The organism is Ralstonia sp. ASV6 (genome assembly GCF_016429285.1).
Lineage (GTDB): Bacteria > Pseudomonadota > Gammaproteobacteria > Burkholderiales > Burkholderiaceae > Ralstonia > Ralstonia flaminis.
Genome location: NZ_JAELUI010000027.1, coordinates 1 through 47,829, shown reverse-complemented (window position 1 = coordinate 47,829; position 47,829 = coordinate 1). Strand labels below are relative to the sequence as shown.

General features: G+C 63.8%; 47 protein-coding genes and 1 other RNA gene. 28 read left to right on the top strand and 20 right to left on the bottom strand.

The features are described 5' to 3' along the window. The 3 genes from JHD73_RS07505 to JHD73_RS07495 form a co-directional block, all read left to right on the top strand. A partial coding sequence (locus JHD73_RS07505; RefSeq protein ID WP_199029325.1) for an acetyl-CoA C-acyltransferase occupies nt 1–1,018 on the top strand: 1,018 nt, incomplete at its 5' end. A 225-nt stretch (nt 1,019–1,243) separates the two neighbouring features. Continuing rightward, nucleotides 1,244–2,206, top strand: a complete 963-nt coding sequence (locus JHD73_RS07500; protein ID WP_199029323.1) for a DegV family protein — start codon at nt 1,244–1,246, stop codon at nt 2,204–2,206. A 27-nt stretch (nt 2,207–2,233) separates the two neighbouring features. Then, nucleotides 2,234–2,998, top strand: a complete 765-nt coding sequence (locus JHD73_RS07495; protein WP_199029321.1) for an enoyl-CoA hydratase — start codon at nt 2,234–2,236, stop codon at nt 2,996–2,998. Nucleotides 2,999–3,062: 64 nt separating this feature from the next. Here JHD73_RS07495 and JHD73_RS07490 read toward each other — a convergent pair whose 3' ends face one another. Beyond that, nucleotides 3,063–3,500 (bottom strand): acyl-CoA thioesterase, encoded by a 438-nt coding sequence (locus JHD73_RS07490; RefSeq protein ID WP_199029319.1) that lies wholly within the window; start codon nt 3,498–3,500, stop codon nt 3,063–3,065. Between the two features lie 91 nt (nt 3,501–3,591). Between JHD73_RS07490 and JHD73_RS07485 the strand changes: the two genes are divergently transcribed. Continuing rightward, complete coding sequence (locus JHD73_RS07485; RefSeq protein ID WP_199029317.1) at nt 3,592–5,415, top strand: ABC transporter ATP-binding protein/permease; 1,824 nt, start codon at nt 3,592–3,594, stop codon at nt 5,413–5,415. 3 nt (nt 5,416–5,418) lie between these two features. Here JHD73_RS07485 and JHD73_RS07480 read toward each other — a convergent pair whose 3' ends face one another. After that, nucleotides 5,419–6,426 carry an isopenicillin N synthase family oxygenase gene (locus JHD73_RS07480; protein ID WP_199029315.1) on the bottom strand — a complete coding sequence of 336 codons (1,008 nt, stop codon included), beginning with the start codon at nt 6,424–6,426 and terminating at the stop codon, nt 5,419–5,421. Between the two features lie 609 nt (nt 6,427–7,035). Here JHD73_RS07480 and JHD73_RS07475 point away from each other — a divergent pair. From JHD73_RS07475 to JHD73_RS07430, 10 genes are all read left to right on the top strand, one after another. Continuing rightward, a complete protein-coding gene (locus JHD73_RS07475) occupies nt 7,036–8,019 on the top strand; it encodes an ABC transporter substrate-binding protein (RefSeq protein WP_199029313.1) in 984 nt (327 codons plus the stop codon). A 129-nt stretch (nt 8,020–8,148) separates the two neighbouring features. Then, nucleotides 8,149–8,949, top strand: coding sequence for an ABC transporter ATP-binding protein (locus tag JHD73_RS07470; protein ID WP_199029335.1), 801 nt, complete (start codon nt 8,149–8,151; stop codon nt 8,947–8,949). A gap of 14 nt (nt 8,950–8,963) precedes the next feature. Next, nucleotides 8,964–9,758 (top strand): ABC transporter permease, encoded by a 795-nt coding sequence (locus JHD73_RS07465; protein ID WP_199029311.1) that lies wholly within the window; start codon nt 8,964–8,966, stop codon nt 9,756–9,758. Continuing rightward, the gene (locus tag JHD73_RS07460) at nt 9,755–11,209 is read left to right on the top strand and encodes an amidohydrolase family protein (protein ID WP_199029309.1); all 1,455 of its coding nucleotides are present in this window, start codon (nt 9,755–9,757) and stop codon (nt 11,207–11,209) included. Before JHD73_RS07465 ends, JHD73_RS07460 begins: the two co-directional genes overlap by 4 nt. 120 nt (nt 11,210–11,329) lie before the next feature. Continuing rightward, nucleotides 11,330–12,274 (top strand): LysR substrate-binding domain-containing protein, encoded by a 945-nt coding sequence (locus JHD73_RS07455; RefSeq protein ID WP_199029307.1) that lies wholly within the window; start codon nt 11,330–11,332, stop codon nt 12,272–12,274. Nucleotides 12,275–12,437: 163 nt separating this feature from the next. Next, entirely contained in the window at nt 12,438–13,739 is a 1,302-nt protein-coding gene (locus JHD73_RS07450; protein WP_021196506.1) for a Glu/Leu/Phe/Val dehydrogenase, read from the top strand. Between the two features lie 524 nt (nt 13,740–14,263). Further along, nucleotides 14,264–15,160: a glutamate/aspartate ABC transporter substrate-binding protein gene (locus tag JHD73_RS07445; protein ID WP_199029305.1), complete on the top strand. Its 897-nt coding sequence runs from the start codon at nt 14,264–14,266 to the stop codon at nt 15,158–15,160. A gap of 99 nt (nt 15,161–15,259) precedes the next feature. Further along, nucleotides 15,260–15,988 carry an amino acid ABC transporter permease gene (locus JHD73_RS07440; RefSeq protein WP_199029303.1) on the top strand — a complete coding sequence of 243 codons (729 nt, stop codon included), beginning with the start codon at nt 15,260–15,262 and terminating at the stop codon, nt 15,986–15,988. A gap of 18 nt (nt 15,989–16,006) precedes the next feature. Then, entirely contained in the window at nt 16,007–16,690 is a 684-nt protein-coding gene (gene gltK, locus JHD73_RS07435; RefSeq protein ID WP_199029301.1) for a glutamate/aspartate ABC transporter permease GltK, read from the top strand. Then, nucleotides 16,687–17,421, top strand: coding sequence for an amino acid ABC transporter ATP-binding protein (locus JHD73_RS07430; protein WP_199029299.1), 735 nt, complete (start codon nt 16,687–16,689; stop codon nt 17,419–17,421). Before gltK ends, JHD73_RS07430 begins: the two co-directional genes overlap by 4 nt. A gap of 190 nt (nt 17,422–17,611) precedes the next feature. Here the strand turns inward: JHD73_RS07430 and JHD73_RS07425 are convergent, their stop codons facing one another. Continuing rightward, nucleotides 17,612–18,442 (bottom strand): class II glutamine amidotransferase, encoded by an 831-nt coding sequence (locus JHD73_RS07425; protein ID WP_199029297.1) that lies wholly within the window; start codon nt 18,440–18,442, stop codon nt 17,612–17,614. 183 nt (nt 18,443–18,625) lie between these two features. Here JHD73_RS07425 and JHD73_RS07420 point away from each other — a divergent pair, with 183 nt between their 5' ends. The 4 genes from JHD73_RS07420 to rnpB all read left to right on the top strand — a co-directional run bounded on the left by JHD73_RS07420 (nt 18,626) and on the right by rnpB (nt 22,001). Further along, the gene (locus JHD73_RS07420; protein ID WP_199029295.1) at nt 18,626–19,717 is read left to right on the top strand and encodes a tartrate dehydrogenase; all 1,092 of its coding nucleotides are present in this window, start codon (nt 18,626–18,628) and stop codon (nt 19,715–19,717) included. Between the two features lie 68 nt (nt 19,718–19,785). Beyond that, a complete protein-coding gene (gene pyrC / locus JHD73_RS07415; RefSeq protein ID WP_199029293.1) occupies nt 19,786–20,820 on the top strand; it encodes a dihydroorotase in 1,035 nt (344 codons plus the stop codon). A gap of 13 nt (nt 20,821–20,833) precedes the next feature. Then, nucleotides 20,834–21,640 (top strand): DUF3025 domain-containing protein, encoded by an 807-nt coding sequence (locus JHD73_RS07410; RefSeq protein WP_199029333.1) that lies wholly within the window; start codon nt 20,834–20,836, stop codon nt 21,638–21,640. A gap of 19 nt (nt 21,641–21,659) precedes the next feature. Then, nucleotides 21,660–22,001, top strand: an RNA gene (gene rnpB, locus JHD73_RS07405) — RNase P RNA component class A. A gap of 26 nt (nt 22,002–22,027) precedes the next feature. Here rnpB and JHD73_RS07400 read toward each other — a convergent pair. Beyond that, nucleotides 22,028–22,453, bottom strand: a complete 426-nt coding sequence (locus tag JHD73_RS07400) for an OsmC family protein (protein WP_199029291.1) — start codon at nt 22,451–22,453, stop codon at nt 22,028–22,030. Between the two features lie 686 nt (nt 22,454–23,139). On the opposite strand from JHD73_RS07400, the gene rplM reads away from it, so the two are divergent. The 5 genes from rplM (at nt 23,140) to erpA (ending at nt 25,933) form a co-directional block, all read left to right on the top strand. Continuing rightward, nucleotides 23,140–23,568: a 50S ribosomal protein L13 gene (rplM, locus tag JHD73_RS07395; RefSeq protein WP_199029289.1), complete on the top strand. Its 429-nt coding sequence runs from the start codon at nt 23,140–23,142 to the stop codon at nt 23,566–23,568. Between the two features lie 12 nt (nt 23,569–23,580). Next, a complete protein-coding gene (rpsI, locus tag JHD73_RS07390; RefSeq protein WP_021196516.1) occupies nt 23,581–23,973 on the top strand; it encodes a 30S ribosomal protein S9 in 393 nt (130 codons plus the stop codon). Nucleotides 23,974–24,203: 230 nt separating this feature from the next. Next, nucleotides 24,204–24,974, top strand: a complete 771-nt coding sequence (locus JHD73_RS07385; protein WP_199029287.1) for a DUF6776 family protein — start codon at nt 24,204–24,206, stop codon at nt 24,972–24,974. A gap of 41 nt (nt 24,975–25,015) precedes the next feature. Further along, a complete protein-coding gene (locus tag JHD73_RS07380; protein WP_021196518.1) occupies nt 25,016–25,420 on the top strand; it encodes a polymer-forming cytoskeletal protein in 405 nt (134 codons plus the stop codon). 138 nt (nt 25,421–25,558) lie between these two features. Beyond that, entirely contained in the window at nt 25,559–25,933 is a 375-nt protein-coding gene (gene erpA, locus JHD73_RS07375; protein ID WP_021196519.1) for an iron-sulfur cluster insertion protein ErpA, read from the top strand. Nucleotides 25,934–26,001: 68 nt separating this feature from the next. On the opposite strand, the gene JHD73_RS07370 is transcribed toward erpA, so the two are convergent. Next, nucleotides 26,002–27,162: an anhydro-N-acetylmuramic acid kinase gene (locus JHD73_RS07370; protein WP_199029285.1), complete on the bottom strand. Its 1,161-nt coding sequence runs from the start codon at nt 27,160–27,162 to the stop codon at nt 26,002–26,004. Nucleotides 27,163–27,369: 207 nt separating this feature from the next. Between JHD73_RS07370 and tyrS the strand changes: the two genes are divergently transcribed. The 3 genes from tyrS to JHD73_RS07355 are packed head-to-tail and all read left to right on the top strand — an operon-like array spanning nt 27,370 to nt 29,879. Continuing rightward, nucleotides 27,370–28,641 (top strand): tyrosine--tRNA ligase, encoded by a 1,272-nt coding sequence (gene tyrS, locus JHD73_RS07365; protein WP_199029283.1) that lies wholly within the window; start codon nt 27,370–27,372, stop codon nt 28,639–28,641. Then, nucleotides 28,638–29,171: a D-aminoacyl-tRNA deacylase gene (gene dtd / locus JHD73_RS07360; protein WP_199029281.1), complete on the top strand. Its 534-nt coding sequence runs from the start codon at nt 28,638–28,640 to the stop codon at nt 29,169–29,171. Before tyrS ends, dtd begins: the two co-directional genes overlap by 4 nt. 27 nt (nt 29,172–29,198) lie before the next feature. Continuing rightward, entirely contained in the window at nt 29,199–29,879 is a 681-nt protein-coding gene (locus JHD73_RS07355; RefSeq protein WP_199029279.1) for a histidine phosphatase family protein, read from the top strand. A 347-nt stretch (nt 29,880–30,226) separates the two neighbouring features. On the opposite strand, the gene JHD73_RS07350 is transcribed toward JHD73_RS07355, so the two are convergent. The 11 genes from JHD73_RS07350 to JHD73_RS07300 all read right to left on the bottom strand — a co-directional run bounded on the left by JHD73_RS07350 (nt 30,227) and on the right by JHD73_RS07300 (nt 41,712). Then, nucleotides 30,227–30,937, bottom strand: a complete 711-nt coding sequence (locus JHD73_RS07350) for a queuosine precursor transporter (protein ID WP_199029277.1) — start codon at nt 30,935–30,937, stop codon at nt 30,227–30,229. A 20-nt stretch (nt 30,938–30,957) separates the two neighbouring features. Further along, nucleotides 30,958–32,019: a Holliday junction branch migration DNA helicase RuvB gene (ruvB, locus tag JHD73_RS07345; protein WP_199029331.1), complete on the bottom strand. Its 1,062-nt coding sequence runs from the start codon at nt 32,017–32,019 to the stop codon at nt 30,958–30,960. Between the two features lie 53 nt (nt 32,020–32,072). Continuing rightward, the gene (gene ruvA / locus JHD73_RS07340; protein WP_199029275.1) at nt 32,073–32,654 is read right to left on the bottom strand and encodes a Holliday junction branch migration protein RuvA; all 582 of its coding nucleotides are present in this window, start codon (nt 32,652–32,654) and stop codon (nt 32,073–32,075) included. 61 nt (nt 32,655–32,715) lie between these two features. After that, entirely contained in the window at nt 32,716–33,864 is a 1,149-nt protein-coding gene (locus JHD73_RS07335; protein WP_199029273.1) for a glycerophosphodiester phosphodiesterase, read from the bottom strand. Between the two features lie 79 nt (nt 33,865–33,943). Beyond that, a complete protein-coding gene (gene ruvC / locus JHD73_RS07330; RefSeq protein WP_199029271.1) occupies nt 33,944–34,489 on the bottom strand; it encodes a crossover junction endodeoxyribonuclease RuvC in 546 nt (181 codons plus the stop codon). A gap of 195 nt (nt 34,490–34,684) precedes the next feature. Next, nucleotides 34,685–36,259, bottom strand: coding sequence for a bifunctional phosphoribosylaminoimidazolecarboxamide formyltransferase/IMP cyclohydrolase (gene purH, locus JHD73_RS07325; protein WP_199029269.1), 1,575 nt, complete (start codon nt 36,257–36,259; stop codon nt 34,685–34,687). A gap of 87 nt (nt 36,260–36,346) precedes the next feature. Continuing rightward, nucleotides 36,347–36,580: a Fis family transcriptional regulator gene (locus JHD73_RS07320; protein ID WP_021196530.1), complete on the bottom strand. Its 234-nt coding sequence runs from the start codon at nt 36,578–36,580 to the stop codon at nt 36,347–36,349. Continuing rightward, nucleotides 36,577–37,647: a tRNA dihydrouridine synthase DusB gene (gene dusB, locus JHD73_RS07315; RefSeq protein ID WP_199029267.1), complete on the bottom strand. Its 1,071-nt coding sequence runs from the start codon at nt 37,645–37,647 to the stop codon at nt 36,577–36,579. Before dusB ends, JHD73_RS07320 begins: the two co-directional genes overlap by 4 nt. A 196-nt stretch (nt 37,648–37,843) precedes the next feature. Then, entirely contained in the window at nt 37,844–39,109 is a 1,266-nt protein-coding gene (locus tag JHD73_RS07310; protein WP_368735505.1) for an NAD(P)/FAD-dependent oxidoreductase, read from the bottom strand. 3 nt (nt 39,110–39,112) lie between these two features. After that, nucleotides 39,113–40,339, bottom strand: coding sequence for a UbiH/UbiF/VisC/COQ6 family ubiquinone biosynthesis hydroxylase (locus JHD73_RS07305; protein ID WP_199029265.1), 1,227 nt, complete (start codon nt 40,337–40,339; stop codon nt 39,113–39,115). Then, the gene (locus JHD73_RS07300; protein ID WP_199029263.1) at nt 40,336–41,712 is read right to left on the bottom strand and encodes an aminopeptidase P N-terminal domain-containing protein; all 1,377 of its coding nucleotides are present in this window, start codon (nt 41,710–41,712) and stop codon (nt 40,336–40,338) included. Before JHD73_RS07300 ends, JHD73_RS07305 begins: the two co-directional genes overlap by 4 nt. Nucleotides 41,713–41,931: 219 nt before the next feature. Between JHD73_RS07300 and JHD73_RS07295 the strand changes: the two genes are divergently transcribed. Continuing rightward, complete coding sequence (locus tag JHD73_RS07295) at nt 41,932–43,992, top strand: bifunctional diguanylate cyclase/phosphodiesterase (RefSeq protein WP_199029261.1); 2,061 nt, start codon at nt 41,932–41,934, stop codon at nt 43,990–43,992. Here JHD73_RS07295 and murU read toward each other — a convergent pair whose 3' ends face one another. From murU to JHD73_RS07275, 4 genes are read right to left on the bottom strand one after another with little or no spacing between them, the layout of a single operon-like run. Continuing rightward, nucleotides 43,993–44,700: an N-acetylmuramate alpha-1-phosphate uridylyltransferase MurU gene (gene murU / locus JHD73_RS07290; RefSeq protein ID WP_199029327.1), complete on the bottom strand. Its 708-nt coding sequence runs from the start codon at nt 44,698–44,700 to the stop codon at nt 43,993–43,995. An 8-nt stretch (nt 44,701–44,708) separates the two neighbouring features. Then, nucleotides 44,709–45,035: an AzlD domain-containing protein gene (locus JHD73_RS07285; protein ID WP_199029259.1), complete on the bottom strand. Its 327-nt coding sequence runs from the start codon at nt 45,033–45,035 to the stop codon at nt 44,709–44,711. Next, nucleotides 45,032–45,769, bottom strand: coding sequence for an AzlC family ABC transporter permease (locus JHD73_RS07280; protein ID WP_199029257.1), 738 nt, complete (start codon nt 45,767–45,769; stop codon nt 45,032–45,034). Before JHD73_RS07280 ends, JHD73_RS07285 begins: the two co-directional genes overlap by 4 nt. A gap of 6 nt (nt 45,770–45,775) precedes the next feature. Continuing rightward, nucleotides 45,776–46,849 carry an aminoglycoside phosphotransferase family protein gene (locus JHD73_RS07275; protein ID WP_199029255.1) on the bottom strand — a complete coding sequence of 358 codons (1,074 nt, stop codon included), beginning with the start codon at nt 46,847–46,849 and terminating at the stop codon, nt 45,776–45,778. A 175-nt stretch (nt 46,850–47,024) separates the two neighbouring features. On the opposite strand from JHD73_RS07275, the gene JHD73_RS07270 reads away from it, so the two are divergent. After that, the coding region (locus tag JHD73_RS07270) for an LPS-assembly protein LptD (RefSeq protein WP_199029253.1) at nt 47,025–47,829 on the top strand (805 nt) is incomplete at its 3' end.

Sequence of the window (47,829 nt, the reverse complement as noted above, 5' to 3'; positions counted from 1 at the left end):
TGCGATTCCCGAAGCGCAGCAGGGCCTGAACGTGGCGCGTATCGGTGCGCTGCTGGCGGGCCTGCCGAACACGGTGGGCGGCGTGACCGTCAACCGCTTCTGCGCCTCGGGCCTGACGGCCGTGGCCATGGCGGCTGACCGCATCCGCGTGGGTGAATCCGATGTGATGATCGCCGCCGGTGTCGAATCGATGAGCATGGTGCCGATGATGGGCAACTCGCCGTCGATGTCGCCGGAGATCTTCACGCGTGACGAGAACGTCGGCATTGCCTATGGCATGGGCCTGACGGCGGAGAAGGTCGCCCAGCAATGGAAGATCTCGCGCGAGGCGCAAGACGCCTTCTCGCTGCTGTCGCACCAGAAGGCGCTGGCGGCGCAGCAGGCCGGTGAGTTCAAGGACGAGATCACCCCGATCGAGATCATCGAGAAGTTCCCGAACCTGGGCACGGGCGCTGTGGACATCAAGACGCGCACCATGTCGCTGGACGAAGGCCCGCGTGCCGATACTTCGGTTGAGGGCCTGGGCAAGCTGCGTGCCGTGTTCGCGAACAAGGGCAGCGTGACGGCGGGCAACAGCTCGCAGACGTCGGATGGCTCGGGCGCGCTGATCCTGGTGTCGGAGAAGATCCTCAAGCAATTCAACCTGACGCCGCTGGCGCGCTTCGTGTCGTTTGCGGTGCGCGGTGTGCCGCCGGAGATCATGGGGATCGGCCCGAAGGAGGCCATTCCTGCCGCACTGAAGGCTGGCGGCCTGACGCAAGATCAGATCGACTGGATCGAGTTGAATGAAGCGTTTGCCGCGCAGTCGTTGGCTGTGATTCAGGACCTGGGCCTGGACACCAGCAAGATCAACCCGCTGGGCGGCGCGATTGCGCTGGGTCACCCGCTGGGCGCGACCGGTGCCATCCGCGCCGCGACCGTTGTGCACGGCCTGCGCCGTCGCAACCTGAAGTACGGCATGGTGACGATGTGCGTCGGCACCGGCATGGGTGCTGCGGGCATTTTCGAACGCATGTGACCCCACGTGAGGGGGAAGGCTCAGGCCGCTCTTTAGGGCCTTCCCCTGCTTGATATCGCCCGTCTCACCACGCATAGTTGCGCAGGCGCGCACAGCAATACAGAACAAGCGCGCCGAAGAATGCGGCCCACGCCAGTGGGCACGCGACAGAAGCGGAGCCACGATTCCGCGACAGAGGAGACACACCACCGGGTCACCGGCGGTGCACCAAGAGGAGGGCGCGCGATGGGCAACATCAGCGACACAATCGTGTTGACCGACGCGGCATGCGACATGCCGCGCTCGATGATCGATCAACTGGGTCTGGGCGTGGTGCCGTTCCGCATCCGTGCGGGCGATATCTTCGTGGAAGACCGACGCGACGAGGTGGCACTGCCGCAGCTCTACCGCAAGTACCTCGTTGATAAGCAAGACCACTATGCCGAGTCGATCCCGCTGCTTGAGCGCGAGATTGAAGACTACCTGCTCAAGCACGTGGTCACCCAACACGATCGCGCTTTGCTGCTGACGATTGCCAGCTCACGCAGCCATTTCTATAGCCACGCCACTGGCGCAGTGGTAGGCACCACGGCCAAGAGCTTCAAGCCGCGCAAGGATGCCGGCCGCTCGGGTCTGTTCGAGCTGACGGTGGTGGACACCGGCGCCATTGGCCCTGGCCAGGCGCTGATGGTGCACGAGGCCGCACGCATGCTGCGCGAAGGCGCCGAAGTGCGCGATGTGGTGCATGTGATCGAGAACCGCCTGCGCGATGCCTCGCACGTCTATCTCGTGCCGGACGAGTTGCTGTACATGTACACACGTGCCAAGCAAAAGGGCGAGAAGAGCATCACCTGGGGGCGCTACATGATGGGCACGGCGTTCAATGTGCGCCCGCTCATCCATATGCATCGCGGCGAGACCGAAGCCATTGCCAAGGTGCGCGGCTCTGATGAAGGGATTCGCCGCCTGCTCGCGCACACCGAAACCATGATCGCCGAGGAGCGTCTGGCCACGCCCGTGGTGGCGATCACGTATTCCGGTTCGCTCGACAACGTGCGCCGCATGGAGCCGGTGCAAGCGTTGATGCGAACCGCACAGGATCACGGCGTGGAAGTGCTGCTCGCGCCGATGAGCCTGACCGTGGCGTTGAACGTTGGGGCCAACGCGTTCTCCGTCGGTTATTTATCGGATTCCCCTGTGCCAATCTAGCGGCACGGGTTTTACCTTGGAGTTTTCATGTCGATTCGTACCGAAACCGCAGACGGCGTCCTGACGCTCACTTTCGACCGTCTGGACCGCAAGAACGCCATCACCGCTGCGATGTACCAGACGCTGGCGGATGCACTGGTGGCCGCCGAGACCGATCCCGCCATCCGCGTGATCGTGCTGGCGGGCCACGAAAGCGTCTTCACGGCTGGCAACGATCTTGAAGACTTCATGAAGCATCCGCCCAAGGATGAAAGCGCCCCGGTGCACCAGTTCCTGAAGGCAATCAGCACGGCGACCAAGCCGTTGATTGCTTCGGTGAGCGGTGCGGCGGTTGGTGTGGGCACGACGATGCTGCTGCATTGTGACCTCGTCTATGCCTCGGAGACGGCCAAGCTGTCGATGCCGTTCGCGCAACTGGGGCTGTGCCCGGAGGCAGCGTCGAGCCTACTGCTGCCGCAACTGGCCGGCTATCACCGCGCGGCCGACAAGCTGCTGTTTGGTGAGCCATTCGATGCACAGGAAGCGCGCGAACTGGGCTTGGTGAATCGCGTGTTGCCGGCGGGTGAACTCGATGCCTTCGTGCGTACGCAGGCGCGCAAGCTGACGTTGCTGCCACCGGCTTCGCTGCGCGCCACCAAGCGGCTGATGAAAGAAGGTGCCATGCCGCAGATTGCCGCGCGCATGTCGCTGGAAGGCAAGCAGTTCGGCGAGATGCTGCGTGCGCCGGAAGCGCGTGAGGCGTTCACGGCATTTTTCGAGAAGCGCCGTCCGGACTTCTCCAAGTTCAACTGAGCACGCTGCTTCAACGCAAAAGAAAACCCGGCCTAGGCCGGGTTCTTTTATTCAAGGCTGCGATTTACTGCTGCGGCAGCACGCGCGGTTTGCGGGTCTCGTCGGTGGCGACGTAGGTGAGGGTGGCTTCCGTGACCTTGACGGTGGCGTGGCGGCCGTTGGTGCCCATGCGCTGCGCATAGACCTCGACATCCACGGTGATGGAAGTGCGGCCAGTCTTGACCACCTCGGCATAGAAGCTCACCAGGTCGCCTACGTACACGGGCTGCTTGAAGACGAACGAGTTGACCGCAATCGTCGCCACGCGCCCGTTGGCACGCACCACCGCCGGAATCGACCCGGCAATGTCGACCTGCGACATGATCCAGCCGCCGAACACGTCGCCGTGCACGTTGGCGTCGGACGGCATCGGCATGACACGCACAGCGGGTTGCTTGCCGGCGGGCAGCTTGACGGTTTCAGTGGAGGCTTGGGTATCGGACATGATGATGCAGGGCAGCATTGAAGCGGAGAGAAGTACCCACCAGCGGGTGCGGGGCGTACGCAGGTGATCGGTGGGAGAATACACAATCCGCCATTTTATTGCACCGCACATGCGCCGCTTCCCCGCCTCTTCCGAACCGCCTCCGCCCGGGGGTAACCGCGGTGACTGGCGCACCATCAAGAGCCTGCTGCCGTACCTGTTGGCCTACAAGTGGCGTGTCGGGTTTGCGCTGACGTTTCTGATCGCGGCCAAGGTCGCCAACCTTGGCGTGCCGATGGTCATGAAGCGGCTGATCGATGCGATGAACGTATCGCTTTCGGACCCGCGCGCGCTGCTGGTCGTGCCGGTAGGCATCATCATCGGGTATGGGCTGCTGCGGCTGTCGACGTCGCTGTTCTCTGAGCTGCGTGAAATTCTCTTTGCGAAGGTGACGGAGAGCTCGGTGCGCACGCTCGCGCTCCAGGTGTTCCGGCATCTGCATGCGCTGTCGCTGCGCTTTCACCTGGAGCGCCAGACCGGCGGCATGAGCCGCGACATCGAGCGTGGTACGCGCGGTATCCAGTCGCTGATCTCGTATTCGCTCTACAGCATCTTGCCGACGCTGGTGGAAGTGGGCCTTGTCATCACGTACTTCTTTGTGAAGTACGACGTGTGGTTCGCGCTCATCACGTTCTGCGCGCTGGTCAGCTACATCGTCTTTACGGTGACGGTAACGAACTGGCGCACGCACTTCCGCCGCAAGATGAACGAGCTGGACTCGCGCGCCAATCAGAAGGCGATCGATTCGCTGCTGAACTTCGAGACGGTCAAGTACTTCGGCAACGAAGAGTACGAAGCGCGCCGCTACGACGAAAACTTGCAGAAGTACCGCGCTGCCGCCATTCGCTCGCAGAGCTCGCTGTCGCTGCTGAACTTTGGTCAGCAGGTCATCGTGGCCACTGCGCTGATCCTGATCCTGTATCGCGCCACGCAGGGTGTAGCGGCTGGGCACATGACGCTGGGCGACCTCGTGCTGGTCAACACGCTGATGCTGCAGATCTACATTCCGCTCAATTTCCTGGGTGTGATCTACCGTGAGCTGAAGCAGGCGGTGACCGACATGGACCGCATGTTCCACCTGCTGCAAACCAATCGCGAGGTGGCCGACAAGCCGGATGCCCAACCGCTGGCTGTCCACGCTGGTGAGGTGCGGTTCGCGCATGTGGACTTCAGCTACGAGGCCAAGCGCCAGATCCTGTTTGATGTCGACTTCACCATTCCTGCAGGCACGACCACGGCGGTCGTCGGACAAAGTGGCTCGGGCAAGTCGACACTCGCGCGCTTGCTGTTCCGCTTCTACGACGTCAAATCCGGCGCCATTGAAATCGACGGCCAGGACTTGCGCGACGTTACGCAAGCGAGCGTGCGTGCAGCCATCGGCATCGTTCCGCAAGACACGGTGCTCTTCAACGACAGCATCTACTACAACATCGCCTACGGCCGCCCCGAGGCGACACGCGAAGAGGTGATCGAAGCCGCCCGCGCCGCGCAGATCCACCACTTTGTCGAATCGCTGCCTGATGGCTACGACACACAGGTCGGTGAGCGTGGGCTGAAGCTCTCCGGTGGCGAGAAGCAGCGCGTGGCGATCGCGCGGACGCTGCTCAAGCGTCCGCCGATTCTGGTGTTCGACGAGGCCACTTCGGCGCTCGACTCGCGCACCGAGCACGCCATCCAGGAAGAGCTGATGCGCCTGGCGCAGAATCACACCACGCTGGTCATCGCGCACCGCCTGTCCACCATCGTGGGCGCGCACCAGATCCTGGTGATGGAGCACGGCCGCATCATCGAGCGTGGCACGCATGAACAACTGCTGCGCGCCGAAGGGCGTTACGCGCAGATGTGGCGCATGCAGGCGCGCGAGCCCGAGCGCGAACAGGAAGCGGCCATCTGACGGCTACATGGCCTGCGCTACCGCGTGGAAGTTGGCGGCGACACGCTGGCGCAGGTAGTCCTCCGCGCTGATCGGCACGTACTTGCCGGACGGGCTTTCGATCATTACGTCACGGTTGGCCTGACAGAAGAAAGCAAGGCTGTAGCGCGAACCCTGGTACTCGTGCGGCAATGGGTTGCGCACCCGATGGAAGTTCGACGGCAGTCGGTCGTCGCTCCACCGCATCAGCATGTCGCCGATATTGCAGGTGATGACATCGTCCGCCGGTTCGATGCTGGTCCATGCCTCGCCTTGCATTTCCTTGCCCGGACACAATTGCAGGCCACCCTGGCCGGTACGCTGGAACAGCAGCGTCAGGCAATCGAAATCTGTGTGTGCGCCGGCGCGCCAGAGGCCGCTCGGCATGGACGGATCGGTCGGAAAGTAGTGCAGCAGCCGCAATGTGCTCTGATAGGTCGGGCTCGATGGGTCGTGTGCGCGCGTAAAGAAATCCGCGTCAAATCCGAGCTTGTCGGCAAAGCACGACAGCACGCGCATGCCCAGTTGCCAACACTGCGCCTCGAACGCCAGCATGGCCGCGCGGAAACCGGGCAACTCGTCTTCGCTCGGCCATAGCGGGGTCATGTGCGGTAGCGTGATCTGGTAAGACTCTTTCTGATCCTGGGTGCCAGTGGACGGGCGCACCTGTGCGCGGCTTTCCCAACCACTATTCAGCGCACGCTGCAGCGGGTACTGCGCCTTGACGCCATCTGGCAGCGCGAAGAAGCGTTGTGCCATCTCGAATGCACCGTGTACCTGCGCCAGGTCGATCCCATGATTGACGAGCTGGAAGAAGCCGACATCGGTGGCGGCGACCCACAACGCGTTGGTGATCTGTGCGCGGCGCGCATCGAAATCGGAAAGGTCGATGCGGTGGATTTCACGCGAATCGGTTTCCGAACCCAATCCGCCCATGCGGGCTTCCTTGTCGAGCTCGGTGAGCGTGTAGGAGGAGGTGGCGAGCGTGGTCATGTGGACTCCATGCGAAAGAAGGTCGATGAATGTCGGACCAGGAGCCGCAAGACCAAGCGCAAAAGCGATGGCAGTGTCTTGAAGTTCCAAACGGTACACAGGCCAACCCTTGCGGCTCGGCCTGTTCCGACTTCAAGAGCAATTCCCGGCCAGCCGGCACGCTGCGCACGGCTGCTGAACGCTTCTACTCTTGCAGGGAATCACGCAAGGTTCAGGCCAACGCCCAAGGGCGCAAGCTGCAGGCCGTGGCTTGCTTTCGTATGCACCATAGAGGGTTCGCGCGCACCTTCGATGCGCACGCCATGCACAGCGCTGGCGTGTCGATACCGTGCGCATGCGTATCTGCATGACGCTGTGGCGGATGGTATGAAAGTTGCAAAACACGAGGCGAGAGTAGAAGCGTTCACTGCTGTGAGAGGTGCCCTCCGGCACTTCGCACGATCAACGCAGCAGCCGGAAATTGCTCTTGAAAGCCGCGCCTGCGCGTCCGGTTGTCCGGCGCATGGCCGTGCCTTCATGACGCAATGCCCGGCCTCCATCGAACCGCATGGGCTCTCATGATGGCGTAGCTGCAGGCGTGTTGAACGACAGCTCAAACCGCGCCCCGCCATGAAACCTCGCCTCCTTCGCCGCCTTTTCGGGCTGGCTGCCATCGCCACCTTCTTCTGCTCTGCCAGTGCGTTTGCACTGGATAAGGTCGTCTTTCTCACCTCCTGGTATGCCCAGGCCGAACATGGCGGCTTCTATCAGGCCGTTGCCACCGGCCTCTACAAAAAGTACGGGCTTGACGTGCAGATACGCATGGGCGGGCCGCAGGTCAACGGTATGCAGATCCTGACCAGCGGGCAGGCAGATTTCCTCATGGGTTATGACCTGCAGGTGCTCAAGAGCGTTGAGCAGGGCGTGCCCGTCACCACGGTGGGCGCTTCCATGCAAGCCGACCCGCAGGGCATGATGACCCACGAGGACGTCAAGAGCCTGGCCGATCTCAGGGGGCGAAGCGTCCTTGTCTCCACCTCCGGACGTACGACGTGGTGGCCGTGGCTAAAGGGCAAGTACAAGCTGGACGAAGCGCAGTCGCGCGTCTACACGTTCAATCTGCAACCCTTTCTTGCCGATCCGAAATCCGCGCAGCAAGCCTATGCGTCGTCTGAGTTGTTCAGCGCCGACAAGGCCGGGGCGAAGACGCATTTCTTCCTGTTTGCCGATGACGGCTACCCGCCGTACGGCACCACCATCGTGGCGATGGACAAAACCGTCAAAGACAAGCCCGACCTGGTCGCCCGCTTCGTGCGCGCATCGATGGAGGGCTGGAAGAGTTACCTGGCCGACCCTGCGCCGGCCAATGCGCTCATCAAGCACGACAATCCCAACATGCACGATGACCAGCTCGCCTATGGGCTGGAGAAGCTCAAGCAATTCCGCATGATTACGGGTGGCGATGCGGTCACGCTGGGCATTGGTGTCATGACCGACGCACGCTGGAAGCAAACGCGCGACTTCATGGTGAGTGCGGGCTTGCTGAAAGCCGACGTGGATTGGAAGCGGGCTTACACCACGCAATTCGTCAAAGACCTGAAGGTGATGCCTTGAACGCCATCACTGCCACGAACAAAGCGCAACCACGATTTGGCCAAGGGGGTCCCCATGTCGCTCGTCTCTCGTAGCAACCGGACGGGTGCGCCCGTACCGCTTGGCGGCGGCCAACCACCGCTTGATGGCATGCGCAGTAGCGATGCGCCGGCGCTGTTTGCCAACCAGGTCGAGAAGACCTATCCAAACGGTACCGTGGCTCTTGAGCGCGTGAAGCTTGCCATCCAGCCGGGCGAGTTCGTTTCGTTGCTCGGGCCATCCGGCTGCGGCAAGAGCACGCTGCTCAAGCTGTTTGCCGGGTTGGAGCAACCATCGGCCGGTCACGTGCGTTGGTGGGGCGGGCCCACACTTGCCGCTGGTGTCGGCACACCGGGCCGCACGCTGGCGATGGTGTTCCAGGAGGCCACGCTGATGCCGTGGGCCAAGGTGGTCGAGAACGCCCGTCTGCCTCTCGACCTCGCCCGCATGCCGCGCCCGGAAGCCGATGAGCGTGTGCGGCGCGCGCTGTCGCTGGTTGGGCTCGGTCAATTCGGGCAGGTGTATCCGCGCGAGCTGTCAGGCGGCATGCAGATGCGTGTATCGATTGCGCGAGCCCTGGCTACGCATCCGGACCTGCTGCTGATGGACGAGCCATTTGGCGCGCTTGATGAATTCACTCGCAACAAGCTCGATGCCGATTTGCGCGCGTTGTGGGCCGAGCGGGGGCTCACGGTGGTGTTCGTTACGCACAGCATCTACGAGGCGGTTTATCTGTCGAGCCGCGTGATCGTGATGGCGGCGCGCCCCGGCCGCGTGATCGCCGATGTGCCGATCGAAGGGCCGACCGTGCGCGATGAAGCGTTTCGCGTGTCGCCGATGTTCATGCAGTACTGCGCGCAGTTGTCGGCATTGCTCACGCAGGCCAACACAGGCGCACCTGTCATCGATTGACCCAGGAGTTCATCATGCATCCTCCACTATTGTCCCGACCCGCCGTACAGCGGGTGGCCGCGCCGCTTGCGGTGGGTATTGTGCTGCTGCTTGCCTGGCAGGCCGTTTGCGTGGCATTTGATGTGCCGCCCTATCTCGTGCCTTCTCCGGTAGCAATCGGCAAGACACTGATCGAAGACTGGTCGCTGCTGGCCGGTTCGTTATGGGTGACGCTGCAGATCACGCTGCTGGCATTCGCGTTGGCGGTGGCATGTGGCACGGCGGCGGCGTTCCTGTTCGTGCAGAGCCGGTTGATCGAAGCCAGCTTGTTTCCGTATGCGATTCTGCTGCAGGTCACGCCAGTCGTGGCCATCGCGCCGCTGATCATCATCTGGGTCAAGGAGCCGACGCTTGCACTTGTCATCTGTGCAACGCTGGTAGCGGTGTTCCCGATCATCTCGAACACGGTGCTCGGTTTGCGCAGCGTCAACCCCGGGCTGGCCAACCTGTTTCGCATCAATCGGGCGAGCCGATGGGATACGCTCGTGCGACTGCGCATTCCGAGTGCATTGCCATACTTCTTTGGCGGTTTGCGCATTTCGTGCGGGCTGTCGCTGATCGGCGCCGTGGTCGCGGAGTTTGTGGCGGGTACCGGTGGTACAGGTGCGGGGCTGGCCTACCAGATCCTGCAAGCGGGGTTTTCATTGAACATCCCGCGCCTGTTTGCCGCGCTCTTTCTGATTACGCTGACCGGCATTGCGCTGTTCGCGATCATGGTTGCGCTGTCGCGAATGGTGCTGTCGCACTGGCATGAAAGCGAGGTCGCATGACACCCGCCATTGAACCCTCGCTCCTGATCCGCAACGCGGCGGCCATCCTCACGGGGCAGGACATGCGCGCCGGTCACGCCGAGCGCATTGCCGGACCGGACATTCGCATCGCCGGCGGCATGATCGAAGCCATTGGCCGTCTGCCGCCACGGCCCGGTGAGCGCGTCATGGATGCGACCGATTGCGTGGTGTATCCCGCGTGGATCAACACGCATCATCACCTGTTCCAGTCGTTGCTGAAAGGCGAGCCACAGGGACTGAATCTGACGCTCACTCCCTGGCTGGGTGCCACGCCGTACCGCTTTCGCGCCGCCTTCGACGAGGAGACCTTTCGTCTGGCTGCCCGCATCGGCTTGATCGAGCTGGTGCGTAGCGGCTGCGCAACGGTGGCCGACCATAACTATCTCTACTACCCAGGCATGCCGTTCGACAGCTCAGCCATCCTGTTTGAAGAGGCTGAAGCACTGGGTTTGCGTTTCGTCCTGTGCCGCGGTGGCGCAACGCGCACGCGTGGTCTGGAGAGTGCCTTGCCACAAGCGCTGCGCCCGGAGCCGCTCGACACGTACTTGGCTGACTGCGAGCGGTTGGTCGCGCGCTACCACCAGGTTGGCCCCAATGCCATGCGCCGCGTTGTGATGGCGCCGACGACACCGCTGTATTCGATGTCGCCCGAGGAGTTGCGCACATGCGCCCGCACCGCGCGTCGGCTTGGTATTCGACTGCACAGTCATCTGTCAGAAACGGTGGAGTACCAGAACGTGGCCCTCGCACTGCACGACACCACGCCGGTGGCATTCTGTGGTGAGCATGAGTGGCTCGGCCCGGATGTCTGGTTCGCCCATCTGGTCAAACTGGGGCCCTCGGAAATCCATGCGCTGGGCGAGACCGGCACCGGGATCGCGCACTGCCCGCAAAGCAACGGCCGGCTTGGCAGCGGCATTGCCAATATTCCAGCGCTGGAGGCAGCGGGTATGCCTGTGTCGATCGGTGTGGATGGGGCCGCTTCCAACGAGGCGGCCGACATGATTTCCGAAGCCCATGCCGCTTGGTTGATGCAGCGCGCGCGTCGCGGCGAGCAGGCGCGCGCCCAAGCGGAGGGCGGCAGTGCGGAAGGCGGTGCGGATGCCGCTCGTATCGAAGACGTCGTGCGCTGGGGAACAGCCGGTGGCGCCAACGTGCTCGGGCTGGAAGGCGTTGGCACCGTCGCGCAGGGCCAAAGCGCCGACCTCGCAATCTATCGGCTCGACGATCCTCGCTACTTCGGTCTGCATGACCCGGCCATCGCACCGGTGGCCAGTGGCGGACGGCCGAGCCTGCGCGCTTTGCTGGTGGGCGGGCGTGTTGTTGTGGAGGAGGATGCGATCCCCGGTGTTGATCTTGTATTGCTGGGGGTACAGGCCCGCGCGGCGGTCGAACAGCTTGTACAGCGCGCCGAAAGGATGCGTGCCTGAGGCTGCCGGTGTCGGCAGCGCTTAAAATGTCCTTCCAGCAGGCGCCCGAACGGGGTGCGTCCGCCAGTGCGCGGGCGGCCCCTGGCGCCATCGACACCGCGGGGAAGGGGATTCAAGGCGATGGAACTCAAATGGCTGGAAGACTTCATCAGCCTGGCGGAAACACGCAGTTTTTCGCGCTCGGCGGAGTTGCGGCACGTCACGCAGCCAGCATTCTCCCGGCGTATCCAGTCGCTCGAAGCATGGCTGGGCAATGAATTGATCGACCGATCAAGCTATCCCACGCGCCTCACGCCCGCGGGCGAGGTCTTCTACGAGCAGGCCCTGGCGATGCTCGCGCAGGTGAGTGAGACGCGTGCATTGATGCGGGGCCAGCGTCCGGCCAGCGCGTCGACCATCGACTTTGCTGTGCCGCACACGCTGTCGCTCACGTTCTTTCCAGGGTGGCTGGCACAAGTGGAGGAGAAGGTTGGCAAGCTGCAGTGCCGCCTGCGTGCGCTCAACGTGCACGATGCGGTGATGACGCTGGTGGAGGGCGGCTGCGATCTCGTCATGGTCTATCACCATGCACGCCAGATGATCCAGCTCGACCCAACGCGCTACGACATGCTGGTACTGGGCACCGAGCGGCTGTCGCCGTTCTCGAAGCCGGACGCAAACGGCCGCCCGATCTACCGGCTGGTGCCTGCAGCGCGCAAGCCGATTCCCTACCTCAGCTACACGCCGAATGCCTTCCTGGGCCGCATGGTCGATGTGCTGCTGGAGAACTCGCCGGTGGCACCGCTGCTCGATAAGTGCTACGAGACCGATATGGCCGAGGCGCTCAAGGTGATGGCGCTGGCGGGCCACGGCGTTGCCTTCCTGCCGGAGAGCGCGGTGCGTGACGATGTCGCTGCCGGGCGGCTTGTGCGCGCTGAAGGCAAGGGCGGTGGCACGCTGTCGATCGAGATGGAGATCCGGCTGTACCGCGAGCACCCGCAGAACGGCGCGCATGATCGCCGCCACCCGCAATCCAAGCGCAAACGGGAACTGATCGACACGCTGTGGAGTGCGCTCGTGGGCTGAATGAGGTATCGCATTGGTGCGTAGGGTTATGCGCCTGATGCATAACCCGATGTAAAAACGGCATTGGATTTCGTTCTGGGCGGTCCCTAAGCTGGCGGGCATTTTGTGGGACCGCATATTCCCAAACGAGGGGCCTTACCGAGGTCCAAAAAAGGAAGACACCATGTCCAATGTCGCTTCTCCGACGACACTTCAGCACGCCATCCCGTCCTATCTACCGGCCGACAACCTCGGCCCGTGGGGCATCTATCTGCAGCAGGTCGACCGGGTCACCCCCTACCTCGGCTCGCTGGCACGCTGGGTTGAAACCCTCAAGCGCCCCAAGCGCGCCCTGATCGTCGATGTGCCCATCCAGATGGATGACGGCAGCATTGCCCACTTCGAGGGTTATCGCGTGCAGCACAACACGTCGCGCGGCCCGGGCAAGGGTGGCGTGCGTTTCCACCAGGACGTGACGCTGTCGGAAGTGATGGCACTGTCTGCATGGATGTCGGTGAAGAACGCGGCTGTGAACGTGCCGTACGGCGGCGCCAAGGGCGGCATTCGTGTCGACCCGCGCAAGCTGTCTTCCGGTGAGCTGGAACGCCTGACCCGTCGCTACACCAGCGAGATCGGCATCATCATCGGCCCGAACAAGGACATCCCGGCACCGGACGTGAACACCAACGCGCAGATCATGGCGTGGATGATGGACACGTATTCCATGAACGAAGGCTCCACCGCCACCGGCGTGGTGACCGGCAAGCCGATCGCACTGGGCGGTAGCCTGGGCCGTCGTGAAGCCACCGGCCGCGGTGTGTTCGTGGTTGGCAGCGAAGCCGCACGCAACCTCGGCATTGATGTCAAGGGCGCACGCGTGGTGGTGCAGGGCTTCGGCAACGTGGGTAGCGTGGCCGCCAAGTTGTTCCATGACGCCGGCGCGAAGGTCATCGCCGTGCAGGATCACAAGGGCATCGTGTTCAACGGCAGCGGCCTGGATGTCGACGCGCTGATCACGCACGTCGACCACAACGGCAGCGTGGCCGGCTTTGCTGCAGAGACCGTCTCGCAAGACGATTTCTGGGCACTGGATTGCGAATTCCTGATCCCGGCTGCACTGGAAGGCCAGATCACCGCCAAGAACGCGCCCCATATCAAGGCAAAGATTGTCGTGGAAGGTGCAAACGGCCCCACGACGCCCGAGGCCGACGACATCCTGCGCGACAAGGGCATCCTGGTGTGCCCGGACGTGATCGCCAACGCCGGCGGCGTGACGGTCAGCTATTTCGAGTGGGTGCAGGATTTCTCGAGCTTCTTCTGGACCGAAGACGAGATCAACCAGCGCCTGGTACGGATCATGCAAGACGCCTTCCGTGGTGTCTGGCAAGTTTCGCAGGACAACAAGGTCACTCTGCGTACGGCGGCGTTCATCATCGCCTGCACGCGGATTCTGCAGGCCCGCCAAGAGCGCGGTCTGTACCCCTGATCGGCGACGCGTCGGTCAAATACCGGCGCGGTGCTCCAACAGGGCGCTGCTCCGGTCTATCGCGTCGCTGCCGATCAGGCGGTCATGCGCGACGGTTGAAGAAAGCCGGTGCTGCATAGAACGAACCATAACGTTCCGGGGCACCGCACCACGAGAAGGGCGGCAACACTGTCGCCCTTCCATCCTCAAGTCGGGTTCGTGTAAGCGACAGAGAGCGCACATCGAGCGGGCTTTATTTCCCCTTGGTTTTTCTTTGAGTAGTTGGCGGTGATCCGCTCAAGCCATCGTGCATGCGTGCCGATTGAGCAGAGCGATTCCGTAGCCGATGCTGCGCAGCTTTTCCGGATTTCCGGAAAAGCACAATGTAAGGTGTCCGGTTGCTTGGAAAATACTGTTGCGGCAGGCCGTTTGCCAGAGGAAAAAATCCCGTTGGATTCAACGATTTAGTGGCAACACCAATACTGTCGCCAAATGTTTTTTGGTACAGTCCCGTCTTTCTCTTTCATGGTCAAAAGGAGACTTTCATGAACCTCGCGAAGCTGGCAACCGTGCTTGCAGCCGTTGGTGTGTTGAGCAGCGCTGCCCACGCGCAAGAGCTGACTGGTACGCTCAAGAAGATCAAGGACACCGGCACCATCACGCTGGGCGTACGCGATTCGTCCATCCCGTTCAGCTACAACGTTGGTGGCGTCCGTACGATTGGCTATTCGTACGACATCAACCAGAAGATCGTCGAGGCCGTGAAAGACCAGCTCAAGCTGAAGGATCTGCAGGTCAAGGAAATTCCGATCACCTCGCAGAACCGCATCACGCTGCTGCAGAACGGCACCATCGACATTGAGTGCGGTTCGACCACGAACAACCTCGAGCGCCAGAAGCAAGCCTCGTTTACCGACACAATCTTCGTCATCGGCACCCGCATCATGGTGAAGAAGGATTCGGGCATCAAGGACTGGGCAGACCTGAAGGGCAAGAACGTTGTGACCACTGCCGGTACGACGTCGGAGCGTCTGCTGCGCAAGTACAACGACGACAAGCAGCTCGGCATGAACATCATCAGCACCAAGGACCACGGTCAGTCGTTCCTGACGCTGGAATCGGGTCGTGCTGTCGCGTTCATGATGGACGACGCACTGCTGTACGGCGAGCGCGCCAAGGCCAAGAACCCGTCGGATTGGGTTGTCGTGGCCAAGCCGCAATCGCGCGAGGCCTACGGCTGCATGGTGCGCAAGGACGACGCTCCCTTCAAGGCGATTGCCGACAAGACCATCGCCGGTCTGATGAAGTCGGGCGAGATCAACGCGCTGTACACGAAGTGGTTCACGCAGCCGGTTCCGCCGAAGGGCGTGAACATGGACTTCCCGCTGTCGGATGACATGAAGGCGCTGATCAAGAACCCGAACGACAAGGCTCTTGACTGATCGGCTCCCTCAACGGGCCTGACTCAAGCATCATCGAAACGGAAGGCAAAGGCCGGTTAACAGGTCCTCTCCCTTCCGTTTCTTTTTGAGGGAACCATCATGAATTACCACTGGAACTGGGGCGTCTTCTTTACGGAAGCCGCCCAGAATCAGACCTATCTCGACTGGCTGCTGGCGGGGTTGAAGACCACCGTCGTGCTCGGTCTCTCCTCCTGGATCATCGCGCTCGTCATCGGCTCCTTGCTGGGCGTGCTGCGCACCGTGCCGAACAAGTGGTTGTCGGGTCTTGCCGCCGCGTATGTGGAGCTGTTCCGCAACATCCCGTTGATCGTGCAATTGTTCATCTGGTACTTCGTCATGCCCGAACTCGTGCCGGGCGGCGATTACATCAAGCAGATGAACCCCAATACGTCGATGTTCCTGTGCGCGATGCTGTGCCTGGGTACCTTTACCGCGGCACGTGTGTGTGAACAGGTGCGCTCGGGTATCAACTCGCTGCCGCGCGGCCAACGCAACGCCGGTCTGGCGATGGGCTTCACACTGGCACAGACGTATCGCTACGTGATGCTGCCGATGTCGTTCCGCATCATCGTGCCGCCGCTGACTTCCGAGTTCTTGAACATCTTCAAGAACTCGGCCGTGGCGTCGACCATCGGTCTGCTGGAGCTGGCGGCGCAAGGGCGGCAACTGGTGGACTACACCGCGCAGCCCTACGAATCGTTCATCGCCGTGACGCTGATGTACATGCTGATCAACCTGACCGTAATGGGCCTGATGCGCTGGGTGGAAGCACGTTCCCGGCTGCCTGGCTTTATCGGTGGCAAGTAATCGGAGCGACGACACTTCATGGCTTATCACTTCGATTTCTCGTCCATCAACGCCGACAACATGCGCGTGCTCGGCGAGGGGATGGTCCTCTCGCTCGAGATCACGGGCACGGCCATCCTGGTCGGCATCGTCTGGGGCACGCTGCTGGCAATGATGCGCCTGTCGGGCGTCAAGCCGCTGCAGTGGTTCGGTCAGGCGTACGTGAACCTCTTCCGTTCCATTCCCCTGGTGATGGTGCTGCTGTGGTTCTTCCTGATCGTGCCGCAGGTGCTGCAGAAGATCTTCAATCTGTCGCCGGCCACCGACATGCGCATGACGTCCGCGCTGGTTGCTTTCGCATTGTTCGAGGCGGCGTACTACTCGGAGATCATCCGCGCCGGTATCCAGAGCGTGTCGCGCGGACAGATGTTCGCGGCCTACGCGATGGGCATGACGTACGGCCAGGCCATGCGCCTGGTGATCCTGCCGCAGGCATTCCGCAACATGATTCCGCTGCTGCTCACGCAGGCCATCGTCCTGTTCCAGGATACGTCGCTGGTGTATGTGAGTGCGCTGTCGGACTTCTTTACGCAGGCATACAACATTGGTGAGCGCGACGGCCGCATCGTCGAACTGCTGCTGTTTGCCGGCTTGTGCTATTTCGTGATCTGCTTCGGCGCCTCCGTGCTGGTGAAGCGACTTCAGAAGAAGGTGACCCAATGATCGAGATCAAGAACGTTTCCAAGTGGTATGGCGCCTTCCAGGTGCTGACCGACTGCACCACCAGCGTGAAGAAGAGCGAGGTGGTGGTGGTGTGCGGCCCGTCGGGTTCGGGCAAGTCCACGCTCATCAAGACCGTCAACGCGCTTGAGCCGTTCCAGAAGGGCGAGATCTTCGTCGACGGTACCTCGGTGGGCGCCCGCGGCACGAACCTGCCGAAGCTGCGTTCGCGCGTGGGCATGGTGTTCCAGAACTTCGAACTGTTCCCGCACCTGTCGATTACCGAAAACCTGACGATCGCGCAGCAAAAGGTGCTGGGCCGCTCCAAGGAAGAGGCAATGGCCAAGGGCCTGAAGTACTTGGATCGCGTGGGCCTGAAGGCGCACGCTGCCAAGTACCCCGGCCAACTGTCGGGCGGTCAGCAGCAGCGTGTGGCCATCGCCCGTGCACTGTCGATGGACCCGATCTGCATGCTGTTCGACGAGCCGACCTCCGCGCTGGACCCGGAAATGGTCAACGAAGTGCTCGACGTGATGGTGGAACTGGCCAAGGAAGGCATGACCATGATGTGCGTGACCCACGAAATGGGTTTCGCCCGCAAGGTTGCCAACCGCGTGATCTTCATGGATCAGGGCCGCATTGTTGAAGACTGCGAGAAGGAAGAGTTCTTCGGCAACATCGATGCACGTTCCGACCGCGCCAAGCAGTTCCTGTCGAAGATCCTGTCGCACTAGGAACCAGTCCACGATCCTACTGCGCGTTCCGATCTTGGTCCTGCGATGCTCGCCGTACACATGTACGGCCGCGCTTCTCGAACCAACCTCGGGCCGCTCGCTACGGATCGTGAACAGGTTCCAACGCCAGGTTCCAGGCAAACAAAAAGCCGCTCTCTCGGGAGCGGCTTTTTGTTGGGCGACGGTCGTGTCAGGTGCAGGCCGTGTTGGCGGCGTTGGCAATCTGCACCGCCTCTGGAATCGGCACCTTGGTGGCCATGGTGGCCTGGCCATTTTCGAACATCAGCAGCTCGCCCGGCACGAACTGGGTCCAGACCTCGTTGTCGGTCAGCGGTGCCGTGGCGATGACGGCGACGCGGTCGGCGGGCGTCGTGTACTTGGCGAAGTCGATCGTCATGTCGGCGTCGATCAGGTGCGCCGTCGAGAATGGCCACTGCCGCACGATGTAATACAGCCGTGTTGAGCAATGCGCGAACTGCGCCTGCCCGTTGCACAGCAGGAAGTTGAACACGCCGTAGCGGGTGATTTCCTTGGTGATGTCGGACAGTGCGTAGAACAGCTCGTTGAGCGGCGGCTGCGAACCCGGAAAGCGCTTGCGCAGCGCCTGCATGATGAAGCAGAAGGCGAGTTCGCTGTCGGTGTCGCCCACGGGCTGGTAGACGCCGGAGAGGAACGGCGAGAAGTTCTTCAGATCACCGTTGTGGGCGAAGATCCAGTGCCGCCCCCACAGCTCGCGCATGAACGGGTGGCAGTTCTCCAGCCGCACTGTCCCCTGCGTGGCCTTGCGGATGTGCGAGATGACGTTCTTGGACTTGATCGGGTAACGCTTGACCAGATCGGCAACCGGCGAGGTGCCGGCCGACTGGTTGTCGATGAAGAGGCGGCAGGCCTTGTCTTCGAAGAACGCGACGCCGAAACCGTCGGCATGGTGGTCAGTCACGCCACCGCGCGCGGCGAACCCGGTGAACGAGAACGTCACATCGGTCGGTTCGGCGCAGTTCATGCCTAGCAGCTGGCACATGGTGGGGAAGAAAAGTCGGATGCAATAAAATAGCCATTATCCTGCCGGCCGACAGGGGTGCCAAGCGACTTGACCTTCATGGCACCCCGCTGAGCCTGCCGGCCGTTGCGCTTACGCCGCACGCAGACAGATTCGCCACCAAACGTAGCATCCCGACTGCCGCCACAACCGGATCCCATTCCCATGAATTCATATCGCATTGCCGTGATCCCCGGAGACGGCATCGGCAAGGAAGTCGTCCCCGAGGGCCTGCGCGTGCTGGATGCTGCGGCGCGCAAATTCGGCTTTGCGTTGCAGACCGATCACTTCGACTTTGCCAGCTGCGACTACTACGCGTGCCACGGCAAGATGCTGCCCGACGACTGGTTTGACACCCTGCGCGGCTATGACGCCATCTTCTTCGGCGCCGTCGGCTGGCCCGATACGGTACCCGACCACATCTCGCTATGGGGTTCTCTCCTGCAGTTCCGGCGCGGCTTCGACCAGTATGTAAACCTGCGTCCGGTACGCCTGATGCCCGGCATCCGTAGCCCGCTGGTCGATCGCAATGGCCAGCCCCGCGCGCCCGGTGAGATCGATTTTTACGTGGTGCGCGAGAACACGGAAGGCGAATATTCCAGCGTCGGCGGCCGCATGTACGGCGGCACCGAGCGCGAGATCGTCATCCAGGAAACGGTCATGAGCCGCACCGGCGTCGACCGCATCCTCAAGTTCGCCTTCGATCTGGCCCAGCGCCGCCCAGCAAAGCACCTGACGTCGGCCACCAAGTCCAACGGCATCTCCATCACCATGCCGTACTGGGACGAGCGCGTGGAGGCGATGGCCAAGCAGTACCCGGAGGTCAACGTCGACAAGTTTCACATCGACATCCTGACCGCGCACTTTGTGCAGAAGCCGGAGATGTTCGATGTGGTGGTCGCCAGCAACCTGTTTGGCGACATCCTCTCGGACCTGGGGCCCGCCTGCACCGGCACCATTGCGATTGCCCCGTCGGGCAACATCAACCCGGACCGCACCTATCCGAGCCTGTTCGAGCCAGTGCACGGTTCTGCGCCGGACATCGCGGGTCAAGGCATTGCCAACCCAATCGGCCAGATCTGGTGCGCAGCGATGATGCTCGAGCACCTCGGCCAGCCCGAGGCGGGCGCAGCAGTACTGGCCGCCATCGAGCGCGTGCTGGTAGCCGGCCCAGGCCATGCGCCGCTCACGCGCGACATTGGCGGCACGGCAAGTACCGTTGATCTGGGCCGCGCGATTGCCGAGGCGCTGGCGTAAGGCCCGGTTGCACTGATTTATTCTCTGAGTTTCGCTTTCGTTTTCCGCTGACCGATCTCCTACGCATCATGACCGACACTCTCACTATCGTCCGCCCCGATGACTGGCACCTGCACCTGCGCGACGGCGACGCGCTCGCCGACGTGGTGGGGGACACCGCGCGCCAGTTCGGCCGGGCGATCATCATGCCGAACCTCAAGCCGCCGGTGACGACCACCGCGCAGGCACGTGCGTACCGTGACCGCATCCTCGCTGCGCTGCCCGCTGGCACGCAGTTCGAGCCGCTGATGACGCTGTACCTGACCGACAACACCTCGCCCGAGGTGATTCGCGAGGCGAAGGCCAGCGGCTTCATCCACGGCGTGAAGCTCTACCCGGCCGGCGCCACCACCAACAGCGACGCCGGCGTGACTGACCTGCGCCGCTGCGCCAAGACGCTCGAAGCGATGCAGGAAGTCGGCATGCCGCTGCTGGTGCACGGCGAGGTGACCGACCCCACCGTCGACATCTTCGACCGCGAAGCCGTTTTCATCGACACCGTGATGCTTCCGCTGCGCCGTGACTTCCCCGAACTGAAGGTCGTGTTCGAGCACATCACGACCAAGCAGGCTGCCGAGTACGTACGCGACGCGGAAGGCCCGGTTGGTGCGACCATTACCGCGCACCACCTGCTGTACAACCGCAACGCGTTGTTCGTCGGTGGCATTCGCCCGCATTACTACTGCCTGCCGGTGCTCAAGCGAGAGACGCACCGCCTGGCGCTGGTCGCAGCCGCTACGTCGGGCCACCCGCGCTTCTTCCTCGGCACCGACAGCGCACCGCACGCGAAGGGGGTGAAGGAGCACGCCTGCGGCTGCGCCGGCTGCTACACCGCACTGCACGCCATGGAGCTCTACACCGAGGCATTTGAAGACGCCAACGCACTCGACAAGCTCGAAGGTTTCGCCAGCCTGCATGGTCCGGACTTCTACGGCCTGCCGCGCAACGCCGGCACGCTCACGCTCACGCGTTCGCAATGGCAACTCCCCGCTGAAGTGCCGTTCGGAGAGCAGACGCTGGTGCCGCTGCGCGGCGGCGAGATGCTGCGCTGGAAGTCGGTCTGAGCGGTCTGCGTTGGTGATCGAAGGCTTGGGCGCGATTGATTGGACGCACCCCGCGTTCGCGCCACTCGCGCACATCGGCGCCCCGATTGCACATGCAGTCGAACAGGGCGCCGATCTGCGTGCTGCACTGAACGCGCACCTGGCTACGCAAGCGATTCGGACGTCAGCTGGCCATGCGCTGCGCTTCATCCCGCAAGATGCGCTGCCACCGGGCACCGCCTACGAGGCGCACATCGCCGCCACGGGCTGTGTGCCCACGCGGGATAACCTGCACGACTTTTTCAACGCGCTGATCTGGCTGCACTGGCCGCGCGCCAAGGCGGCGCTCAACGCGCGACAAGCGCGGGCGATTGCGCGGGACGGCATCAGCGCCGCGCGCGGTACGGTGCGTGATGCCGCCACCTTGTTCGACGAGAACGCCCTCATCTTTCTGCATACCGACAATGCGCCCGAGCGTAGCCTGACCGGCTTCGACTGGCGTGGCCTGTTCGTGGAGGGCAGGGCAGCGTGGGGTGCCGCGTGCGCGGTGTTGCCATTCGGTCACGCGCTGTTGGAGAAGCTGGTCACGCCATACAAGTCGATCACCGCACATGCGTGGCCGGTGCATGTGGTCACCCTGCCGGAGGATTGGGCGTCGCTCGATGCCGCGCTGGCGGACATGCTGCTGAACTCCGAGTTGAAACCACGCGATTTTCGCCCGCTGCCGGTCATGGGCATCCCCGGCTGGTGCGAAGCCAACGAAGACGCCAGCTTCTACTTGGATGCGGCGGTGTTTCGCCCAGGCCGCCGGGCGACAGTCAAATCCGTCAGCGTTGAATGATGCTAGACTCGCGCCTCGCGAAGCGGACCAGACAACCGCTGCTTCCGCCGCCTCGTGCGCGTGGAAGGGGAGGAAAGTCCGGACTCCATAGAGCAGGGTGATGGCTAACGACCATCCACGGTGACGTGCGGAATAGGGCCACAGAGACGAGTCTTCGCCCAGGCTTCGGCCAGGGCGAAGGGTGAAACGCGGTAACCTCCACCCGGAGCAATCCCAAGTAAGCAGGCGATGAAGCGGCTCGCTGAGTCTGCGGGTAGGGAGCTTGAGCCGGCTGGCAACAGCCGGTCTAGAGGAATGGTTGTCACGCCGCTGGTTTCGGCCGCGCGGCGCACAGAATCCGGCTTATCGGTTCGCTTCGCTTTTCCCTTCAGCCGGATTGGCCATCAATCAGGCCAGTTCGATCAGTTCCAGCGAGTGCGTGATCTCGGCCGTCTTGGCCAGCATGATCGACGCCGAGCAGTACTTCTCGTGCGAGAGCTGGACTGCGCGCTCCACAGTTTCCCGCTTGAGGTTGCGCCCCGTCACCGTAAAGGTGAAGTGGATACGCGTGAAGATCTTCGGGTCGGTCTCGGCGCGGTCGGCGTGCAGCTTGACGCTGCAGCCCTGTACGTCCTGGCGGCCGCGCTTGAGGATCAGCACCACGTCATAGGCGGTGCAGCCGCCGGTACCCAGCAGCACCATTTCCATCGGGCGTGGCGCCAGGTTGCGGCCGCCGCCGTCCGGCGCGCCATCCATTGTGACGAGATGGCCACTGCCGGTTTCCGCCAAAAAGGCCATGCCGTCCGGGCCGGTCCAGCTCACTGTGCATTCCATGTCGAATCCTTGTGCCGTATCGGCGAGTGCTGCCGAAAGACCACATTGTAGCCACCGTGGTGAACCCGCGTCGGTACCCTAGGGTGAACTCCCCTTGACAGTAACACCCGCATGAAAAGGTGCAACCCGTTGCTCATGCACCTGAGTTGGGCCGAAATTGGAGGAAAGTTTCTAGTGAGCAACACCCGCAGAGCGGGTGATTTTTCCTAAGTATTTGATTTTAAATAGGTCGATCTCTCTGTGTACGCTTTATAATGCATTTTGCATTACGAAATGCGATTTCGTAGTGCAAATTATCTTGCGAGTGCCCCAGAAATGGGTATAATTGCACCCATTGGATCGACTGATGCGGTGCAACCCACCAAGTCAACGATCAGCAGGTGTCTCCTCCACCCTCCTCCTTTGGTGGATTCAAACCCAAGCTCAACGGCTTGGGTTTTTTTTCGTCCGCTGTGGGTGGAGCGTGCCTTTTTCCTTGTGTCAAGGGTTGCTTGCGAGGTACAATCGAAATCTTTTCCGGATTGCCCGCGGGAAAGAAACTTGGAGAGCCCGCACCAACAAGCGGGAAGGCGGGCCGGCGATGACCTTGCATAAGGTTGCGCAGGCGTCCGCAAGACGATCCGTTCATGAGTTGTTACGCACGATACGGGTCCACTCGGGCACTGACTCAAAATTTTGGAAAAATCATGAAGACCTTTTCCGCAAAGCCCCATGAGGTGAAGCGCGATTGGTTCGTGATTGACGCGACGGACAAGGTCCTCGGGCGTGTCGCCAGCGAAGTGGCACACCGACTGCGCGGCAAGCACAAGCCTGAATTCACTCCGCACGTCGACACGGGCGATTTCATCATCGTCATCAACGCAGCCAAGCTGCGCGTGACGGGCGCCAAGACGACCGACAAGAAATACTATCGCCACTCGGGTTACCCGGGCGGTATCTACGAAACGACGTTTGGCAAGATGCAGCAGCGTTTCCCGGGCCGTGCCCTGGAAAAGGCTGTGAAGGGCATGCTGCCGAAGGGTCCGCTGGGCTACGCGATGATCAAGAAGCTGAAGGTTTACGCCGAAGGCTCGCATCCGCACGAAGCTCAACAGCCGAAAGCGCTGGAAATCTAAGGGGCCACATCCATGATCGGTAATTGGAACTATGGTACCGGCCGCCGCAAGAGCGCTGTGGCACGTGTCTTCATCAAGTCCGGCAAGGGCGACATCATCGTCAACGGCAAGGCCATCAACGAGTACTTCGCTCGTGAAACCTCGCTGATGATCGTGCGTCAACCGCTGGAACTGACCAACCACGCAGCTACGTTCGACATCAAGGTCAACGTGGTCGGCGGCGGTGAAACCGGCCAAGCCGGTGCCGTGCGCCACGGCATCACCCGCGCCCTGATCGACTACGATGCAACGCTCAAGCCGACCCTGTCGAAGGCAGGTCTGGTGACGCGCGATGCACGTGAAGTCGAGCGTAAGAAGGTCGGTCTGCGCAAGGCCCGCCGCGCCAAGCAGTTCTCGAAGCGTTAATCCGCTTCTCACTGCTTCAGCAAAAAACCACACCCTCGGGTGTGGTTTTTTGTTTTGAGCGCTCCACTCAAACGGTGTGATCTGTCAGACGCCTCGCTTACCCTTTGCAACAGCTCCGACATGTCGCCGAGACTACAATTCACGTTTCGTTTGCGTTTGGTCCGTATGATGCAATCCGCAATTTGCTCTAAGCCGATTCTGATTCGCAGCGCGAATCGAGGGGCGGCCGCATGAAGGCGCGTCGCCTGCTGCGTCGCGCTTCCGTGCTCGCCCCGAACGTCACGGTGCGCTCGCGCCTGCCGTGGCCGGTAACGGTGCTGCTGATTGCGGTGGTGATCGGTTTGGCTGCCGCAGCGGCGCTCTGGGCTTTCGAAGAAGGTCGCCGCCTGACCGGCCCGCATGACAGCGACCTGCGCGCCATGAATCGTGAGCTGACTGCCAAGCTGACAGCGGTGCAGGCCGAGCGGGACAAGCTTGCCGCGGCTGCGGGCACTGCGGAGTCGCGCGTCGGCATGGCCGAGGGCGCGCAGACGCAAATGGCCGAGCAGCTCAAGGCGCTGGAAGCCGAGAACGCACAGTTGAAGGAGGATCTGGCCTTCTTCGACAGCCTGCTGCCCGCACCCACCAATTCCGCCGGCATCTACGTGCGCAGCTTCCGGATCGCCCCGGATGAAGCGCAGCCGACGCGCATGCATTTCCGCGTTTTGCTGATGCAGGGCGGCGGCAAGGCGTTCGCACCGGTCTCTGAATTCGAGGGGCAACTGGCGCTCACGCTGAATGTGGTGCAGGCAGGCAAACCTGCTACGATCGATTTCCCCGGTGCGGCGGCCGCTACGGCGGCTTCGGCCCCTGCATCCACAGCGGCCACGCGCGTCAAGCTCACGCACTACCAGCGCTTGGAAGGCTGGGTGGATGTCCCGCCAGGCACCACGGTGAAGTCGGTCATGGTGAAGGTGTTGCAGAACGGCAAGATCAAGGCGAGCCAGAGTTTTTCCATCTGACGGGCGGGGGCCTGTCGGATCCGTACAAAGAGGAGTCGACGATGCTGTTTGGCAAGAAGAAGGGGCTGGCAATTGAAACGCTGCTGGGCGCCCACACCAAGCTGGAGGGGGATCTGCGCTTTTCGGGTGGCTTGCGGATCGACGGCCAGATCAAAGGCAACGTCTACGGTGATCCGGACAAGCCCAGCATGCTGGTCATCACGGATACCGCGCGCATCGAGGGCGAGGTGCATGTCGGTCACCTGATTCTGAACGGCACGGTGGTCGGTCCGGTGCATGTGGCGGAACTGCTGGAGTTGCAGCCCAAGGCGCGCATCGAAGGCAATGTGCAATATGCGGCGCTGGAGATGCATCAGGGTGCCGTTGTCATGGGCACGCTGGCGCACTCGGCGCCCGGCGATGTGAAGCTGCTGCCCAATCTCAAGCTTGCGTCCAACCAGGACTGATCACTTGGTGTGGTGTTGGCTGTCCTGCCGTTGCTGGCGCACCGCACAATATCCTCTTGAAACCCGGGGCTTCGGCACGATTTGCAGCTTGCGCTTAAAATAGAGGCAAGTTTTGAGACGTTCCCACAGGAGATTTTCATGAACGCAGTCGCGCAGGCAGCCACGCCCGATGTGAACGAGGTTCCGGCTCCGCTGGTCTTTACCGACAGCGCTGCGGACAAGGTCAAGCAACTGATCGAAGAAGAAGGCAACCCGGAGCTGAAGCTGCGCGTATTCGTGCAGGGCGGCGGGTGCTCGGGCTTCCAGTACGGCTTCACCTTTGACGAAGACACCAACGAAGATGACACGGCCATGGTTAAGAATGGCGTGACGCTACTGATTGACTCGATGAGCTACCAGTACCTGGTGGGCGCCGAGATCGACTACAAGGAAGACATCAACGGCGCGCAATTCGTCATCAAGAACCCGAATGCTTCGACCACCTGCGGTTGTGGCTCGTCGTTCTCGGTCTGACGCGGTATCGCCGCAAAAAAAAGCGCACTTCGGTGCGCTTTTTTTTTGCCCGTGAGTCTGGTGACGTTTCAGGCAGGATAGATCGTGCCGAGCACGCGCGGCCCTGAAGCGCCGGTCGCATGGTGCAGATTGCCCGGCTCGCGGCGCACGCACTGACGGGCCAGCCAGGCGAAGGCGAGCGCTTCTACCTGATTGGCGGGTACGCCGAATTGGTCGCTAGGGGCAACGTCGACGCCGGGCAACTGCGCAGCAAGCCGATCCATCAAGGCGCTGTTGCGCGCGCCACCACCACAGACCACGAGGGAGTTCGCCTGGGGCGCATAGCGGCGAACCGCATCGGCAATGGTGTCGGTGGTCAGTGCCAGCAGGGTCGCTTGCACGACTTGGGGACGCAGGCGGTCCAGCGCTTCACCCGCGCGGTATTTCAGCCAAGCAGGGTTGAACAGATCGCGGCCGGTGCTCTTGGGCGGTGGCAGGTCGAAGAAAGGCTCGGCGCGTAGTCGGGCGAGCAGGGCGTCATCGACATGGCCGGTGCGAGCCCAGGCGCCGTCACGGTCAAAGGTGTGCCCATGGTGCGTGTGGACCCAGTGATCAAGCAGGGCGTTGCCGGGGCCGCAATCGAAGCCGAGCACCGTGTCGCGTGCGTCCGATGCCTGCGGCGGCAGCACCGTCAGGTTGGCGATGCCGCCGATGTTGCAGACCACGCGCCATGCATCTTGCAGGCCAAACAGCGCCCGGTGGACGGCGGGCACCAGCGGTGCACCCTGGCCACCGGCAGCCACATCACGGCTGCGGAAATCGGCAATGACATCGATGCCGGTGTGCTCGGCCAACACAGCTGCATGCTGTGTCTGGCGCGTGTAACCAAGGCCATCGTGCGCGCCCGGCTGATGGCGGATGGTCTGGCCGTGTGCGCCAATGGCGCGGATTTCACGGCGGATACAACCGCTCTTCCTCAGCAGTTGCTCGACGCATTCTGCATACAGGCTGGCGAGCGCGTTGGCGGCCAGGGCTTCGCGATGAATCTCGTCGTGACCGGCGTGCTGCAGATTGAGGAATGCATGGCGCAACTCCGGCGGGAAGGGCGCGTAAGCATCGGCCACCAGTACCGGGTGGGCACCGGAGAAATCAACCAGTACACCATCGACGCCGTCCAGGCTGGTGCCGGACATCAGGCCGATGTAGAGCTCGCTGTGGGAATGGGAGGCGCTTGTCATGCGCGTGAGCATACCAGCGGGGGCACGGGGCGGGGGCTGAGGAGGCCGGCTGGAAGGCATCCGTTGGGCGGGAGTGCGCATCACGGTAAAATCGCGGGATTGCGCGGCTGACGCTTTCTGCACGGATGTCGGCCATCGCGCACGCACTGGTTTCCCGATTGTTGTTTCTCGTCCGCGCTGCTGAGTTTCTCGGTGGGCGCGGTGACCTTTCTTTTTGCCATGACCGCATCTGACGCCTCCACCGTTCCTGCTTCTGAACACGCCGTGCCGGCCACGCCGAAGTATCCGATCACACCGGAGGTGGCGCACGCGATGGAAGTGTCGCTGCGCGGCTGCGACGAACTGCTGGTTGCTGCCGAATGGGAGCAGAAGCTGGCCAAGAGCGCCGCCACCGGCGTGCCGCTGCGTATCAAGTTGGGCCTGGACCCGACCGCACCGGACATCCACATCGGCCATACGGTGGTGCTCAACAAGATGCGCCAGCTGCAGGACCTGGGCCATCAGGTGATCTTCCTGATTGGCGATTTCACCTCGACGATCGGTGACCCGTCCGGCCGCAACGCAACGCGCCCACCGCTCACGCGCGAGCAGATCGAAGCCAACGCGCAGACCTACTACCGTCAGGCCAGCATGGTGCTGGACCCGAGCAAGACCGAGATCCGCTACAACAGCGAGTGGAGCGATCCGCTGGGCGCGCGCGGCATGATCCAGCTTGCCGCCAAGTACACCGTGGCCCGCATGATGGAGCGCGACGACTTCACCAAGCGCTATAAGGCCGGCGTGCCCATCTCGGTGCACGAATTTCTCTACCCGCTGATGCAAGGCTACGACTCGGTCGCGCTCAAGTCTGACCTGGAGCTGGGCGGCACCGATCAGAAATTCAACCTGCTGGTCGGCCGCGAGCTGCAGAAGGAATACGGCCAGGAGCCGCAGTGCATCTTGACCATGCCGCTGCTGGTCGGCCTGGACGGTGTGGAGAAGATGTCCAAGTCCAAGGGCAATTACGTTGGTATCAGCGAGGCGCCGAGCGACATGTTCGGCAAGCTGATGAGCATCTCCGACGACCTGATGTGGACGTACTACACGCTGCTGTCATTCCGCCCGCTGGCCGAGATCGACCTGATGAAGCAAGAGATCGCGCTGGGCCGCAACCCGCGCGATTGCAAGGTGCTGCTGGCGCAGGAGATCGTTGCGCGCTTCCACAGCCAGGCCGACGCCGAGCGCGCATTGGAAGACTTCAACCACCGCGCACGCGGCGGTGTGCCGGACGACATTCCGCAGATCGAGCTGTCGGGTGCACCGCTGGGCATCGCGCAACTGCTCAAGCAGGCCGGCTTGTGCCCGTCCACGTCGGAAGCCAACCGCAACATCGAGCAGGGCGGCGTGAAGATCGACGGCACCGTCATTAGCGACAAGGGTTTGAAGATCGAAGCCGGCACGTTTGTCGTGCAGGTCGGCAAGCGTCGTTTTGCACGCGTGGTGCTGGCGTGATTGGACTGATCCAGCGCGTCTCGCAGGCAGCGGTGCGGGTGGACGGCCGCGTGGTCGGCGAGATCGGCCCGGGGCTGCTCGCGCTCGTGTGTGCCGAACGCGGTGACACTGCCGCCGAAGCCGATCGCTTGCTGGAGAAGCTGCTGAACTATCGCGTGTTCTCCGATGCACAGGGCAAGATGAACCTGCCGGTGCGCAACATGGATGGCAACGGGCAGGCAGGCGGCTTGCTCGTGGTGTCGCAGTTCACGCTGGCGGCCGATACCAAGTCCGGCACGCGCCCGAGCTTTACGCCGGCGGCAGCACCAGAAGATGGCCGCCGCCTGTATGAGCATTTCGTGGCGCGGGCGCGGGCACAGCATCCCATCGTCGCCACCGGCGAGTTTGGCGCGGATATGCAGGTGTCGCTCGTCAACGATGGCCCGGTCACGTTCTGGCTGCAGGTGGCGCCGCAAGCCGCACCTGTCAGCAAGAAGGCCGAGCCTGAAGCTGCCAAATCAGCCGGCAAATCTGCCGCCCAATCTGTCTGACCTTTCTGACTTGCTCTGGAACCCGTGATGCCACGCGCCGCTGCCATCCCCATGCCGTTGCCGCAGATCACCCACATCGTGCTGGTCCGCCACGGCGAGACCGACTGGAACCGTGAGCGCCGTCTGCAGGGCCAGCTCGACGTGCCGCTGAACACGCAGGGGCTGGAGCAGGCCACGCAGCTGGGCCGCGCGCTTGCGCGCGAGCGGTTTGATGCCGTGTATGCGAGCGATCTCTCGCGTGCCAAGCAGACCGCGCAGGCGCTGGCGGATGAAGTTGGCGTGACCGTGCGCGATGACGCCGGCTTGCGTGAGCGCTGCTACGGTGAGTTCGAAGGCCTGACCTACGCCGAAGTCGCTGAAAAGCACCCCGGCGAATTCGCCGCGTGGCAGGAGCGCGTGCCAGACTTTGCGCCCCCCGGCGGCGAGACGCTCATGGGGTTCCACGAACGTGCGGTGGAAACCGCCCTGCGCCTGATTCGCCGCCACCCCGGCGAGCGCATCGCGCTGGTCAGCCACGGCGGCGTGCTCGATTGCCTGTACCGTCACGCCAACGCCATGACACTCACCGAGCCGCGCCAGCATGAGCTGCGCAACGCCAGCATCAACCGGCTCTCATCCGATGGTCATCAACTGACCGTGCTGCAGTGGGGGGATGTCGCGCACCTGGATTTGCTGGTGCTCGACGAAGTCGACCGCCGCGTGCCCTAGCGCTGCGCTGCCGGCTGGGTTCAGAACCCGGAGCGTGGAGTGTGGGACCTCAAACATCGGGTTCAGAACCTCAATTGCAGCGTGCTAAACCCCAAATGCGGTGTCCGGAACGTGACCGACCCGAGTTCAGAACCGCAAACATCGCGTTCAGAACCTTGAGCGTAGCGTTCAGATCGCCGCATGTGGGGTTCAGAACCTCAACTGCGGGGTCTGGAACCTGAGACATCGGAGTTCAGAACCTCGATCGCCGAGTCCCGAACCCGGCGCGGTGCGTTCAAAACACTGAATACCGGGCTCTCGGGCTCTCGGGCTTTGAAGCGCAAGCGCGGGTTTGAGCGCGTGACGCGCTACACCTTCAGCCGGAACGGTGTGAAGTTGGTGTCGCGGTCGTAGTAGTCCTCGTTTTCGGCGCGCTTGAGGAAGGCGACGACGCGGTAGGTGAGCGGCATGGCCACGATTTCCCAGCCGGTCTTGAGGATGTATTGCGCGATGGCCACGCGCAGCACCTGCTCGTGGGGCCAGATGCCGTAGAAGGCGATCACGTAGAACAGCGAAGAGTCGACCGCCTCACCCGCCATCGTGGAGCCCACGATGCGCGTCCACAGCCATTTCCCGTTGCTCCAGATCTTCATCTTCGCCAGCGTGTAGCTGTTGGTGAAGCTGCCGCACCAGAACGCGATGAGCGATCCCGCGACGATACGCGGGGTGTTGCCGAACACGTCATTCAGGCTCTTCTGGTAGTCGGCCATGAACGGCGCCACGGGCAAGGCCAGTACCACCAGTGCCATGAACGACGCGAAGATCAGCGCAGCAAAGCCGGCCCACACCACGCGCCGGTCGCGGCCGTAGCCGTACACCTCGGTGAGGATGTCGCCGAAGATGTACGAGATGGGGAAGAACAGCACGCCCGCGCCAAACGTGACGGGCCCGATGATCGGCAGCGTGACTTGCGCCGCCTTGGCCGCGCCGATCAGGTTCGAGCACAGCAGCACCGTCACGAAGGCGGCCATGACGAAGTCGTAGTAGCGGAAGTTGCGCTGAGGACTTGGGGTGGTCATGGCGGGTATGAGGCAGGCTGTTAGTTGTTGCCGTCCCAGAGGTCGCCCTTGGGGGCGCCCAGCCCAAAGTGCTGGTACGCCGAGGCGGTGGCCATGCGCCCGCGCGGCGTGCGCTGCAGGTAGCCCTGCTGGATCAGGTACGGCTCCAGCACGTCTTCAATCGTGTCGCGCTCTTCGCCAATGGCGGCGGCAAGGTTGTCGATGCCGACCGGCCCGCCGTTGAACTTGTGCAGGATCGCTTCGAGCAGTTTGCGGTCCATCAGGTCAAAGCCGACCGCATCCACATCGAGCATCGCCAGCGCGGCGTCGGCCACCTCACGGGTGATCACGCCATCGGCCTTCACCTCGGCGTAGTCGCGCACGCGGCGCAGCAGGCGGTTGGCGATACGGGGCGTGCCGCGTGAGCGCTTGGCGATCTCCAGCGCACCTTCGTCCACGATGTGCGCGTTCAGCAGGCCCGACGAGCGCGTGACGATCTTTGCCAGCTCGGCGGGCGTATAGAACTCCAGCCGCGCGACGATACCGAAGCGGTCGCGCAGCGGGTTGGTCAGCATGCCGGCGCGCGTGGTGGCGCCCACCAGGGTGAACGGCTGCAGATCGAGCTTGACCGAGCGCGCCGCCGGGCCCTCGCCGATCATGATGTCGATCTGGTAGTCCTCCAGCGCCGGGTACAGGATTTCCTCCACCACGGGCGAGAGTCGGTGGATCTCGTCGATGAAGAGGACGTCGTTGGCTTCGAGGTTGGTGAGCAGCGCGGCCAGGTCGCCTGGGCGCTCCAGCACGGGGCCGGAGGTCTGGCGCAGGTTGACGCCCATCTCGCGCGCAATGATGTGCGCCAGCGTTGTCTTGCCCAGGCCCGGCGGGCCGAACAGCAGCACGTGGTCGAGCGCCTCGCTGCGGTTCTTGGCCGCCGTCATGAAGATGTCGAGCTGGCCGCGCACCTTTTCCTGGCCGACGTATTCGTCGAGCAGTTTGGGGCGCAACGCGCGCTCGAAGGCCTCCTCGTTGGGGGAGGCGGGGGACGCTGAGATGATGCGCTCAGCAGAGACGGCCTTGGCGGCGAGCTTGTCGGTTTCGATCATGACGGGAGGGCGGCGCGGACGGGCCATTCTACCGCCTCGCTACCGCCCGGGCTTCAGCCTTTTGAGAGGGCTTTGAGCGCCAGCTTGATGCCTTCGGACACGCCCGTGCCGGCCGGCACTTGCTTGATGGCCAGCGCGGCTTCCTTGTCGGAATACCCCAGCGCCAGCAGGGCGTTGAGCACGTCCACCGCATCGTCCGACACGGCGGGGCCGCCTGGAACCGTACCCAGGTCCGCGCCGAGCTTGCCCTTGAGTTCGAGCAGCAGGCGCTCAGCGGTCTTCTTGCCGATGCCCGGGATGCGTGTCAGCCGCCCGGCCTCCTGCAGCGTCACGGCTTGTGCAAGTTCAGCCACCGACATGCCTGATAGCACCGCCAGTGCAATCCGCGCACCGATGCCCGAGATCTTGATGAGCTGGCGGAAGGTCTCGCGTTCGGCGGCGGTGCCGAAACCATAGAGCAGGTGCGCATCCTCGCGCACGATCTGCTGGACGAGCAGCACGACCTTCTCGCCGGTGGCGGGCAGGTTGTAGAACGTGCTCATCGGCACGTCGATCTCATAGCCGACGCCGTGGCAATCGACCAGCAGGTGCGGCGGGTTCTTTTCGATCAGCGTCCCGGCAATGCGTCCGATCATGGGTGGGGTTCCTCCTCCAAAACGGGACGCAGTGTAGCCGATGCCGGGTCGCGCAAATGCCTTAGCGCTTGAATGTCGATACGGCCTGTCGCCCGATGGCCGGATCGTCGGTGAAGAAGCCATCGACCCCTGCACGCAGGAAGGCCTGGATTTCCTGGATCGAGCCGTTCACGTTGCGCGTGTTGTCCGCACCACTGCGCAAGGATGGCGGCAGGAAGGTGTTCTCTGGCCGGAAGGTGTACGGGTGAACGACCAGACCAGCGTTGTGCGCGTTGCGGATCAGGTCGGTCGGGGCGGTCAGCTTGCCGTTGGCATCCAGCCCCATGATGCTGCTCTTGTCCGGGCCCACGCCGTTGGCATACGCGGCAATGTCGCGCATGCCTCGGCTGGTCATCATGTCGCCGAAGCTGCGGCTGTCCTTGGCGACGACAAAGTCGTAGGGCTGTCGGCTGGATGTGCCCATCAGTTGCACGAGCCGCCAGTTGGGCTGGCTGCCGCCGATCCTGTTGCGGATGGCCTTGAGGTTGGCGACTTCGAACGACTGGATATAGACCGTGGTGCGGCTGGCCGTGAAGGCATCGCGGCGCAGGCCGTCGATCAGCTTGTCTTCCAGCGGCAGGCCGATCGACTGGAAGTATGTCGGGTGCTTGGTTTCCGGATAGATGGCGATGTTGCGGCCAAGCCTCGCGGATTGGTCCCGCGCCAGCGCAACGATCTCGTCGAGCGTGGGGATGGCGAACTGGTCGTTGTAGGCCGTGTTGTTCGGGCGGATGCTGGGAATGCGCTCCCGCGCGCGCAGCGTCTTCAATTCGCTGAGGGTGAAGTCTTCCGTGAACCAGCCGGTCACGCTCTGGCCGTCGATCGTCTTGGTAGTCTTGCGGCCAGCAAACGCAGCGACGTCGGCCACGTTGGTGGTGCCGGAGATCTCGTTCTCATGCCGCGCCACCAGCACGCCGTCCTTGGTCGAGACGAGATCCGGTTCGATGACGTCGGCGCCATCGTCGATGGCCTTCTGGTACGACGCCAGTGTGTGTTCGGGCCGCAGTGCGGAGGCGCCCCGGTGGCCGATGACCTGAATGGTGGTGATGGGCGTGGTGTCGCCTCCGCCGCCGCCGTTGTTGCCACCGTGGTTGTATTCCATCCGGCAGGCGGACAACGCAACGACTGCAGTCAGGGCAAGCGGGCTCAACAGGGTAAGGCGACGCAGCATCGGGGGCTCCCGGAAACGGACTCACCGCATGGTAGTCGCGGGGCCGCGAGGGAGCTACCCGCAGGCTTTGAGAATCCTGTCAGCCGACCAGACGGCCGCGCCGTACGCGCAGGCCCTTTTGCGCAAGCTGCGGCGCCAGCCCGGCCATGGCGGCAAGGGTCTCGCCGCCGTGTGCGTGGCAGATCGCCACGCCGAGTGCGTCGGAGGCATCCGAGCCGGGTTTGCCTTCGAGGTTGAGCAGGCGCACGACCATCTCCTGCACCTGGTCTTTGTTGGCGCGGCCGTAGCCGACCACGGCCTGCTTGAGTTGCAGCGCGGTGTATTCGAACACCGGCAGGTTGCCGCTCATCAACCCGCAGATCACCGCGCCGCGTGCCTGGCCCAGCAACAGCGTCGACTGCGGGTTGACGTTGACGAACACCTTCTCGATGGACGCGCAGTCGGGCCGGTACGTGCTCACCAGTTCCGATACGCCGTCGTACAGCGTCTTCAGCCGGCTGGGCAGGTCGGCATTGCCGTTGCTCTTGATCGTGCCCGAGGCCACGTAGACGAGCTTATGGCCGTGCCGTTCAAGTACGCCAAAGCCGGTTGTGCGAAGGCCGGGGTCGATGCCGAGGATGCGCATGCAAGCGTGAGTGAGGAGCCAAAGAAAAACGGGGCAAGGCGCCAGTTTACGCCTTGCCCCGTTGATCGGTCATTCTTGAGAGAAACGTGCTTAAACCGAAGCGAAGCGGTTCTGGTGGTTCAGCGCCGCCGCAGACAGTACATATCGGTACGGCAAGGCGGCGCTGGGCCGCCAGAATCGGTTTAAGCGCGTTTCTTAGTGGCGGAAGTGACGCGTGCCCGTAAAGATCATCGCCACGTTGCGCTCGTCGGCAGCGGCGATCACTTCATCGTCGCGCACCGAGCCGCCCGGCTGGATCACGCACGAGGCGCCGGCATCGACCACCACGTCCAGACCATCACGGAACGGGAAGAACGCATCCGACGCCACCGCCGAACCTGCCAGCGTGAGGCCGGCGTTCTGCGCCTTGATGTTGGCGATGCGGGCGGAGTCCACACGGCTCATCTGGCCGGCGCCCACGCCCAGCGTCATGCCGCCGCCGCAGAACACGATGGCGTTCGACTTGACGAACTTGGCGACGCGCCAGGCGAACATCAGGTCGTCCATTTCCTTCGGGGTCGGGTGGCGCTTGGTCACCACGCGCAGCTCGCTCGGCTGCACGTTCTTGGCGTCCGGGCTCTGCACCAGCAGACCGCCGCCAACGCGCTTGAAGTCGTACGCGTTCACGCCCTTGCCGAGCGGGATCTCCAGCACGCGCACGTTCTGCTTGGCCGCGAACACGGCACGCGCGCCTTCCGAGAAGCCCGGGGCGATCAGCACTTCCACAAACTGCTTGGCAACGATTTGCGCGGCTGCTTCGTCCAGCGGCACGTTGAAGGCGATGATGCCGCCGAAAGCCGAGGTCGAATCCGTCTTGAAGGCCTTTTCGTACGCTTCTTGCGCGGTGCCGCCGATGGCCACGCCGCACGGGTTGGCGTGCTTGATGATGACGCACGCGGCACCCTTGGCCGGGTCGAACGACTTCACGCATTCCCACGCGGCATCGGCGTCGGCGATGTTGTTGTACGACAGCTCTTTGCCCTGCAGTTGCTTGTACGCAGCCAGCGCGCCGTCCGTGGCCTTGAGGTCACGGTAGAAGGCGGCCGACTGGTGCGGGTTCTCGCCGTAGCGCATTTCCTGCACCTTGTCGAAAGCCAGGTTCAGCGTTTGCGGATAGGCGCTGCGCGTGCTGTGCGACTTGTCGGCGCCCAGGCTGGTCAGGTAGTTGGTGATGGCGCCGTCGTACTGTGCGGTGTGCGCGAACACCTTCTTGGCCAGCATGAAGTTGGTTTCGTAACCGACCGTGTTGTTGTTGGCCTGCATCTCGGCCAGTACGGTGGCGTAGTCGGCCGGGTCAACGATGACGGTCACGTCGCGGTGGTTCTTGGCAGCGGAACGCAGCATGGTCGGGCCGCCGATGTCGATGTTCTCGATGGCGTCAGCCAGCGTGCATTCGTCCTTGGCCACCGTCTGCTGGAACGGGTACAGGTTCACCACCAGCAGGTCGATGGTCGGGATGCTGTGTTCAGCCAGCGCAGCCATGTGCTCGGGCAGGTCGCGGCGGGCCAGGATGCCGCCGTGCACCTTCGGGTGCAGCGTCTTGATGCGGCCATCGAGCATTTCCGGAAAGCCGGTGTAGTCCGCCACTTCCGTCACGGGCAGGCCCGATTCGGCCAGCAGCTTGGCGGTGCCGCCGGTGGAGAGGAGCTTGACGCCGCGCGCGTGCAGGGCGCGGGCAAAGTCGACGATGCCGGTCTTGTCGGAAACGGAAAGCAGGGCTTGCTGGATCATGGTGGGAACGCCGTTGGGCGAAAGTGGCACCTTGCGATGCCGTCAGAAAGGAAATCGGTTCGAAGCCTGAACGCTATCTCAGCCAGGTCACAGCAACCCGTGCTGTTGCAACTTTTTGCGCAGCGTGTTGCGGTTGATGCCGAGGTAATCGGCGGCCTGCGACTGGTTGTTGGAGGCCCATTCCATCACGGTTTCCAACAGCGGCCGTTCAATGGCCTGCAGCACCATGTCGTAGACGTTGGACGGGTTCTCGCCATCCAGGTCGCGGTAGTACGTATCCAGGCTGTCGCGGATGCAGCGTTCGATCGGGTTGCGGCTCATGCGGCAAGCGGTTCCTTGTTGTTGTCGTTGTTGCCCGTCGTGGGGCGCTCGCTGTCGGCGGTGTGCTGGTCTTCGTAGACCAGACGGTCGGACAGCGCGCGCTGTTCGTCGAAGAACGCGTTGACGGCAGCAAGCTGTGCCGCAGTGTCTTCGATCGTGTTCATGCGGTGGCGGAACAGGTTGGCCCCCGCCAACCCGCGCGTGTACCAGGCGATGTGCTTGCGTGCGGTGCGCGCGCCGGTGTATTCGCCGTAGAACGCGTAGTGCTCTTCCAGGTGCGTGTTCATGATGCCGCGAATTTCTTCCACCTCCGGCGCCGGCAGCAGCGTGCCGGATTGCAGGAAGTGTTCGATCTCGCGGAACAGCCACGGGCGCCCCTGCGCCGCGCGGCCGATCATGATGGCATCGGCGCCGGTCACCGCCAGCACGTGCTTGGCCTTGGCCGGCGTGGTGATGTCGCCGTTGGCGACCACTGGAATGCGCACCGATGCCTTGACCGCGGCGATGGTGTCGTACTCCGCATCGCCGTGGTACAGGTCCGCACGGGTGCGGCCGTGCACGGTCAGCATGCTGATACCGGCATCCTGCGCGATACGCGCCACGCTGAGCGCGTTGCGGTGTTCGCGATCCCAGCCAGTGCGGATCTTGAGCGTGACCGGCACGCGGTCGCCCACGGCACCGACCACCGCCTCGACGATGCGCTGGACCAGCGGCTCGTTCTGCAGCAGGGCGGAGCCGGCGGCCACATTGCACACCTTCTTGGCCGGGCAGCCCATGTTGATGTCGATGATCTGCGCGCCGCGGTCGACGTTGTAGCGCGCGGCTTCGGCCATCATCATCGGTTCGGCGCCAGCAATCTGCACGGAGATCGGTTCGACTTCGCCCGTGTGGTTGGCGCGCCGCATGGTTTTTTCGCTTTTCCAGAGCTGCGCGTTCGACGCGACCATCTCGGACACCGCATAGCCCGCGCCAAGCCGCTTGCAGAGCTGGCGGAACGGGCGGTCCGTCACACCCGCCATGGGGGCGACGAACAGGTTGTTGCGGAGGGTATGCGGTCCGATCTGCACGGTGCGCGATGCGTGGCTAGGGATGGAGAAACGAAAAAACAGCCCCTTCCGCCCGGGTCGGTGGACACGTTGGGCGGAGCGACGGGGGTGAAAATGCGAGGTCGGGATTTTACCGCCAAACGGCCGAATTGCCTAAATGTTGTGCACAAACTATGCGGCGGTGCGGTTGGCACGGGCGTCGCTGTCGTGGCAATCGTTACCGGAACCGCTGCAGGCTATAGGGGCCAGCGTCGATGAACGGGGCGCGTCCGGCCACCAGATCGGCGATCAGCCGTGCCGTGCCGGGGGCACCAGTCATGCCGAGATGGCCGTGGCCAAAGGCGAAGAAAACGTTGCGGTATCGCTCCGAGCGATCAATCAAGGGCAGGCTGTCCGGCAGGGATGGCCGATGGCCCATCCAGGCGCTATCCTCGGCAAACGCGAGGCCGGGGAAGAGCTGCTGGCCCTGTCGCTTCAGGATGTTGGCGCGCCGGTAGTCGGGCGGGGCATCCAGCCCGCCGATCTCCACTGTGCCCGCAATCCGCAGGCCGCCTTCCATGGGCGTGGCGATGAATTTGCGTTCGCAGTCCATGATCGGTCGCGAGGGCTGTACGGTGGGCGCAGACAGCGTAGTGTGATAGCCGCGCTCGGTATCCAGCGGGACACGAATGCGCGTGAGCCTGGCGCCCAGCCGCATCGACCAGGCTCCCGCACAGAGGATGAGCGTGGAAACGGACAGCGTGCCGCAATCCGTGTACAGCCGCTTGGGGCCATGCTCGCCAAACTCGAAATCCAGCACCTTGCGCCGCAGGACCGTGCCGCCCGCCGCCACAAAGTTGGCCGCCAGCGTTTTGACCAGCCGTTCCGGATTGCACGTGAAGCCGTTGTCGGGCAGCAGCAGGCCCGATTGAATGTCGGGCGCCAGCGAGGGTTCCAGTTCGCGGGTCTCGCCTGCGCTCAGCGCTTGCGAGCGCACGCCCGTCGTGTCGCGAATCGACTGCGCCAGCCGGTCGCCCGACGAACGCGCCAGCGTGCGCCATACATACAGATGGCCCGACTGGCGGATCAGCCCGTCATATTGCGCGGCGTCGAGCAGGCCGCGATAGCCGGGAAAGGTCGCGCCAAAGAGGTTCGCCAGTGGCGCTGCTGTCGCGCGGGCTTGTGCCTCGTTGCCCGCGCGTACCCATTGCAATAGCCAGGGCAGTGCGCGTGGCAGGTATGGCCAGCGTACGGTCAGCGGCCCCATCGGGTCGGCCAGCCATTTCGGTACCTGCTTGAGCATGCCCGGCAGCGCCATCGGCACAACCGAGGCCACGCTCAGGCAACCTGCGTTGCCGAATGAGCAACCTTCGCCCACGCCGGCCTGATCCAGCAAGGTGACTTGGTAGCCGTCGCGCTGCAGCTGCAACGCGCATGCAGTACCGACAATGCCGGCGCCCACCACGGTTGCGTGTGGGCGATCTCCGGCACGGGGTGGGTTCACGCGCTAGCCCCGCTGCCCGAACATCATCTGCCGTGCCAGCCCGTGCTTGAGCGGCGGCAGGCATTCCAGCAGCGTGAGCGCCGCGCCGCGCAGGTGGCCAAACGGCCGGCCCGGCACCGCAAACGCGCGCGGCAGCAGATCGGTCAGGCCGATGGTCACGGCGCGGTCGAATGCGCGTTCGCGGGCAAAGCGCGCCAGTGCGGCGGGCGTTGCCCCATCGCGCAGCGCACGTGCCATCTCGAACGCATCGCGCAGCCCTAGGTTGAAGCCCTGGCCGGCGACCGGGTGAATGGTCTGCGCGGCGTTGCCGATGGCGGCGACGCGGCGGTCGACGGGGATGCGCTGGGCATGCAGGCCGAGCGCGAAGGTGTGGCGCGGGCCGACCTGTGTGAAGTGGCCCATGCGGTCGCCAAAGGCGGTGCTCAATTCTGTGAGGAAGGTGTCTTCCGGCAAACCGGCGCGGCGGCGCGCCTCGTCGGGCGAGCAGCACCAGACCAGCGCGTAGCCCGGGCCCTGGGCGTCGTCCTGCGGTAGTAGCGCGAGCGGGCCCTCGTTGGTGAAGCGTTCCCAGGCCCAGCCTTCCAGCGGCGCCGAGCAGCGGACATGCGCGACGATGGCGGTCTGGCCGTAGTCGCGCCGGCGTGCGTGCGAGAGTCCGCCGGCCTGCTTGCGCGCATCGTCAAACAGGCCGCCTTCGGCTTGCACGACGACTTCGGTTTCGATGGCAAGTGGATGGCGCCCTTCGCGCAATGCCCGCACACGTGCCGGAGCGATGGTGCCGTCGGCGCGCGGCAGTTGCTCTACGCGCTCGACCGGCGTGTGGTCATAGCGTGTGAGGCGGTTCGGGTAACGCTGCATCTGCGTGGCCAACGCGGTGTTGAGCGCGGTGCTCAGGTCGCCGTATTGCACGACGTGACCAAGCGCGGGGACGTCGTAGTCTTCGCGGCGGATATGGGCTTGCCCAAAGTGGCCGCGCTGCGAGACATGGATATGCGTAATGGGCGTGGCGCGTGCTGGCCAGCCGCCAATTTCCTGCAGCAGCACGCGTGAGCCGTGCGACAGTGCCAGCGCGCGCGGGTCACGCGCCGCCGCTTCGGCGTCGCGCGCATCGAACAGGGCGATGCGCCAGTCGGTATCGCGCAGCAGCCAGTTGGCCAGCGCCAGCCCCACCGGCCCGGCGCCGACGATGGCGACATCGAAGTCCGGCGCGGTCGCGGATGCGTCCGTCATTGCCGGCCTCGCATCACCGCTTCGATTTCATCCGCGGCCACTGGTACGTCGCGCGTGATGATCTCGCAGCCGTTGGGCGTGACGATGGCATCGTCTTCGATGCGGATGCCGATGTGCCAGTACTGCTCGGGCACACCCGCGGCGGGGCGCACGTAGATGCCGGGCTCGACGGTCAGCACCATGCCGGGCTCCAGCGGTCGCCACGGGCGTTCACCCTGCGCAGGTGCGGCGCCAGGCGTACGGTATTCGCCTACGTCATGCACATCCATGCCGAGCCAGTGGCCGGTACGGTGCATGTAGAACTGGCGGTACTGGCCGCCGGCGAGCACGTCGTCGAGGGTGCCGACTTGGTTTGCATCCAACAGACCGGTATCGAGCATGCCCTGCGCCAGCACGCGCGTGGCGGCGTCGTGCGGCACGTTGTACGGCACGCCGGGGCGCGTCTCGGCAATGGCGGCTTCCTGTGCGGCGACCACGAGTTCATACAGTTCGCGCTGCGGGCCGGTGAAGCGGCCGTTGACGGGGAAAGTGCGCGTGATGTCCGACGCGTAGCCGTCCAACTCGCAGCCAGCGTCGATCAGGCAGAGATCGCCGTCGCGCAGTTCCGCATTGCCAGCGCGGTAGTGCAGCACGCACGCGTTCGGGCCGGTGGCGACGATGGAGTTGTAGGCGACGCTCTGTGCGCCGTGGCGGCGGAATTCATAGAGCAGCTCGGCTTCGAGGTGGTATTCACGCAGGCCGGCGCGCGAGGCTTGCATGGCGCGCACGTGTGCCCCGGCTGAGATGCGCCCGGCGCGGCGCATGATGTCGAGTTCACCCGGGTCCTTGAACAGGCGCAGTTCATCCAGAATGGCGCGCACGTCGAGCGCCTGATGCGGCGACGACACGCCTGCGCGGCCTTGCATGCGCACGGCGTCGAGCCAGCGGCGCATGCGGCGGTCGAACGTGCCGCTTTCGGCCAGCGGGTAGGCCACGGCTGCGGCGTTGGCGAGTAGCCCCGGCAGGGTTGCGTCGATGTCTTCGACCGAATGCGCGGCGTCCAGGCCGAAGGCTTCCTTGGCCGCTTCGGGGCCGAAGCGGAAACCGTCCCAGATCTCGCGCTCTTCATGCTTGGGGCGGCAGAACAGCACGCTGCGCGTGGGGCCCTCACCAGCCGGTGCGATGATGGCGAGCACCGCTTCGGGCTCCGTGAAGCCGGTCAGGTAGTAGAAATAGCTGTCGTGCCGATAGGGGTAATCGCTGTCGCGGTTGCGCATGGCTTCCGGCGCGGTCGGCACGATGGCCACACCGCCACCCGCCGCGCGCAGCCACTGCGCGACGCGCTCGCGGCGCTGGCGATAGGTCTGGAGGAAGGCGAGTTCAGTGGCGGACATGACGTGGATTCCGGCAGCAAAAGGATGCGTCGATTGTAACGCCGCCCTTGTTGTGCCATCCGGTGCCACCTCAATTGCAAAGAAAATTGTGACGTGCGGGGCCGTCCTCTAAAGTCTGGGGCCAGCATGGTCGATAGACGTCTGTGTGTTGCCCCCCCCGGTTGCGACGTCTGCCCGCTATGGAACGGCCGTATTGCATCGGCCTGCCCAGGAGAACTGATGCTCGTCAGCAGCTACAACCCCCTACTTGTCCTCCTTTCCCTCCTCGTGGCCATCCTGGCGTCTTATACGGCGCTGGATATGGCCGGACGCGTGGTAACCGCACAGGGCCGCGCGGCATTCTGGTGGCTGGTAGGTGGGGCGTCAGCCATGGGGGTGGGTGTATGGGCAATGCACTTCATCGGCATGCTGGCGTTCAGCTTGCCGATTCCCCTTGGCTATGACGTGTGGATCACGCTGGCCTCGCTTGCCATTGCGATTGCGGCGTCAGCGTTTGCGCTGTGGCTGGTCAGCCGGAGCGAGCTTCCGTGGCGGCGCCTGGTTGGCGGCGCGCTGCTGATGGGCGCTGGCGTGGCCGGCATGCACTACACCGGTATGGCGGCGTTGCGCATGATGCCGGGCATCCATTACGACCCAGCCACGTTTGCACTGTCGGTGGTGATTGCCGTGCTGGCATCGGGCGCGGCGCTGTGGATCGCGTTCCGCCTGCGTCGCCAATCGCATCGGGTGCGGGCATTGCGTGCAGGCGCAGCGGTGGTGATGGGCGTCGCCATTGTCGGCATGCACTACACCGGCATGGCCGCCGCCGCATTCCCCTACGCCAGCGTATGCGGTGCAGCCCACACCGGGGTGAGCGCCGAGTGGCTGGCGTTGGTCATCATCATCGTGACGCTGGCAGTGCTGGCCATTGCGTTGACCACTTCCGTGCTGGACATGCGCATGGAAGCGCGTACCGCCGTGCTGGCCACTTCGCTTGCCCAGGCCAACCAGGAACTGGCCTATCTGGCGCTGCATGACAATTTGACCAAGCTTTCCAACCGCATGCTGCTGGAAGACCGCCTGAACCAGGCGATCCGCACGGCCGATCGCGAGAAGCGCCGCTTTGCGCTGATGTTCATGGATCTGGATGGATTCAAGGCCATCAACGATGTCTACGGCCACCACGTTGGGGATCTGCTGCTGATTGATGTGGCACAGCGCATCGTTACGCGTGTGCGCCAGCAGGACACCGTGGCACGCGTGGGCGGTGACGAGTTTGTCGTGCTCGCCTATGTGGATGATCCGCAAGACGCCGGGTCGCTGGCAGATGCACTGCTGGATGTGGTACGCGAGCCCTTCATGGCGGGCGGGCATGAGCTACGTGTGTCGACCAGCATCGGCATCGCCATGTACCCTGGCGACGGCGGCAACCAGCATGATCTGCTCACCAATGCCGATGCGGCCATGTACCACGCCAAGGGCCTGGGCCGGAACGCCTACTGCTTTTTTGAGCCGTCGATGAACGCCAACGTGCACAAGCAATTGCAGCTTGTGCAGGACCTGCGCCTGGCGATCGAACGCAACGAGCTCGTGCTGCACTACCAGCCGAAGTTTCATGCCCCCGACGGCCCCATTGCTGGCGTGGAGGCGTTGGTGCGCTGGCAGCATCCGGTGCGCGGATTGTTGCCGGCCAACGACTTCATCCCGCTGGCCGAAAAGACCGGCCTGATCGTGCCGCTCGGCGCCTGGGTGCTGAACGAAGCCTGCCGCCAGATGGCGCAGTGGCGCAGCGAAGGGCATACCACGTGGAGTGTCGCCGTCAATCTCTCTGCGCTGCAGTTTGCCCACGCGGCGCTCATCGACACGGTGCGAGATGCGCTGGCGCGCCACGCGCTCGAACCGCACTGCTTGATGCTGGAGATTACCGAGTCGACCGCCATGCGCGATGCTGATGCCAGCCTGCGCATCCTGCAGCAGCTAGACGCCATGGGCGTGCGCATCTCCATCGACGATTTCGGCACCGGGTATTCCAGCCTGCTGTACCTCAAGCGCTTGCCGGCCAGCGAGCTGAAGATCGACCGCGGCTTTGTGCGCGACCTGGCGCACGACACGGAGGACGCGGCCATCGTGTCGGCCATCGTGGCGCTGGGCCAGACGCTGAACCTGCGTATCGTCGCCGAGGGGGTAGAGACGGCCGAGCAGCAGGCGTTTCTCACGCGGCTTGGGTGTGATTCGCTGCAGGGCTATCTGCTGGGCCGCCCGATGACGGCCGAATCATTAAGCGCGTCGGCGTCGGGCTGACTAGGCTGTCTGTGACCGCAGTTCGGCGTCCAGCGCAGCCAGTTGGGCTGGGGTGCCGACGTTTTCCCAGCGGCCATCGAAGCGCTCGCCGGTGGCGCGGCCTTCTGCAATGGCCTGGTGGTATAGCGGTGTCATCGCCAGGCGCGTGCCGGGCCCGATGCCGGCAAACAGGCGCGTGTCGTACAGGCCGATGTTGCCGAACGTGAGCCGTTGCGTGCCATCGACGTGAAGCACGCCGTCATCAGCCAAGGCAAAGTCACCACGCAGATGATAGGGCGGGTTCGGCACCATCACGAGGTGCATGCCCGGCGCATGCTGCGCAGCCATGGCGCTCGCGCGCTCGCGCAGCGCGGCGTAGTCGTAGTCGCAGAACACGTCGCCGCTGATGGCGATGAACACGCTGTGGCCGTCACCGGCACGCAGCAACGGCATGGCCTGGGCGACACCGCCTGCTGTCTCCAGCGCTTCGCTTTCCGGCGAATAGGTAAGGCGTACGCCCCAGGCGCTGCCGTCGCCGAGCGCGGCTTCAATCTGCGCACCCAGCCAGGCATGGTTGATGACGATGTCGCGCACACCCGCTGCCGCCAGACGCTCGATCTGCCAGACGATCAACGGTTTGCCGCCAACCTTCAGCAGGGGCTTGGGCGTGTGGTCTGTCAGCGGCCGCATGCGATCACCGCGGCCCGCCGCAAAAATCATGGCCTTTATCGTGGAACTCAAGCCATCACCTTCAAGAGAATCAGCAGCACAGCCATACCGCCGACGATGGTCCACATCGCGCTCTTGGTGAGGCGTGCGATGACGATGGCGACGATGCCGGCGATCAGGCGCGGGTTGTCGACCGACACCGCCAGCGCGCCGTGGCGCATCAGCAGGTCAGGTGCGATCAGCGCGGTCAGCATGGCGGCTGGCACGTACGGCAGGGCGCTGCGGAACCACATCGGCAGGTTCATGCGCCCTTCCAGCGCGATGAACGACAGGCGGATCAGGTAGGTGGCAGCGCCGGAAATCAGCAGCACGCCGAAGAGGATGAGTGCCTTCATGCCGCGGCCTCCGTCTTCGGTCGGGTGAGCAATCGCTCGACAATTGCGCCGATGGCAATGCCGACGCACGCTGCGCCCATCAGCCCCAGCTTGTGCGGCCAGCCCGTCCATGCCACCGCCAGTGCAGCCCCGGTGAGCGCAGCGGCCAGTTGGGCGCGCGTGCGCAGCGACGGCACCACGATGGCGATGAACGTGAGCGGCAGGAAGAAATCGAGCGGCCAGGTGGTCGGCACCTGCGCACCGAGCATCACGCCGACGATGGTAGATGCCTGCCAGCTCGTCCACAGCGCCACACCGGCGCCGAGAAAGTACCAGTGGCGGTAGGTTGTCTCTTCCGTACCCGAGTTTGCGTTGGAACGTGCATTGACGACGCGGCGGTTCATGGCGGCGAAAGCCTCGTCTGTCAGCAGATAGGCGATCAGCCATTTCCAGCGGCGCGGCAGATGCGCCAGCGCGGGGGCAATGCTGGCCGAGTACAGCGCATGCCGCAGATTCACCATCGACACGGTCGCCGCAATGACCAGCGCGGGCGCGCCGCCGGCCCATAGCTGCACCAGGATCATCTGCGAGGCGCCCCCGAACACGATGGCGCTCATCGCCACTGCAAGCCACGCGGGCATGCCGGCAGACGTGGCCAGCACGCCGTAGATCAGGCCGAACGGCACCACGCCCAGCAGCATCGGGGCGAGTGCGAGAACGCCGGCGCGGAATTCAGCAGCGCGTGGAGAGGCCATTGGCAATCAGAACGTGTAGCCGATCTGCTGGGCGCGATCTTCGAGCTGATCGAGCAGACGGGCGAGCGGGGCCAGCGCGTTGTAGCGGCCGCAAACGCGGCGCAGGTAGGCGATGAAGCGGGGGGTGTCTTCCACGTAGCCGGTCTTGCCATCGCGGTAGCACAGGCGCGCGAAGATGCCGGCCACCTTCAGGTGACGCTGCGCGCCCATCCATTCGAGTGCACGGTAGAACTCGCCGAAGTCCTCATCCACCGGCAGGCCGGCTTTGCGGGCGGCTTCCCAGTAGCGCACGGCCCAGTCGAGCTCCTCTTCTTCTTCCCACGACAGGAAGGCATCGCGCAGCAGCGAGGCAGCGTCGTACGTGATCGGGCCATAGACCGCGTCCTGGAAGTCCAGCACACCCGGCCGCGACGGGTCGGCCGCGTTGATCATCAGGTTGCGCGGCATGTAATCACGGTGCACGTACACGCGCGGTTGGGCCAGGGCACTGTCGACCAGCAGCTTGAAGACCTTGTCGAGCGATTCACGCTGGGCCGCGTCGAGCGGGCGCTGCAGGTGGCGGTCGATGTACCAGTCGGGGAACAACGACAGCTCGCGGCGCAGCAGCGCTTCGTCGTACGGCGGCAGTTCGCCTTCGCGCGAGGCCGATTGCCAGCGCACCAGGGTGTGGATCGCCGGGCGAAACAGCGTATTGGCGTAGGTGAGATCGAAATTGCGCTCGCGCAGCGATTGCAGATAGGTTTGCGGGCCGAGGTCGGTCAGTAGCAGGAAGCCGTGGGCGATGTCCTGTTCCAGCACCTGCGGCGCGTGCACGCCGGCGCCGTTCAGCAGGCCGGCCACGTGGACGAACGGGCGGCAGTCTTCCTGCGGTGGAGGGGCATCCATCAAGATGAGGGTGCCAGGTTGGCTATTGACTGCGCCATCTACTCGGAAGTAACGACGGAAGCTGGCATCGGCCGAGGCAGGGCGCAGCGTATCGATGTGCAGCCCGTGGGCAGCGGGCAAAGTGCTGAGCCAGTCGCGCAGTTGGTCGAGACGCGCGTCGGTTGCGCCGGTGGCGGCGCCAGGGGTCGAAGCCATGCTGAGGGAATGCTGGAATGAGGCAGGAAAGAAGCCCCGTATAATACCCGACCGAGTTTCGTCGCGAGCGAGCGCCAGCCCCGTCTGGCCGGCCCGGAGCGGCAAAACACCGACCGATGATGTGCCTGCGCGCCCGGCGCCCACTTGCCCGGCGCGTGCCCAGTTTCCGACTTGCATGACCGAACCGAACCGAGCCAGGAAGACCCGGCAGCGCACTGCTGTTGCCAAGCCCGACGAGCGGGGCGCCGACAGGGCTGAACGCGGGGCCGCAAACCGGCGCAGCGCGCTGGCACTGCGGCCGCTGGTGTTCGCCGTGGCTGGGGTCTGGGCGGCGACGTCCGCAGCGCAGAGCCAGGACGCCGCGCAATCGGCGCCTGTGGCAACGTCGTCTGAGTCTTCCGTGACGGCGCTGGCCATCTCAGGCCCGGCAACGCCCGGCGGCAGCCCGCTGGTGCCCAAGATGGCCGAGCCGGTCCAGCGTCAGGACAACACCGTCCCCACGTTCACCGCGGCCGACAAGATGGACGGCCGCACCAATGAAGACGTGCATCTGCGCGGCCACGGTGAGTTGCGCCGCAACGGCACGGTGGTGAAGGGCGACACGCTCGACTACAACCAGGATACCGACGTCGCCACCGCCACCGGCAATGTGCGGCTGTTCAAGGGCGGTACGCTGGTCACCGGACCGGACGCCAAGCTCAAGGTGACCGCCAACGAAGGCACCATGAGCACACCGTCGTATGAGTTCCACACGACGGGCGGTCGCGGCAACGCAGATCGCATCGATTTCATCGACAAGGACAACACCCGCATCACGCACGGCACGTACACCACGTGTTCGCCAGACAACGTCGACTGGTACTTCAGCGCAAGCCGCATCGACATCGACAGCGATCGCCAGGTTGGCACCGGCCGCAATGGCGTCCTGCACTTCTTCGGTGTGCCTGTGTTTGCGGCGCCTGTGATGGATTTCCCGCTCA

Excerpts from the sequence above, each read along its gene's own strand:
- JHD73_RS07500 (WP_199029323.1), top strand. The coding sequence starts at position 1,244 with ATGGGCAACATCAGCGACACAATCGTGTTGACCGACGCGGCATGCGAC.
- JHD73_RS07495 (WP_199029321.1), top strand. The coding sequence starts at position 2,234 with ATGTCGATTCGTACCGAAACCGCAGACGGCGTCCTGACGCTCACTTTC.
- JHD73_RS07490 (WP_199029319.1), bottom strand. The coding sequence starts at position 3,500 with ATGCTGCCCTGCATCATCATGTCCGATACCCAAGCCTCCACTGAAACC.
- JHD73_RS07485 (WP_199029317.1), top strand. The coding sequence starts at position 3,592 with ATGCGCCGCTTCCCCGCCTCTTCCGAACCGCCTCCGCCCGGGGGTAAC.
- JHD73_RS07480 (WP_199029315.1), bottom strand. The coding sequence starts at position 6,426 with ATGACCACGCTCGCCACCTCCTCCTACACGCTCACCGAGCTCGACAAG.
- JHD73_RS07475 (WP_199029313.1), top strand. The coding sequence starts at position 7,036 with ATGAAACCTCGCCTCCTTCGCCGCCTTTTCGGGCTGGCTGCCATCGCC.
- JHD73_RS07470 (WP_199029335.1), top strand. The coding sequence starts at position 8,149 with ATGCGCAGTAGCGATGCGCCGGCGCTGTTTGCCAACCAGGTCGAGAAG.
- JHD73_RS07465 (WP_199029311.1), top strand. The coding sequence starts at position 8,964 with ATGCATCCTCCACTATTGTCCCGACCCGCCGTACAGCGGGTGGCCGCG.
- JHD73_RS07460 (WP_199029309.1), top strand. The coding sequence starts at position 9,755 with ATGACACCCGCCATTGAACCCTCGCTCCTGATCCGCAACGCGGCGGCC.
- JHD73_RS07455 (WP_199029307.1), top strand. The coding sequence starts at position 11,330 with ATGGAACTCAAATGGCTGGAAGACTTCATCAGCCTGGCGGAAACACGC.
- JHD73_RS07450 (WP_021196506.1), top strand. The coding sequence starts at position 12,438 with ATGTCCAATGTCGCTTCTCCGACGACACTTCAGCACGCCATCCCGTCC.
- JHD73_RS07445 (WP_199029305.1), top strand. The coding sequence starts at position 14,264 with ATGAACCTCGCGAAGCTGGCAACCGTGCTTGCAGCCGTTGGTGTGTTG.
- JHD73_RS07440 (WP_199029303.1), top strand. The coding sequence starts at position 15,260 with ATGAATTACCACTGGAACTGGGGCGTCTTCTTTACGGAAGCCGCCCAG.
- gltK (WP_199029301.1), top strand. The coding sequence starts at position 16,007 with ATGGCTTATCACTTCGATTTCTCGTCCATCAACGCCGACAACATGCGC.
- JHD73_RS07430 (WP_199029299.1), top strand. The coding sequence starts at position 16,687 with ATGATCGAGATCAAGAACGTTTCCAAGTGGTATGGCGCCTTCCAGGTG.
- JHD73_RS07425 (WP_199029297.1), bottom strand. The coding sequence starts at position 18,442 with ATGTGCCAGCTGCTAGGCATGAACTGCGCCGAACCGACCGATGTGACG.
- JHD73_RS07420 (WP_199029295.1), top strand. The coding sequence starts at position 18,626 with ATGAATTCATATCGCATTGCCGTGATCCCCGGAGACGGCATCGGCAAG.
- pyrC (WP_199029293.1), top strand. The coding sequence starts at position 19,786 with ATGACCGACACTCTCACTATCGTCCGCCCCGATGACTGGCACCTGCAC.
- JHD73_RS07400 (WP_199029291.1), bottom strand. The coding sequence starts at position 22,453 with ATGGAATGCACAGTGAGCTGGACCGGCCCGGACGGCATGGCCTTTTTG.
- rplM (WP_199029289.1), top strand. The coding sequence starts at position 23,140 with ATGAAGACCTTTTCCGCAAAGCCCCATGAGGTGAAGCGCGATTGGTTC.
- rpsI (WP_021196516.1), top strand. The coding sequence starts at position 23,581 with ATGATCGGTAATTGGAACTATGGTACCGGCCGCCGCAAGAGCGCTGTG.
- JHD73_RS07385 (WP_199029287.1), top strand. The coding sequence starts at position 24,204 with ATGAAGGCGCGTCGCCTGCTGCGTCGCGCTTCCGTGCTCGCCCCGAAC.
- JHD73_RS07380 (WP_021196518.1), top strand. The coding sequence starts at position 25,016 with ATGCTGTTTGGCAAGAAGAAGGGGCTGGCAATTGAAACGCTGCTGGGC.
- erpA (WP_021196519.1), top strand. The coding sequence starts at position 25,559 with ATGAACGCAGTCGCGCAGGCAGCCACGCCCGATGTGAACGAGGTTCCG.
- JHD73_RS07370 (WP_199029285.1), bottom strand. The coding sequence starts at position 27,162 with ATGCTCACGCGCATGACAAGCGCCTCCCATTCCCACAGCGAGCTCTAC.
- tyrS (WP_199029283.1), top strand. The coding sequence starts at position 27,370 with ATGACCGCATCTGACGCCTCCACCGTTCCTGCTTCTGAACACGCCGTG.
- JHD73_RS07355 (WP_199029279.1), top strand. The coding sequence starts at position 29,199 with ATGCCACGCGCCGCTGCCATCCCCATGCCGTTGCCGCAGATCACCCAC.
- JHD73_RS07350 (WP_199029277.1), bottom strand. The coding sequence starts at position 30,937 with ATGACCACCCCAAGTCCTCAGCGCAACTTCCGCTACTACGACTTCGTC.
- ruvB (WP_199029331.1), bottom strand. The coding sequence starts at position 32,019 with ATGATCGAAACCGACAAGCTCGCCGCCAAGGCCGTCTCTGCTGAGCGC.
- ruvA (WP_199029275.1), bottom strand. The coding sequence starts at position 32,654 with ATGATCGGACGCATTGCCGGGACGCTGATCGAAAAGAACCCGCCGCAC.
- JHD73_RS07335 (WP_199029273.1), bottom strand. The coding sequence starts at position 33,864 with ATGCTGCGTCGCCTTACCCTGTTGAGCCCGCTTGCCCTGACTGCAGTC.
- ruvC (WP_199029271.1), bottom strand. The coding sequence starts at position 34,489 with ATGCGCATCCTCGGCATCGACCCCGGCCTTCGCACAACCGGCTTTGGC.
- purH (WP_199029269.1), bottom strand. The coding sequence starts at position 36,259 with ATGATCCAGCAAGCCCTGCTTTCCGTTTCCGACAAGACCGGCATCGTC.
- JHD73_RS07320 (WP_021196530.1), bottom strand. The coding sequence starts at position 36,580 with ATGAGCCGCAACCCGATCGAACGCTGCATCCGCGACAGCCTGGATACG.
- JHD73_RS07305 (WP_199029265.1), bottom strand. The coding sequence starts at position 40,339 with ATGACGGACGCATCCGCGACCGCGCCGGACTTCGATGTCGCCATCGTC.
- JHD73_RS07300 (WP_199029263.1), bottom strand. The coding sequence starts at position 41,712 with ATGTCCGCCACTGAACTCGCCTTCCTCCAGACCTATCGCCAGCGCCGC.
- JHD73_RS07295 (WP_199029261.1), top strand. The coding sequence starts at position 41,932 with ATGCTCGTCAGCAGCTACAACCCCCTACTTGTCCTCCTTTCCCTCCTC.
- JHD73_RS07285 (WP_199029259.1), bottom strand. The coding sequence starts at position 45,035 with ATGAAGGCACTCATCCTCTTCGGCGTGCTGCTGATTTCCGGCGCTGCC.
- JHD73_RS07280 (WP_199029257.1), bottom strand. The coding sequence starts at position 45,769 with ATGGCCTCTCCACGCGCTGCTGAATTCCGCGCCGGCGTTCTCGCACTC.
- JHD73_RS07275 (WP_199029255.1), bottom strand. The coding sequence starts at position 46,849 with ATGGCTTCGACCCCTGGCGCCGCCACCGGCGCAACCGACGCGCGTCTC.